This window comes from Pseudomonas helleri (assembly GCF_001043025.1).
GTDB lineage: Bacteria > Pseudomonadota > Gammaproteobacteria > Pseudomonadales > Pseudomonadaceae > Aquipseudomonas > Aquipseudomonas helleri.
On record NZ_JYLD01000015.1, the window covers coordinates 55,901 to 110,804 of the forward strand.

A 54,904-nucleotide genomic window follows, 5' to 3' on the forward strand; every position below is an offset into this window, starting at 1 on the left:
TGATATCCGTCTGCCCGGCTCTGTGGGCGGCGACTTGTTGCCCGTGCTGAGCCCGCCTCATGAGCCACTGGCATGAGCGCCGATGACGCCTCACGCTGGAAAGAAAAATACCTGAAGAGCGTCGAGCAACAAGACAAGCTCGAACGGCGCTGGAACGCGCGCCTTGACCTGTTGCGTCGCGGCCTGGTGCGCAGCACGCTGGCGGCCGAAGGCACCGACCGCACCGTTGACCAGTGCATGAAAGAAATGCGCGAAGCCGTGCGCACCGATGACATGGACGCCCCCTTGGCCGCCCTGCTCCCGCGCCTTGAAAAAGCCGTGCTCGACTCCGAGCAGCGCCGTGAAACCCGCATCGACCAAATGAGCGTCGCGCTCAACGCGCTGGTCACGCAGTTGCAAGCCCTGCCCTTGCCCCGCGACGTCAGCAAACCGCTAAAAGCGTTCGCCAAGCAACTCGATAACCGGGTCACCCAGGCGCGTGAAATCCCGTTACTGCTGAGTGAACTGAGCACCTTGCAGGGCCGCGCGCTGGCGCCACAGCAGCACACCGCTGAACCGGCCAAGCCAGGCCTGTTGCAGCGCCTGTTTGGCACTCAAGAAGCTGACAAGGCCGATCTGCCCGAAAGCCCGGCACCCGCGCCAGCGCCAACGCCAACGCCAACGCCACCTAAAGTGTCGAGCACGCCAACCCCCAGGCCTATCGCCCCTGCGCCAGCCGAGGTGCCTGAAGCCTTACCCGCGCAAGCCCCGCCTGAAGCCAACGTTGAGGCGCCGCCGCCCACTGAGCCTCCAGTCCCGGAGGCTACAGTCCCGGAGCCTGAGGTCGTCGACGAAGCGGTCGTCATCGGCGCCCTTGAGTCGGTTGTAGCGCTCGTCGACGCCGAAAACGCGCGCCTCGAAGAAGACGTTGAGGCGCCTGAACCTGCCGAAACCCTTGAGCCGCAGGCGCCAGCGTTACAGCCTGCACCACCTGCCGAACCCGCAGCCGACTCAACCTTTGCCCTGCCCGAAAGCCCCGAGCCCACTTACAGCTCAGTAGCGGAGCATATTGAATCCACCCTGCTCGGCTTGTTGAACGACCTGTCGCTACCCGAGCACCATCGGCCCCAGGCCGAGGCCATGCGCAAACGCCTCGAAAAAGGGCTTAACTGGTACGAATTACTGCCGATCCTCGATGATCTCGCGGTGTTGATGCTGGCCATCACTGACAGCGGCCAGCATGAATTTGAAACCTACCTCAAGCAGCTCAATGAGCGCCTGGAGTCGTTTCAAAGCAACCTGCAAGCAGCAAGTACCGGGCACGCCCTGGGGCGCTCCGAGGCAGAGCAACTGGACAACCAGATACGCGAGCACGTCGACAGCCTGCAAAGCAGCGTGCAAGACGCCGTCGACCTGAACAGCCTCAAGCACATCCTCGAAAACCGTCTCGAAGGCTTGCTGGGCACGATGGACCACCACCGACAGCAACGGGATGCCCGTGAGCAAGAGCTGTGCACCCACCTGCAAGGCCTGTCCGAACGCGTGGCCTTCATGGAGCAGCAAGCCCAAGGTTACCGTGAACACCTTGAAGAACAGCGCCTCAAAGCCTTGATCGACCCGCTGACCGGGCTGCCCAACCGCGCGGCCTGGAGCGAACGCCTGGCCCATGAAGTCGCGCAATGGCAAACCCACGGCAACCCGCTGCTGATCGCCATGCTCGACCTTGACCACTTCAAGCGCATTAACGATGGCTATGGCCATCTGGCCGGTGACAAAGTGCTCAAGATCATCGCCGCACAATTGACCAAACACCTGCGCCCCGGCGATTTCGTGGCGCGCTTTGGCGGCGAAGAATTCGTCCTGCTCATCCCCAACACACCGCTGCCCGCAGGCCTGCAATTGCTCGAAACGCTGCGCGCTGCGATTGAGGCCTGCCCGTTCCACTTCAAGGGCGAGCCGGTCACGCTCACCGCGTCCATCGGGGTCGCGCCCTTCGCCTTGGGCGAGCGCAGCGAACAGGTGCTTAAACGCGCTGACGAGGCCTTGTACCGGGCCAAGCACAAGGGCCGCAACACGATAGAGTTCAGCCAGGCTTCAGCTTGACGCCCTGCCCGCGCAGGCAGCGTTCAGATACGTTCCGGGACCAGTCATGTATGCTGGCCAATTAATTGCTCAGATACCTTTTTTGCCATGAAATTTTTAACGTTGATCATCTCTTTTGTTCTGCTGGCCGGTTGCGCCAGCGGTCCGCGCATGGACACCAGTCACCCCTCGGCCAACCACGACAGCCGCGTGCAGTTCATCGTGCTTCACTACACCTCCACCTCGCTTGAGCGCTCATTGCAGTTGCTGACCAGCGGGCCGGTGAGCAGCCACTACCTGATCGGCGACACGCCCCCGACCATCTACAAGCTGGTCGATGAGAGCCAGCGTTCCTGGCACGCCGGTGAAAGCCAATGGCGAGGCCGCACCTGGCTCAACTCAAGCTCGATTGGCATCGAAATCGTCAACCCGGGCTACCACGACACCCCGACCGGTCGCGTCTGGTACCCCTACACCGAAGGTCAGATCCAGTCGGTGATCGCGCTGCTCAAAGACATCTCGACGCGCTACAAGATCGACCCGCACAACATCATCGGCCACAGCGACATTGCGCCATTGCGCAAGCTCGATCCGGGCCCGATGTTCCCCTGGAAGCGCCTGGCCGAGGCCGGTTTCGGGATCTGGCCAAACGCCCAGGCCGTGGCCCGCGAGCAGGCCCGCTATGCCAACGCGATGCCCAGCATCACCTGGTTTCAGCAGCAATTAGCGTTGTTGGGGTATGAGACGCCGCAAACCGGCGAACTGGACGTTGCCACGCGCCACGTGTTGGCGGCGTTCCAGATGCACTTTAGGCCTTCGCGTTTCGACGGCACGCCTGATGCAGAAAGCGCGGCGATATTGAACGTGCTGAATACACAGCGGTAGAGCTATTCGGACTGCGCAGATCCTGTAGTCGCTGCCGCAGGCTGCGAAGGGTTGCGAAGCAACCCGTTTCTCAAAAACGCCGCAGAACCTTCGCCCTTTTGCAGTCTTGGCAGACTCGCAGCCTCGCGGAGCTCGGCAGCGACTACAAGCCCTTACAGCGGCAGCGCCATGTAGAACTGCGTGCCTTGCCCAGGCCGTGAGTACACGCCAATGCGCCCGCCGTGCAGTTGCACAATCTCTTTGCACAAAGCCAAGCCCAAGCCCGCGCCGCCCTTTTTCCGGCCCACTTGTACGAAGGGTTCGAAGATACGGCCTTGCTGGCCGTAGGCAATGCCCTCGCCACTGTCTTCAATGCTCATGATGACCCGCTCCCCGTGACGCCGCGCTTGCAGGCGGATTTGTCCGCCACTGGCGGTATGGCGCAAGGCATTGTCCAGCAGGTTATCCAGCACGCGCTCCAGCTGCGCCTGATCGGCATTCAGCACCGGCAGCTCCGGCTGCAAATCAATCAGTAGCTCGATGTTCTTGGCCGTCGCCCGATCGGCAAACCGTGCACGGGCCTCATTGAGCATCTGCTCAAGGTTGCACGGGGCCAGCGTGAGCTTTTGCAGGCCGTTCTGATAACGCGAGAAATTCAGCAGGTCGTTGATCAACTGCATCAGCCGCTGCATCTCTTCGTTCACCGTGTTCAGCAAATCGGTTTCACGGGACTGCGGGTCAAAGCGGGCGCGCTCCAGAAACAAGCCAAACGCCATATGCATGCCCGTGACCGGGGTACGCAGCTCATGGGAGGCGCGCAGCACGAACTCACTGCGCACGCGCTCAAAGGCCCGCTGCTCGGTCACATCGTGTAGCACCATCACCGCCCCCAGGATCGGCCCTTTGGGCTGGCTGACCGGTGTCAGGCTGTACGTCAGCAGGCGGGTTTCGCCCTCAATGTCGACGCTCAAGTCTTCAGGCGCGCGCTCAAGGCTGCCACCGCGCAAAACCGTCAACAGTTGCTGGTCAAGTTCCGGGCGGCCCAATGCCTCGCCCAGCGACTGGCCCAGACGGCCCTCGTCCCAGCCTAATTGGCGCTGGGCCACCGGGTTCAAATGCTCCAGGCGGCCTTGCTGGTCAATCATCAGCAGGCCGTCATCAATACTGTCGAGCACCGCCTGTAGCCGTTGCTGGCCCGCCAGCAGCTCATCGACATTGGTTGCCTGATGCTGGCGCAACGCCTCGGCCATGGTCCCGAAACGGCGGGTCAGCAGGTTCATTTCTGCCGCAGAAGACAGTGGCAGCACGACCTCATAGTTGCCTTTGCCGATGTTGTCAGCGGCCTTGGCCAATGCTTCGATGGGTGCGCCAAAGCGACGGGCGATGCCATGGGCTGTCACAAAGCCGATTATCAGCACCGCCAGCCCGACCAGCCCCAGCAAGCCGGCAATGATGATGGCGCGATCACGGGCGGCGGCTTGCGCGGTATAGATGTGATCGAGCGCCTTGCGGTGCTCTTCGATCAGACCATTGCGCAATGAGTTGAAACGGTCGGAGAGTTCTTGGTCACTGCCGATATCCAGCGCGTTGGCATGGGCTTCTTTAAAGGCTTCCAGAAAAAGCTCGTAGTCCTCACGGGCTTGAGCAAAACCATTGTCCAGCTTGTGTTCGCGCTCATGCTCCATCCCCTCATCGAGCAGGGCCAGGTACTCGTTCGCCGACGATTCCAGCGCCTTGGGATCAGGGTGGTTGCGCAGCATCAGGATCAACTGGTCACCCAGGGTCTGACGCAGCTTGAGGCCCAGATCGAGGGTGATGAAGTTGTTGCGGATCAGCGCCTCCTGGGATTTGGCCATCTGCATCACGCTGACCACGCCCAACAACAAGCCCAGCAGCGCCACCGTTATCAATGCCGAAATGCTCAGGAACAACCGGGTCCGCAGCTTGATCGCAAGTTTCATCAGATATGGCTCACAGGTTGTATTGCTTGCGCTTGCGATAGAGCGTCGAGGCGTCAATGCCCAAGGTTTTTGCGGCTTGATCCAGGGTGTCGCTGGTCGCCAGCACCGCACCGATGTGCGCTTTTTCCAACTGATCGAGACTCAAGGCTGCGCCAATACGCGGAGTATTGGGAGCGGTTTGTTCAGCCATGCCCAAGTGACTGACCTCGACCACTTCTTGAGGGCAAATAATACTGGCCCGTTCCACCACGTTGCGCAGTTCGCGAATATTACCCGGCCAGCGGTAATTGGCCAGCGCCTGGCGCGCCTGAGGGCTGAAGCCGCGGGCAGGGCGAGCGTACTCTTTAACGAAGCGGGCCAGAAACCGGTCTGCCAACGTCAAGATGTCCTCACTGCGCTCGCGCAGGGGCGGCAAGTGCAAGGTGATGACGTTCAGGCGGTAGAGCAAGTCTTCACGGAAGCGCCCGTCGCGCACCATGTCTTCAAGGTTGAGGTTGGTCGCGGCGAGGATGCGCACATCGGCGCGGCGCGTTACCGGGTCACCGACACGCTCGTAGACTTTGTCCTGAATAAAACGCAGCAATTTAGGCTGCAAGGTCAGCGGGAAATCACCGATTTCGTCCAGGAACAATGTGCCGCCGTCCGCCTGGCTGACCCGGCCCAAGGTGCTCTCGCTGGCCCCGGTAAAGGCGCCACGGGTGTGGCCGAACAACTCGCTTTCCATCAGCTCTGCCGTCAGCGACGGGCAGTTAATGGTCACGCAGGATTTTTTGGCGCGCTTGCTCCAGCCATGAATCGCTTGCGACAACTCGCCTTTACCCGTGCCGGACTCGCCGAGAATAAGGATGTTGGCGTCAGTGCCGGCGACCTGCCGGGCCGTTTCCAGCACCGCCATCATGGCCGGGCTGTGCGAGTCGAGCCCGTCTTTGGGCTTGCGTACTTCACCTTCGAGCGCTTCGAGACGGGCCGACAGTTGGCGTACTTCCAGCTGCTTGGCGGTGGCCAGGCGCAGTTGGTCAGGGCTGCACGGCTTGACCAGATAGTCAGCCGCACCGGCCTGAATCGCATCCACGGCGGTGTCGACAGCGGAGTGCGCGGTCACGATGACAACCCGCATCCACGGCGCTTGAATACGCATCTGGGCCAGCACATCCAGGCCGTTGTCCTCGCCTAGGCGCAGGTCCAGAAAACACAGGTCAAACACCTGACGTTGCAGCAGGGCGTCGGCTTGGGCCGCGCTATTGGCCGTGGCGACGGTGTACCCCTCGTCTTCAAGGCAATAGCGGAACGTGCGCAAGATAGCGGATTCATCATCGACCAGCAGAATGCGGCCCTGTTGCTCTTTGGATGATTCCATATCCGGCGTTCCTTTATGAGTGATCTTGGTTAGTGTCGGAATAATCGGGCAAGTTGCATGATTTTTCAGGAATGATTCAGAGGCTAACAGGGAAGGGCGCTGGACACCTCCTGTAACGCTCTGATTTTAAAGATTTTAGCGCTGCTGACAGCGGCATTGTCGAGTCCGATAAATTCTCCGGTGGTCTGCTGGAGCCGCATTCAGCGGGCAGCACTGTAGCGCGCTGGCGCTGATCGTGCAGAACGCACGGCGCCATCAGGGCTCATCGTGCAGGTTGCTCGCGTCGACCCTCTTCAAAAATCTGTAAGCCACTGATTTATATAGAATTATTACTTTCAAAAAAACTGGCATGCAGCCTGCAATATCTCTCGCATAGCCGTCACTGCCCCATGAGCGCAGCGGCGACACCCTCATAACAACAGCGAGTGGCAGGAGTTTGAGCATGAATCGTCAAGGTTTCGCCAGTCTGGGTATGACTTCACAGCACCTGCAGCAGGGCCTTTTCACCAGCCTGGCGCTGGTCATGACGCTCATCGGTGGCCAGCAATGGGCACATTGGCAGCAGCCAGCCCCGGCGCAATCGGTGCCAGCCCACGCCATCGCTGCTCAACAGACTCACTTCAGCGCCATTCGCTCTACCGCATTGGGCTCAAGCACCCCGATGGGCCGCTATGACCTGGCAGCTTCTGAAGACACGCAAACCGCCAACACCCAACCCGTTCCGGAGCGTTGGGTGTTTTAAGTGTTCACACGCTTAAGACCCTGACCGGGCCTTGAGTTGCAAAACGGCATCACCCTTTCGAACAGAAATAAGGAGATTCACCATGTTGAGCTGGGCAATTACCTTCCTGATTATCGCCATCATCGCAGCAGTATTGGGCTTCGGTGGCATCGCGGGCACGGCTACCGGTATCGCCAAGATCCTCTTTGTCGTATTCCTGGTGATGTTCGTTGTGTCCTTCATCTTTGGTCGTCGTGGTCGAGGCTGACGATGTACGGTCGATCCCTTAAGGCAATGGCGGCTGCCCTGTTGATGGGCAGCAGTGCCATGACCCTTGCCGCCAATGACGGCCAGTCCCGCGCCAACCAACTGTTGAGCGACCCGGACTACCGTCAGGCCTGGCAAAAAGTGGTTAAAAAAGAGGAGCGCTTGCCTGAGTGGGTCATGAACCTCTCTGGCAGTGCTGAGCAAATGAACGCGGTGACGCAAGACGGTGACCCGTATTTAGTCGGCCCTTTGTGCGAAAACGAGCAATCGTGTTCCACCCAACGGCTGATAGTCGCGGTGAGCTTTGACAAAAAGCATGCCTACGCGCTGCTGGTTGAAGTGCCTGCGGGGTTGCCTACTGACAAATCGCCTGCACGTCATGCCGATTTCCGATACTTGGGCAAGCCTGATCCTGAGATCCAGGCGCTGCTTAAAGAGCAATTAAAGAAAGACCCTAACTGGTATTGAATGCCGGGCAGGGCGACAACGCTGTTTTCGAGTGCCAAAAGCCAAGGTTTTACCTTGGTTTTTTTGCGTCTGCCTGACACTGCCTTTCGTCGGTAATTGCTTATCCCAGTTCATTTTTTCTGAAAAAGATGTGGCTTGAACTACCCTTTGAAACGTCGACCGTATATCGACTATTGGCAAATTGATGGCTTCTCATTTTTCGATTTGTGTTGTGGGATATTTCCGAAATGCTAGCGCTGTCTGTGAGCCTTCTTTAATGCCAAAAAGGCCTTGAAACAGCCGGTTTACGGCGGTTATGTCATCTATTCTGTCAGTGCAACCTTCCTGATTTTTGAGGTCTTGTCGGACAAAACCCATGCCGATTCGGCATAGGGTAGGCGTTTACGGCATTAGACGGTAACGCCGTGCATGGGAATAGTTGCGCCTTTTTTCGCCTGCCAAAGAGCCAGTCCGGCTCGATTTGGGCGACCTTCTACGGGGGTACAGCTTGGTCTTTTTTGCGCTCTTGAGCGCTCTAGTCCGAGCCTGTACCCGAGTCCACTTGAAGTAAGGGTAATGACATGAAGAAGGCAAAACTTAGCCTCGCCTGGCAGATCCTAATCGGTCTGGTCCTCGGGATTGCAATCGGCGCACTGCTCAACCATTTCAGTGCTGAAAAGGCCTGGTGGATCAGTAACGTCCTGCAACCTGCAGGCGATATCTTTATCCGTCTGATCAAGATGATCGTAATCCCAATCGTGATTTCTTCACTGGTTGTCGGGATTGCAGGCGTGGGGGATGCGAAGAAACTCGGTCGCATCGGTCTAAAAACAATTATTTACTTCGAAGTGGTCACCACCATCGCGATCCTGGTCGGCCTGGTGCTGGCCAACGTGTTCCACCCGGGCGCCGGGATCGACATGAGCACGCTGGGCACGGTGGATATTTCCAAATATCAGGCCACTGCCGCTGAGGTGCAGCATGAACACGCGTTCATCGAGACCATCCTCAACCTGATCCCGTCCAACATCTTCGCAGCCATGGCTCGCGGTGAGATGCTGCCGATCATCTTCTTCTCGGTACTGTTCGGTCTGGGCTTGTCGAGCCTGAATGCCGAGCTGCGCGACCCGCTGGTGAAAACCTTCCAGGGCGTGTCCGAGTCGATGTTCAAAGTCACTCACATGATCATGAACTACGCGCCAATCGGTGTGTTTGCGCTGATCGCCGTGACCGTCGCCAACTTCGGCTTCGCCTCGCTGGTGCCATTGGCCAAGCTGGTGGTGCTGGTGTACGCGGCCATCCTCTTCTTCGCCTTCGCGGTACTGGGCCTGATCGCCAAGCTGTTCGGCTTCTCGGTGATCAAGCTGATGCGCATCTTCAAAGATGAGCTGGTCCTGGCTTACTCCACCGCCAGCTCCGAAACCGTGTTGCCACGCGTGATCGAGAAGATGGAAGCCTACGGTTGCCCGAAAGCGATTTGCAGCTTCGTGGTACCGACCGGCTACTCGTTCAACCTTGACGGTTCGACCCTGTACCAAAGCATCGCGGCCATCTTTATTGCCCAGCTGTACGGCATCGACCTGTCGATCAGCCAGCAACTGCTGCTGGTGCTGACCCTGATGGTCACCTCCAAAGGCATCGCCGGCGTACCGGGCGTGTCCTTCGTGGTACTGCTGGCCACCTTGGGCAGCGTGGGCATCCCGCTGGAAGGCCTGGCCTTCATCGCCGGTGTAGACCGTGTGATGGACATGGCGCGTACCGCCCTCAACGTCATCGGTAACGCCTTGGCCGTACTGGTCATCTCGCGCTGGGAAGGCATGTACGACGCCGCCAAAGGCGAGCGCTACTGGAACTCGCTGCCGCACTGGCGCAGCAAGGAAGCCGCCAAAGGTTAATCACCTTCGCCTGGCGCTTCACTCCCCAAACCCCGGACTTGTCCGGGGTTTGTTGTTTTAGGCATCACGACTTTTCCTCTCCTGTAGCCGCTGCCGAGGAACGAAGGCTGCGATGGGTTGCGCAGCGACCCCAAACGGCGGTCCTGCGGCCCGCATCGCAGCCTTCGTTCCTTGTCAGCGACTACAGGTTTTGCGAGTTCTGCGTTGAACGTCGTTGTGCCAACCTCCCGGCGTTTGTCGTTTCTGAGGTCTGGCCGGTATCATCTGCCGCACTTATTAGGAGTATCCCGATGCTTAACGGCCTATGGCTCAGCTTTTTCCTTGTCGCCACGGTGTCGGCGTTTGCCCAATGGCTGGTAGGGGGAAATGCCGGGATCTTCGCGGCCATCGTTGAAAGCATCTTTGCCATGGCCAAGCTGTCGGTTGAGGTGATGGTGCTGCTGTTTGGCACGCTGACGCTGTGGCTGGGGTTTCTGCGGATTGCCGAAAAGGCCGGCATCGTCGACTGGCTGGGCAGGGCGCTGGGGCCGCTGTTCAAGCGCCTGATGCCAGAAGTTCCGCCCGGCCACCCGGCCCTGGGCTTTATCACCCTGAACTTCGCAGCCAACGGCTTGGGCCTGGACAATGCCGCCACGCCGATCGGCCTCAAGGCCATGCGCGCGCTGCAAGAGCTAAACCCGAGCCCGACCAGCGCCAGTAATGCGCAAATCCTCTTCTTGGTGCTCAACGCCTCGTCGCTGACCCTGCTGCCCGTCACGATCTTTATGTACCGTGCCCAGCAAGGCGCGCCAGACCCCACGCTGGTGTTCCTGCCGATCCTGCTGGCCACCAGCGCCTCGACCCTGGTGGGCCTCTTCTCGGTGGCCATCGTGCAGCGCCTGCGCCTGTGGGACCCGGTGGTGCTGGCGTACCTGATACCCGGCGCACTGATTCTGGCGGGCTTTATGGCGCTGCTGGCGAGCCTGTCAGCGGCGGCGCTGGCGAGTTTGTCATCGATCCTCGGCAACCTGACGCTATTCGGGCTGATCATGCTGTTTCTGGTGATCGGTGCGCTGCGCAAGGTCAAGGTTTACGAGGCGTTTGTCGAAGGCGCCAAAGAAGGCTTCGACGTAGCCAAGAACCTGCTGCCGTACCTGGTGGCGATGCTCTGCGCAGTGGGCGTATTGCGCGCTTCGGGCGCACTGGACTTTGGCCTGGACGGCATTCGCCATCTGGTCGAATGGCTGGGCTGGGACACGCGCTTTGTCGATGCGCTGCCCACGGCGATGGTCAAACCGTTTTCAGGCAGCGCGGCGCGGGCGTTGCTGATTGAAACCATGCAGACTAAAGGCGTCGACAGCTTCCCGGCCTTAGTGGCCGCGACCGTGCAGGGCAGCACGGAAACCACCTTCTATGTGCTGGCGGTGTACTTCGGTGCGGTCGGCATCCAGCGCGCGCGCCACGCCGTGAGCTGCGCCTTGCTGGCAGAGTTCTCAGGCGTGGTGGCAGCGATTGCGGTGTGCTACTGGTTCTTTGGCTAAACCGCGTAGGAGCGAGCTTGCCTCGCGATCTTTTGATCTTAAAGAAGATCGCGAGGCAAGCTCGCTCCTACGGATTGGGGCTCAAGCCTTGGGCTTTTTACGCGGCTTGAGGTACTTGGTCAGGCCCTGAAACCAGATGACCTGCGCCGGATTACCCTTGATCTGAATCGACTTGTCCTGGATCCCGGTCATAAACGCCAGTTGCTTGTTCTTGGCTTGCATTGTGGCAAAGCCGTAAGCGGCATCTTTAAAGGCGATGGCAAACACCGGGTCCGGGTATAAGCCCGAGTGGCTGGTAATACGCTGGTTTTTGACTTTGAAGTGACGTGCGACTTTGCCATCGAGGGTTTGCAGCTGGAACACCATGTCTTTATCAACCAATTGCTGTTGAAAAGCAGGGTTTTTACGGCTGGCTTTGCCCATCAGAAAGCCCAGCATCCAGAGCAGAAAACGAAATTTCATGTACGCGGCCTCGGGGAATAAATAAAGAGCCGGCGCAGTTTAACGATTTGAGCGAAGAACGCCACATATCCAAAGAAATAGGCGCTGATAGACGGGTTTTTGCCACTTATGGCCGCATGATCGGCCAATTTACTCTCAAGAACGGGCAAGCCAGCTTGCCCGCTCCTCTAAAACCAGCCTCGCTTAAGGGTTGACGCTGTCTTTAAGGAATTTGCCAGGCTTGAAGGCTACGGTGTTGCTGGCTTTGATGGTCACTGGCTGACCGGTCTGCGGGTTCTGCCCGGTCCGTGCACCGCGATGGCGCTGGATAAACGTACCGAAACCGACCAGCGTGACGCTGTCTTTGCGGTGCAGGGCGTTGGTGATTTCTTCGAGCACTGCATTGAGTACGCGGCTGGCTTGCTCTTTGGTGAGGTCAGCCTTTTCAGCGATAGCGGCGGCGAGTTCTGGTTTACGCATGATGAAGCCTCTTTGACGGTTTTTTGTTGTTATGTCCGTGCTGCTCTTCTATGGAGCAGCATCCAAGGCGCCGCAGGCTCTACTCTGCGGCAGACCGGTGTGAGAATGGCACGCGACCAAGTCACGCGCCACCCTCAGCAGGCGCTTTGTTGAGGCAAGGCAATGACATTTACGACAAAAGGTAGAGTGTTTACGCCAACAGCGCAGGCAACTCTTTGTTCAGCGCCAGTTTCTCGCGAACCGCCTCGCCGGTGAGGGCATAACCGAGCAGCTTGCCGTCTGCATCGCGGCACAGCGCTTTGATGTCGGCACCCTGACCTTCCACCGTCCACACACCTTCGCAACCACGCGGCACCGGCGACACCACCAACGGGCACACCGGTGTTTTCACTGTAATCGGCATGGCCCCGTAGCTGACCGCTGTCGGGTTGCCCGCCAGGGTCTGCGCCAGCGCCCGTGCGCAGCTCATCAGCGGCATCACGTAGAGCAGGCTCAAACCGTCGACCTGCGCGCAGTCGCCCAGCGCGTAGATGTTGGCGTGGGAGGTTTTAAGATGGCGGTCCACTTCGATACCGCGGTTGATCCGCAGGCCGGCAGCGGCCGCCAGATCGGTGCGTGGGCGCAAACCAATGGCTGACACCACCACATCACAGGCGATCACGCTGGCGTCCGACAAGTGCGCCTCAAGGCCATCCTCGGTGCGCTGCAAACGCGTAAGCACCGGCCCGAGATGAAAACGTGCGCCCAGGCTTTCCAGGCCCGATTGCACGGCGGCCGCAGCAGCCGGGTGCAGCAGCGTCGGCATCACTTGCTCGCACGGCGCTACCAGGTCGACCTCATAGCCGCCCGCGATCAAGTCGTTGGCGAACTCACAACCGATCAGGCCGACACCCAGAATCAGCACACGGCGCTTGCCCGCGGCCGCTGCACGAAAGCGGGCGTAGTCTTCCAGGTCATTGATCGAGAAGATCGCATCCTGAGCATCGCCTTCGACCGGCACCTGCACCGATTGCGCGCCCCAGGCCAGGATCAGATCGCGGTAAGGCACGGCTTCTTCACCGATCCACAGTTGCTTGTGGCCCGGATCAATCCCGCTGACGCGGGTGTGGGTGCGCACCTGCGCCTTGAGCTGCTCGGCCATGGCGCCGGGCAAGGCCATGCTCAAGCCGTCGGCTTCTTTGTTTTTGCCAAAGCCGGTGGACAGCATCGGCTTGGAGTAGGAACGCCCGTCATCGGACGTGATCAACAGCAGCGGTGTTTCGCTGTCCAGCTTGCGAAACTCCCGGGCCAGGTTATAGCCAGCCAGCCCAGTGCCAACGATCACAACAGGTGCGCTCATTCCAATCTCCAGAGTCAATCAATTCAAAAAAGGGCGGATCAGCCGATTTCGATCATCTCGAAATCCATTTTGCCAACGCCGCAGTCCGGGCACAGCCAGTCTTCAGGGACGTCCTGCCACAGCGTACCGGGCGCAATACCGTCATCCGGCCAGCCATCGGCTTCGTTGTAAATCAGTCCACAAACAATGCATTGCCACTTTTTCATGGGGGTATTTCCTTTCGCTCAGGCGTGGGCGAGGGCACAGACTCTTATCAATCGGTTGTGTTACTCGCAAAATTCAGGCCGTTTGTACTGATCAACACCGACAGATGCAAGCCCGACGACTGCCTGATGGCACTCTGGCGCTCAAGCAAGGACCAGCGTGATAAGCTCGCCCGCCTCAATGGCTGCCAATTATGACCCACTGTGCCGCACATAACTTCTACGCTGGTCTCGCCTGTCTGGCTTGAGCAAAGCGAACTTCCTGCACCGCCTGACGAACAGATCCTCGACTGGTTGTTCGACCAAGGCTCCCTGACTCAACGTCTTACCGCACTTTCGGACGGCTCCTTCAGCGTGCTGCCGCTTTTCGAAGGCTGGCAGACACTGCGCGCCGACGAATGCACGGCCCTCGATTTGCCTGAAAACAGCCAGGGCTGGGTGCGCGAAGTGTATTTACGCGGCCATCTGCAACCGTGGGTATTCGCCCGCAGCGTCGCCGCGAAAAGCGTCCTGCAAATAGGCGGCTTCGACATGGAAGCGCTGGGGGCGCGCTCACTGGGCGGCTTACTGTTCAGCGATAACGCCTTTGAGCGCGGACCGATGCAAGTATGCCAATACCCGCGCGGCGGCTTGCCCGTGGCTGATCAGGCAGACGACCTGTGGGCGAGGCGCTCGCGTTTTTCGCGGGGCCCGTTGAGCGTGCTGGTGGCCGAAGTCTTCTTACCTAACCTGTGGGCCGCCCTGAGTGCCCGGCCGGAGAACAACTGATGTACGTGAGCCTGCTCAAATCACTTAATCGCTTGAACCCGCGCGCTTGGGACTTTATCCAACTGACCCGCATGGACAAGCCCATCGGCATTTACCTGCTGCTGTGGCCGACCCTGTGGGCCTTGTGGATTGCCGCCAAGGGCGTGCCTTCGCTGGGTATTCTGCTGATTTTTGTTTTCGGCGTGATCCTGACCCGGGCGGGCGGTTGCGTGATCAACGACTTTGCCGACCGCAAGGTCGATGGCCACGTCAAACGCACCGAACAACGGCCGCTGGTCAGCGGAAAAATCAGCAGCAAAGAAGCCTTGGTGTTTTTTGCCCTGCTCATGGGTATCAGCTTCCTGCTGGTGCTGTGCACCAACGCCACCACCGTATGGCTGTCATTCGGCGGCCTGGCCCTGGCGGCGAGCTACCCGTTCATGAAGCGCTACACCTACTACCCGCAAGTGGTGCTGGGCGCGGCGTTCTCGTGGGGCATGCCCATGGCCTTCACCGCCCAGACCGACAGCCTGCCAGCGGCGGCGTGGTTGCTATACATCGCCAACCTGCTGTGGACCGTAGCCTACGACACCTACTACGCCATGACCGACCGCGACGACGACCTGAAAATCGGCGTTAAATCCACCGCCATCCTGTTTGGCGACGCCGACCGCGTTATCATCCTCGGCCTGCAAGGCCTGTCGTTGGGCTGCCTGCTGCTGGCCGGCGTGCAATTCGACCTCGGCGGCTGGTTCCACCTCGGCCTGCTGGTGGCTGCGGGCTGCTACCTGTGGGAATTCTGGTACACCCGCAACCGCGAACCCCAGCGCTGCTTCCAGGCGTTCCTGCACAACCACTGGGCCGGATTGGCGATCTTCGTGGGTATCGTGCTGAATTACGCACTGAACTAACCCAGCCCCCCTGTAGGAGCGAGCTTGTCTCGCGATCTTTTGATCGTTTAAAAGATCGCGAGACAAGCTCGCTCCTACAGTTAACCCAGCGCAGGCCTGCAGGCGTCAGCTTGCCTGTGAAAAGTCGGTCATATTGGCCTGTTGCAACGCGACACGAACGCCTGACCTGTACCGCTCAGGGGCTGCCCTTCGTCACCTAACGAATGCAAAGGACTGAATTAAGACTAAAATCAGTCCAGCCAACACCAGAGTGCAAACTATGAAATTTTCGACTCAAGTAAAACCCATCAGTTACCTGAAAAGTCACACAGCCGAAATTGTGCGATCCATTTCAGAAAGCCGTCAGCCTCTACTTATTACCCAAAATGGCGAAGCGAAAATGGTCGTAATTGACGTCAAAAGTTACGAAGAGCAAGCCGAAACCATGGCACTGCTGAAGCTGTTGGCATTGGGTAATCGGGAAATAGAAAACGGCCAATTTCGCGATGCGCAAGATGTATTCGCCGAACTGGATCTGGCTGATGCGCAATGACGTTTAAGGTCGTATTGCTTCAGTCCGCACAAATCGACCTTAAAGCGCTCAGGAAATACATCGTTAAGCGTTTCTGTGCCAGTACCTGGCAGGTCACTTATGAGCAATTGAAAGCGACTATCCGTTTGTTGGCAGAACAACCCCATTGCGGTTCAGTACCACCCGAATTAGAAATCCTGAATCTGAGTCAATTTCAACAAGTTGTCAGTGGTATGAACCGCATCATTTATGAGGTTCGCTCAGACATTATTTACGTGCATGTGATTGTTGACTCTCGTCAGAGCCTGGAATTGTTACTCACCCACCGGTTACTACGAACACCTCTGTAAAAAGTTTATGAGTTACTGAAAGAACCCAAAAAACCTGTGGCGCTAGCTTTTAAAGATCAAACGATCGCGAGACAAGCTCGCTCCTACACGTTTTTTACCCGATCACCCGTGCCACGGGCAGTAACACCCCACCGCCAGGGTGTGGGTAGCATTGACGCTACGGCCTTGGGTCAAGGCTTGCAGCACAGGTTCGATGAAGCTGTTGCTGGCGTTGCAGGTGGCGCCTTCGCTGTAGGGGCCAAAGTAGGCCAGTTGGCCGCTGCGGTCCCAGATGGCAACCGCCGGGCTGACGCTCAAGTGTTCGGCGCCGGGCAGGGCGGTCAGGGGTTTGATCGCGCCCAGGCTGGCAGGCAACTGGCCCTGGCTGCCGGGCTTTTGGACGGCATAAAATTCAACGCCCTGCGGCAGGTAGGTCGTCAGCAGTTCGCTCAAGTGTTGCTGGTTGCCGACATTGCACGGGCAGGCCGGGTCCCAGAAGTGCACCACGCGAATCGGCCCGGGCCCCGAGAGGTCTGCGGGCAGGGCCAGCACGTCCCCGGCAAACAAAACGGTCTGGTCGTTGAACGCACGGATATAACGCCCCTCAAACCAGTGGTAAGCGGCCCACACACCCACGGCGCAGGTCAGCACCAGCAGCCAGGTAAGCCAGGTTTTAAGGGTCGGTACAGGCATGCTGAATGTTCCTGAAAGGGCGCGTAGCTTGCCATGCTTAAACTGACAGCAGAATATCGTCAGCTATAAAGACTGTTCTGCCTTCATGCCTTTCTGTTTGGAACCCCTATGTCTGTCGCGTTTTCCCCCGAGTCCTTGCGCCCCCATTTACAACCGTTGGTCGCAGGTCAGCCTTTATCGAGTGAGGATCTGGCATACCAGCATTTTTACGGGCTGGACTTTGCGCAGCGCGCAGTACCGGTCCGTCGTCAGTTGGGGCGCTTCAGTGCCGCAGGCTACGACTTGGTCAGCCAGGTGTGGTGGCCTGAGTCCACACCCAAAGCCACGCTGTTTGTGATCCACGGTTTTTACGATCACATGGGGCTGTATCGGCATGTGATCGAGTGGGGGTTGAACCACGGTTTTGTGGTCATTGCCTGCGACTTGCCGGGCCATGGCCTGTCGAGCGGCGAGCGCGCCAGCATCGGCGACTTTTATCAGTACCAGGAGGCGCTGCAAGGCCTGTTTATCGAGGCCCAATCGCTGAACCTGCCGCAGCCCTGGCACTTGATCGGGCAAAGCACCGGCGGCGCCGTGGTACTGGACCATTTGCTGCATCACGGCGAGCAAAGCCCGGCCCAGGGTCAGGCCATCTTGCTGGCGCCGCTGGTGCGGCCCAAAGACTGGCAGTGGTCCAAGTTCAGCTATTACCTGCTCAGGCCCTTTGTTAAAGGCATTGAGCGGCGCTTCAGCGAGAACACCAATGACCCGGACTTCATGCCGTTTTTACAGGCCGATCCGCTACAGCCCGTGCGTCTGCCCACCGCCTGGGTCGGCGCCATGGCGCGCTGGATCCCCCGGGTCGAGGCCTTGCCGCCGAGCGCCCGCCAGCCCTTGGTGATTCAGGGCCAGGCGGATAAAACCGTTGATTGGGAGCACAACCTCAAGGTGCTGGACGCCAAGTTCAATCACCCGCAGGTGCTGCTGATTCCCCAGGCCCGTCACCATCTGGCCAATGAAACTGCCGACATTCGGGCGCAGTATTTTGCGTTTCTGGATCAGCACTTTTGACCTCAAAACGGCCCCTGTAGGAGCGAGCTTGCCTCGCGATCTTTTGATTTTTAAAGATCAAGAGATCGCGAGGCAAGCTCGCTCCTACAGTCAATCCGGGATCGGCAGGTTCAGGCTTTCTTTGACTTCTTCCATCACGATGTAGCTCTTGGACTCCCGCACGTGGGGCAGCTTGAGCAATATGTCGCCCAGCAGTTTGCGGTACGAGGCCATCTCGCTGATCCGCGCCTTGACCAAATAGTCGAAGTCACCGGACACCAGGTGGCACTCCAGCACATGGGGCAGTTTCAGCACGGCGCGTCGGAATTCTTCAAAGGTGTCGCCAGATTTGTAGTCGAGGCTGATTTCGACAAACACCAGCAAACTGCCCTGCAAGTGCTGCGGGTTGAGCCGGGCGTTGTAGCCCATGATGATCCCTTCACGTTCCAGCCTGCGTACCCGCTCGGTGCAGGGCGTGGTCGACAGCCCGACTTTCTCGCCCAGCTCGGTAAACGAGATGCGCCCGTCGGCCTGCAGAATGCGCAAAATATTGCGGTCGATCTTGTCTAATTCACGCTTTGTTTGGTGATTTGTACGCATAGGAGATTCTCCTTTGTCAAAAGCGTTTTGGCCGAGAATTGTCGCCAAATATAGCTGGTTATACAGTGAAACTCACTGGCTAAAGCTTCTTATACTGCGCGCATCTTCGCTTTGAATAATAAACGTCTGCGGCGGGCCGCGATGAGGGATAAAAATATGCGCGTTATGGTATTGGGTGGCGGCGTGATTGGCACAGCCAGCGCCTATTATCTGGCCCGAGCCGGGTTCGACGTGGTCGTGGTAGACCGTCAGCCTGCCGTGGCAATGGAAACCAGCTTTGCCAACGCCGGCCAGGTTTCGCCTGGCTATGCCTCACCGTGGGCCGCGCCGGGCGTGCCGCTCAAAGCCATCAAGTGGCTGATGGAGCGCCACGCACCGTTGGCGATCAAGGCCACTGGCGACATCGATCAATACCTGTGGATGGCGCAGATGCTGCGCAACTGCACCACCAGCCGTTATGCCGTGAACAAAGAGCGCATGGTGCGCCTGTCCGAGTACAGCCGTGACTGCCTCGATGAACTGCGCGCAGAAACCGGCATTGCCTACGAGGCCCGCAACCTCGGTACCACGCAACTGTTCCGCACCCAGGCGCAACTGGACGGCGCGGCCAAAGACATCGCCGTACTCAAAGAGTCGGGCGTGCCGTTTGAGCTGCTCGACCGTGAAGGCATCGCCCGTGTTGAACCGGCGCTGGCCAGCGTCACCAACATTCTGTCTGGCGCCTTGCGCCTGCCGAATGACCAAACTGGCGACTGCCAGATGTTTACCACCCGCCTGGCTGAAATGGCCATTCAACTGGGTGTCGAATTCCGCTTTGGCCAGGACATTCAGCGCCTGGACTACGCAGGCGATCGCATCAATGGCGTGATGATCGACGGCAAGCTCGAAACCGCTGACCGCTACGTGTTGGCCTTGGGCAGCTACTCGCCACAAATGCTCAAGCCGCTGGGCATCAAGGCGCCGGTTTACCCGCTCAAGGGTTACTCGCTGACCATCCCGATCACCAACCCGGCCATGGCTCCGACCTCGACCATTCTGGACGAAACCTTCAAGATCGCGATCACCCGTTTTGACAACCGCATTCGCGTCGGCGGCATGGCGGAAATTGCCGGGTTTGACCTGTCGCTGAAGCCACAACGGCGCGAAACCCTGGAACTGTGCGTCAACGATCTTTACCCTCAGGGCGGTGACTTGAGCAAGGCCAGTTTCTGGACCGGCCTGCGTCCAGCCACCCCGGACGGCACACCGATTGTGGGCGCGACCCCGTTCAAAAACCTGTTCCTGAACACCGGTCATGGCACACTCGGCTGGACCATGGCGTGCGGCTCTGGTCGCTTCCTCGCTGACGTGATGGCCAAAAAGACCCCACAAATCAGCGCCGAAGGCCTCGATATTTCTCGTTACGGAAACCACCAGGAGACTGCAAAACATGGCAATCCAGCGCCAGCTCACCAATGACCGCATGAGCCAGATCGTGGCTCATAACGGTACCGTTTACCTGTCCGGGCAAGTCGGCGACGACATGAACGCAGGGGTTGAGCAGCAGACCCGCGAAACCCTGGCAAACATCGAGCGTTTGCTGGACCTGGCAGGCACTGACAAAAGCCACATTCTGTCGGTGACCATCTACCTCAAAGACATTGATGCTGACTTCGCGGGCATGAACAGTGTGTGGGACAAGTGGCTGCCAAAAGGCGTGCAACCGGCCCGCGCCACCGTAGAAGCCAAACTGTGCGAACCCGAGATTCTGGTGGAGTTGTCGGTGGTGGCTGCACTGCCTTAACGTCACCGTTGCCAAGCAAAGTCCCTCTTGCGGTGCGGTACGCGGTTAACGCCGCGGTACGCACCGTTTTTTTATTCAACTGCCGTTAGAAGCCTGCCGCCATGCGCCCAGCCCGTGCCCTGATCGACCTTCAAGCCCTGCGACACAACTACCAACTGGCCCGTGAAGTGACGGGGGCCAAAGCCCTCGCGGTGATCAAGGCCGATGCCTACGGCCACGGCGCCGTGCGTTGTGCCCAAGCCCTGGAAGCCGAGGCCGATGGTTTCGCGGTGGCCTGTATCGAAGAAGCACTGGAACTGCGCGCCGCCGGTATTCGCGCGCCGATTCTGCTGCTCGAAGGTTTTTTTGAAGCCGATGAACTGCCGCTGATCGTCGAACATGACTTGTGGTGCGTCGTGCATTCGCTGTGGCAACTCGATGCTATCGAGCAGGCCACACTGGCCAAGCCCATTCAGGTATGGCTCAAGCTCGACACCGGCATGCACCGCGTCGGCTTGCACCCAAGCGAGTACAAAAGCGCTTACCAACGCCTGCAAGCCAGCGGCAAAGTCGCGAAAATCGTGCTGATGAGCCACTTCGCCCGCGCCGATGAACTCGACAGCCTGCGCAGCGTCGAGCAGGTGGCGGTGTTCCTGGCGGCCCGTGACGACTTGTCTGCCGAAGTCAGCTTGCGCAATTCGCCTGCCATTCTGGGCTGGCCAAGCGTGCCGAGCGACTGGGTGCGCCCCGGCCTGATGCTCTACGGTGCTACCCCCTTTGAACAAGACCACCCACTGGCCGCACGCCTGCAACCAGTGATGACCGTGGAGTCCAAAGTCATTTGCGTACGCGAACTGCCCGCCGGTGAACCGGTGGGCTATGGCGCAAAATTCATCACCCCGAAACCGATGCGCATAGGCGTCGTCGCCATGGGTTATGCCGACGGCTACCCGCGTCATGCACCCACCGGCACGCCGGTACTCGTGGCGGGCCAGCGCAGCCAATTGCTCGGCCGGGTATCGATGGACATGCTGTGCATCGACCTCACGGATGTGCCCGACGCCGGTCTGGGTTCGACCGTTGAGTTGTGGGGCAAAAACATTCTTGCCAGCGAACTCGCGGAAAAAGCTGAAACCATTCCCTACCAAATTTTTTGCAACCTGAAACGAGTGCCACGGCTCTATTCCGGGAGCTGATGGGTTGTATGCAAAATGCAGGGCCGACCGGGCTCTCAGGTTTCAAGTCAAAGTGTTGTAAATACTGAACACTATCGCCATGATGGCGCCATCTTGACCTGAATCTGATCCCTGGAGGCTCCTGCATTGGACGTCGGTGAACGACTGCAATCCATCCGCAAAATCAAAGGTTTGTCACAGCGCGAGCTTGCCAAGCGCGCCGGCGTGACCAACAGCACCATTTCGATGATCGAAAAGAACAGCGTGAGCCCGTCCATAAGCTCCCTGAGAAAAGTGCTGAGTGGCATTCCCATGTCTATGGTGGAGTTTTTTTCCGAAGAGATTCTTCAGGAAAAACCGACCCAGATTGTCTACAAAGCCAATGAGCTGATCGACATCTCAGATGGTGCGGTGACCATGAAACTGGTCGGCCGGGCGCATCCGAGCCGGGCCATTGCCTTCCTCAACGAAATTTATCCACCGGGCGCTGACACCGGGGATGAAATGCTGACCCACGAAGGCGAAGAAACCGGGATCCTCGTCGAGGGCCGCCTGGAGCTGACCGTCGGTCTGGAGACGTTCGTGCTGGAGGCCGGTGACAGCTACTACTTCGAGAGCTCGAAACCGCACCGTTTCCGCAACCCGTTCGACGTAGCGGCGCGACTAATCAGCGCAGCCACCCCCGCGAACTTCTAAGCAAAGCGGCGCCCTGCACAGCTCTGGCGGCGCCCGCGACGTTCATCGGTCACGCCTATTCCCCTTCTAAAATTAGGGTTGTTTCAGTGCGTCTGGCTAATCGGTATACTTTCGCCGCCTGCAAAACCGTGGTTGTGGGCGTGAATAGCCACCATTGAGGGTGTACGCGTGAACCTAATTATGAAAATGCTGGCCGTACCAGCAACAGTACTGGCCCTTTGGGCTGCCAACGCCCAGGCCACAACGTCGGCTGATGAGATCGCAAAACGCCTGGAGCCTGTGGGTAAAGTCTGCATTCAGGGCCAGGAATGTGCCGCGGGTGGAGGTGGCGAGACTGCAGCCGCGAGCGGGGGCGGCATGAGCCCCGATGACGTGATCGCCAAGCACTGCACCGCCTGCCACAGCATCGGCTTGCTGGAAGCGCCAAAAATCGGCGACACCGCCGCCTGGAAAGCCCGCGCCGACAAAGAAGGCGGCCTGGATGGACTCTTGGCCAAGGCGATTACCGGGCTCAACGCCATGCCGCCAAAAGGCACCTGCGGCGAATGCAGCGACGCCGAGCTTAAAGCCGCGATCCAGAAAATGTCTGGCTTATAACTCCCCGCCGTCTCTTACCTCGCGATGTTTTGATGGTTTAAAAGATCGCGAGGCAAGCTCGCTCCTACAGTTTGAAAGTGTTTGCGCCTTGCGCTTTGCAACCAACTCCGGTCACTCTCGGTCTATTCGCTAGACACGCAAGTTCCTGGAGGATCCGATGGTGCAATCCTGTTCGATCGAGCGCGCAGTCGATGAAGCACTGTCTCGGCTGCCCACCCACATCCACTTGGGCTTGCCCTTGGGCCTGGGCAAAGCCAATCGTTTTGTGAACGCGCTGTATCAGCGAATCAAGCAACTGCCCGAACGCCAACTAACGATCTACACCGCCTTGAGCCTGGGCCGCCCGGCGCTGGGCGACGGCTTGCAAAAGCGCTTTCTGCAACCGTTCGTAGAGCGCGTGTTTGGCGACTATATCGAGCTGGATTACCTCGCCGACCTGCACCGCGACAGCCTGCCACCCAACATCAACGTCGAGCAGTTTTTCATGCAGCCGGGCAGCCTGCTCAACAGCCCGCCGGCGCAACAAGATTACGTCAGCAGCAACTACAGCCACGCCGCCCGCGACATCAACGCCAACGGCTTGAACCTGGTGGCGCAACTGGTGGCCCGTAACCCGCAGGCCCCGGATCGCCTGAGCCTGAGCTGCAACCCGGACATCACCCTCGACCTCTTGCCGATGATCGCCAAGCGCCGCGAAGCGGGCGAAACCATCCTGCTGCTCGGCCAGGTGCACAGCGACTTGCCCTACATGCCCGGCGACTCAGAACTCAATGCAGACGCTTTCGACCTGCTGATCGACGACGAAGAACACACCACGCTGTTTTCCACACCCAGCATGCCGGTCAACCTGCAAGACCACTTTATTGGCCACCATGCCAGCACCTTGATCCGTGACGGCGGCACCCTGCAAATCGGCATAGGCGCCATGGGCGATGCGCTGACCGCCTCGCTGCTCGCACGCCAGGCGGACAACGAAGGTTATCGTGCCTTGCTCGACGACCTGGACATCAGCCCGTGGCGTAGCCTGATTGAGCGCGAAGGCGGGATAGAACCCTTTGCCCAGGGCCTGTATGGCTGCAGCGAAATGTTTGTGCACGGGCTGATGGTGCTGGTCGACGCCGGCATTGTGCGGCGCAAGGTGTACCCCGATATCGAACGCCAGACCCAAGCCAACGCCGGTACCCTCGACGAAAGCCTGCACACCGATGGCATCAGCGTGCACGGCGGTTTTCTGCTGGGCCCGCAGGAGTTTTATCAGCGTTTGAACGAACTGCCCCACAGCAAGCGCGCCGAATTCAACATGACCGCCATCAGCTATATCAACGAGCTGTATGGCCAAGAAACGCTGAAGCGCCTGCAACGCCGCGATGCGCGCTTTGTGAACAGCGCGTTCACTGCGACCTTGCTGGGCGCCGGGGTGGCGGATCAGTTGCAAGACGGGCGTGTGCTCAGCGGAGTAGGGGGGCAATACAACTTTGTCGCGCAGGCCCATGCGCTGCACGATGCACGCTCGGTGATCATCCTGCGCAGTTGGCGCGAGTCGGGCGGCGATGTGAGTTCCAACATCGTCTGGGAGTACGGCCACTGTACGATCCCGCGCCATTTGCGCGACATCGTGGTTACTGAATACGGCATTGCCGACTTGCGTGGCAAAACCGACCGACACGTGATCGAGGCGCTGCTCAACATCACCGACTCACGCTTCCAGACCGAACTGATCGCTCAGGCGCAGCAGGTAGGCAAACTGCCCAAAGACTTTCAACTGCAGCCGCGCTTTGCCGACAACAGCCCGGAACGCTTGCAGGCGATTGCTGCCCGCCATCCGCATTTATTCCCGGAGTACCCGCTGGGCAGCGATTTCAGCGCCCAGGAGCAAGACTTGCTGCGCGCCTTGAACTGGCTCAAGAGCAAATTCAAGCTCACGCAACTCTACCGGCTTGGCAAGGCCGCTCTTGAAGCGCCGTCGCCGCAGGCGTTCCCCGAGCATCTGGCGCGCATGCAGCTCACAGACCCGGACGGGCTGCGCGAAGAGGTGTATCAGCGGGTGCTGCTGGCGGGGTTGCAGGCGACGGCTAGATAACCGTGGGAGCGGGCTTGCTCGCGATCGCATCGCCGCGATGAATCAGATGCACCGCGTGTGTAGCATCGCGAGCAAGCCCGCTCCCACAGTGCCTTTACTCGATAAACGTCACTTGGCCGTCGGCCAGGGATTTAACCCGTGCCAGGGACTCAACGCGGTAGCCCTGCGAGTCCAGTTCGGCACGGCCGCCCTGGAACGACTTCTCGATCACGATGCCCAGGCCAGCCACGGTGGCGCCGGCTTGCTTGATGATCGAAATCAGCGCCTGGGACGCTTTGCCGTTCGCCAGGAAGTCATCGATGACCAGCACGCGGTCGGTGCTTTTCAGGTGACGCGGCGAGATGGCCACGGTGCTTTCCGTTTGCTTGGTGAACGAGTACACCGTCGCGGTCAGCAGGTTTTCAGTCAGGGTCAGGGACTGGTGCTTGCGTGCAAAGATCACCGGAACGCCCAGGTTCAGGCCGGTCATCACCGCCGGGGCAATGCCCGAGGCTTCGATGGTCACGATCTTGGTGATGCCCGCATCAGCGAACAAACGCGCGAACTCATCGCCGATTTCTTTCATCAGCTGTGGATCGATCTGGTGGTTCAAAAAGGCATCAACCTTCAAAACCTGATCGGAAAGCACGATGCCTTCTTCGCGAATTTTCTTGTGCAGTGCTTCCAACGTAACGTCCTCAAATAGCGCCTATGCGCTGAAGGTAGAGTAAAAAGTAGTCGATTTTAGCGTTTTAACATCGCGCGTATATCGGCCAATGCCGTATTTCCGCGAACCGCTTTCACTTCGGTGGGGGTGTCGTCATTGCCTTCCCAGGCCAGATCGTCCGGTGGCAACTCATCCAGGAAGCGGCTCGGCGCACAATCAATGATTTCGCCGTACTGCTTGCGCTTGGCTGCAAAGGTAAACGCCAGCGTCTGACGCGCGCGGGTAATGCCCACGTAGGCCAGTCGGCGTTCTTCCTCGATGGTATCGGCTTCGATGCTGGAACGGTGCGGCAGGATCTCTTCTTCCATGCCCATGATGAACACGTAGGGGAATTCCAGGCCTTTGGAGGCGTGCAGCGTCATCATCTGCACGCCTTCGGCGCCGTCTTCCTCTTCTTGCTGGCGCTCGAGCATGTCGCGCAACACCAGCTTGCCGATGGCTTCTTCGACGGTCATGGCGCCGTCTTCGTCTTTCTCAAGGGTGTTTTTCAACGCCTCGACCAAAAACCAGACGTTGGACATGCGGTAGTCCGCGGCCTTTTCGCTGGAGCTGTTGGTGCGCAGCCAGTTCTCGTAGTCGATATCCATGATCATGCTGCGCAGCGCGGCAATCGGGTCTTCGCCCGCGCATTGTTCACGCACGCGGTCCATGAACCGTTTGAAACGGGCCAAGCGGTCGGTGAACCGGCTGTCCAGATGCTCGCCCAGACCGATTTCATCGGTGGCCGCGTACATCGAGATTTTGCGCTCGGTGGCGTAGTTACCGAGTTTTTCCAGCGTGGTCGAACCGATCTCACGCCGTGGGACGTTGATCACCCGCAAGAAGGCGTTGTCGTCGTCCGGGTTCACAATCAGCCGGAAGTAGGCCATCAGGTCTTTCACTTCCTGACGCCCGAAGAAGCTGTTACCGCCCGACAGGCGGTAAGGGATCTGGTGGTGCTGCAACTTCAGCTCGATCAGTTTTGCCTGATAGTTGCCGCGATACAGAATCGCGAAATCGCTGTAAGGCCGGTCTGTGCGCAGGTGCAGGGTCAAAATCTCGACCGCCACGCGCTCGGCTTCGGCGTCTTCGTTGCGGCAACGAATCACGCGAATTTCATCGCCGTGGCCCATCTCACTCCACAGCTGTTTCTCGAAGGCGTGCGGGTTGTTCGAAATCAGCACGTTGGCGCAGCGCAGAATGCGGCTGGTGGAGCGATAGTTTTGCTCCAGCATCACCACTTTCAGGGACGGGTAATCGTCCTTGAGCAGCATCAGGTTTTCCGGGCGGGCGCCGCGCCAGGCGTAGATCGACTGGTCATCGTCGCCTACCACGGTGAACTGGTTACGGCTGCCGATCAGGTACTTGACCAGCAAATACTGGCTGGCGTTGGTGTCCTGGTATTCGTCTACCAGCAGGTAGCGCACCTTGTTCTGCCACTTTTCGAGGATGTCGGCGTGCTCTTCAAAGAGCTTTACCGGCAGCAGGATCAGGTCGTCAAAGTCCACCGCGTTATAGGCTTTGAGCGTGCGCTGGTAGTGGGTGTAGACGATGGCCGCCGTCTGTTCCTTGGGGTTGCGCGCATTTTCCAGGGCCTGGGGCGGCAGGATCAGGTCGTTTTTCCACGAGCCGATCATGTTCTTGATTTCGTCGACCCCGTCATCACCCGAGTATTCCTTTTGCATGATGTCGGTCATCAGCGCCTTGACGTCGGCCTCGTCAAAGATCGAAAAGCCCGGCTTGTACCCCAGCCGCGCGTGCTCCTTGCGGATGATGTTCAGCCCCAGGTTGTGGAACGTGCTGACCGTCAGGCCTCGGCCCTCACCTTTTTTGAGCAGCGTGCCCACGCGCTCCTTCATCTCGCGCGCCGCCTTGTTGGTAAAGGTCATGGCGACGATGTACTGGGCACGGATGCCGCAGTTCTGAATAAGGTGAGCGATTTTTCGGGTAATCACGCTGGTTTTGCCGGAGCCTGCACCGGCGAGCACCAAAAGAGGGCCGCCGACGTAGCTCACGGCTTCTTGCTGCCGGGGATTGAGTCGGGACATGACGAAATTAAAGATCGCTTGCAAAAAGGGCGGGCATTTTAACAGGCTGAGCAGATATTGCTGCCACTCTGCGACAGTGTGACGTAGCCCTCTATCTAAATTTGCCGCTTTTGCTACTTTGCCGCAGGATACCTGACCGTTTAAGTCAGTCGTTCGATAAGCGTTTGCTGGGTGTATTTGATAACGGGTGTCATTTGCCATTACGTAATGGCACGTCATAATGCCCATCGCCTGAATTTATGCAGAGTCTAGGGAGCTAGCTTGTCTACGCCTGTCGAACCCTTGCGTTTGCTGCTACTGGCCAAAGAGCCGACTTGGGCAGCGTTATTGCGCGAGTGTCTGGCGCCCATGGGAAACGCGGCCCTGTTGATGTGTGCCCCGAACTGGGAGTCGGTCAGCTTCCTGTTCGAACACACGCAAAACGCGTTGTTGCTCACCACCCCAGCCCTGCAACCTGCGGCAGGTCGATGTCGTTTATCCACAGTTTTGTTGCTGGAAGCCGAGCCCGACACCCCGCCGCAGGGTGTCAGCGACTGGTGGGTCCGCCCAACGCTGACCACCGATGTGCTGCGCCGCAGCCTGCGCCACGTGCAGGAACGCGGCGTCCTCGAACAGACCTTGCACCGTTTGGCCAAAGAAGACCCCCTGACTGGTATCGCCAACCGCCAGGGGTTTCAAACGCTGCTCGCCGTGCGGCTGGCTGAAAACGATGGCCACGGCCTCGCGCTGGGGCATCTGGACCTCGATAACTTTCGCCATGCCAACGACGCCTTGGGGCATCAGGCCGGCGACCGCCTGATCCTGCAAGTGGTGGCGCGCCTTAAAAGCCGGCTCGAAGCATGCGATCAACTGGCCCGCTTGGGCAGCGACGAATTCGCCTTGCTGATCGACACCCGCCGTGCCCCTGAGCGCGCGGCCTGGATGGCTGAACGCATTACCGAAGTGATGGCCGAGTCTTACTGGATCGACGGCGAAAGCCTGTTGATCGGCTGCAGCCTGGGCATCGCCCATGCCCGCGCCAACGCCGGTGCCGACCCGTTGATGTGGCACGCGCACATTGCCATGCAGCAGGCCAAAAGCACCCAGGGCTGCACGTATCACGTGTTCGATGAACGCATTAACCGCAACGCCCGCAGCCTCGCCGACCTCGAAAGCGAGTTGCGCCGCGCCTTGCGCCGTGACGAACTGGAATTGCACTACCAGCCACGCCTGGACCTGGACACCGGCCACATAGTCGGGCTCGAAGCCTTGGTGCGCTGGCGCCATGGTGATCGCGGCCTGCTGGCGCCCAGCGAATTCGTGCCGTTGGCCGAACAGAGCGGGCTGATCGTGCCGCTGGGCTACTGGGTTATTTCGCGCGCACTGCGTGACATGCAAGTGCTGCGTGAAAACGGCTGGACGGCCTTGCACATGGCCATCAACTTGTCGTTTCGCCAATTCCAGGACAGCAAACTGCTGATCACCCTCAGCCGCTTGATCGCCGAGCACGGAATCGACGCCCGCTGGTTGGAATTTGAACTGACCGAAACCGCCGTCATGCGCCGCAGCGACATGGTCAAGCAGACCATGGACGCCTTGGGACGGCTGGGCGTGCGCTTTTCACTGGATGACTTCGGCACCGGCTTCTCATCGTTTGTGCACCTCAACAGCCTGCCGATTGCCCTGCTGAAGATCGACAAAAGCTTTGTCGGCGGCATGGAAGAGCGCGAAGAAAACCGCAAACTGGTCCACGCCATGCTCAACCTGGCGCAGAACCTCAACCTGCAAGTGGTCGCCGAAGGCGTAGAAACCCGCGCGCAACTGGCACTTTTGCGCGAATTTGGCTGCGATCAAGTACAAGGCTTTCTGATCAGCAAACCGCTGCCGATGCCTGAACTGATCCCGTTTTTGGCGGCGGCCCACACCGCCTCGGCGTCGAAGGCAGCTCTGTAGGAGCTTGCCACCCCGTCTTCGACGCCGCGCTGTCGCGTATCAAACAGGACAGCGAGTATCTTCAGCATCCCCCAATCGGTTCCCTCTCCTTCGGGAGAGGGCTAGGGTGAGGGGTGCTCTTGATTAGAGAGGCTTTTATCTACATATCCATTGCTGCGGCAACGGCCAATTAGGGTTCCGCCCTTACGCCGCGCTGCGCTTGAGCATGCGCCGCATCTTCCATTCGAAGGCCAATGTCAGGCCCACCGAGGCAAACGCCAGGCCCATAGCCAAGCCCCACCACACGCCTGTCGGGCCCCAGCCGAAGGTAAAGGCCATCAGCCAGGCGGTCGGGGCGCCGATCACCCAGTAGCAGAACAGGCCGACCAAGAAGGTGGTCTTGGCATCCTTGAGCCCACGGATCGCGCCCATGGCGATGGTTTGCGTGCCATCAAACAATTCAAACCAGGCCGCCACTGCCAGCAGGCTGACCGCCAGTTCAAAGACGGGCCGGAAGGCCGGGTCGCTGTGGTCCAGAAACAGGCCGATCAACTCGTTCGGCCAGAACCAGAACACCACCGAAAACCCCAGCATCACCGCCGCACCAAAGCCAATGCCAACCCGGCCCGCCAGACGTGCACGCAGCAGATCCGCGGCGCCATAGTGCTGGCCGATGCGCATGGTGATCGCGTAGGACATCCCGGCCGGCACCATGAACGCCACCGAAACGATCTGCAAAGCGATCTGGTGAGCCGCCAATTGCGTACTGCCCATGGTGCCCATGCACAGCGCCGCGAAGGCAAACAGCCCGACCTCAACCGCGTAGGTGCCGCCAATCGGCAGGCCGAGACGCCACAATTCGCGCAGGTAAGTCAGATTGATCCGCGACAAGCCTTGGCGAATCGGATACGCGTCGTAGGCCGGGTGGCGGCTGATATGCCAGGCCAGGCCCAGCGCCATGCAGGTCGCCACAATCGCCGTAACCAGACCAATGCCCATCAGGCCCAGCTTGGGCAGGCCAAACATCCCGGTGATCAGCGCGTAATTGAGCAAGAAGTTGGCCACGGTGCCGATCAGGCTAATGACCATCACCGGCGTCGCCCGCCCCATGGCGCTGGTAAAGCCGCGCAAGGCCATGAAGGTCATGTAGCCGGGTAACGCCAGCGGCAGCAGAAGCAAGAATTGTCCGGCGGCCTCAACGTTGGTCGGGGTCTGACCAAACAGCAGCAACAGCGGCTTGATGTTCCACAACATCAGCGCACCGACCAGCGCCAGCGCCCAGGCTAGCCACAAGCCGGCTTGCGTGAGGCGGGTCGCGCCTTCGATGTCACCCGCGCCCTGGCGAATCGACACCAGCGTACCAACGGCAGCAATTACGCCAATGCAGAAAATCGACACGAATGAATAGGTCGCTGCCCCCAGGCTGCCACCGGCCAAGGCTTCCGGACTCAGGCGCGCCATCATCAGGGTGTCGGTCAGCACCATCAGCATGTGCGCCAACTGCGAGGCAATCAGCGGCCCGGCCAGCCGCAAAATGGCCCAGAGTTCGATACGTACTGGATGCTGTTTGGTCATCGGTCAGATTTCTTTGTGTGCGTTGAAAGGCTTGATTCTCGGCGTGTTGAGTGTTTTAAGCAAAAGGATAAAAAAGATAAGTGGCATGATTAATACTCATGCTACTTAGCGTTTTTACAGTCTAGATATGTCGCGCAATAGGAATAATCCTCATGTCTCGTAGCCTTCCTCCGCTTTATGCCTTGCGTGCTTTTGAGGCAGCAGCCCGGCACAGTTCATTTACCCGTGCGGGCGAAGAGCTGTCGATCACCCAAAGCGCCGTCAGCCGGCATATCAAAACCCTTGAGGCGCATTTTGCCTGCCGACTGTTTCAGCGTAACGGTCGCACCCTGCAACTCACCGAAGCCGCCCGCCTGTTGCTGCCGGGGGTGCGGGAGGGTTTCGGGGCGCTGGAACGCGCGTGTATTACCTTGCGCGCCGAAGATGACATCTTGCGCATGAAGGCCCCCTCGACCCTGACCATGCGCTGGCTGCTGGCCCGCCTGAGCCGCTTTCGCCACTTGCAGGCGGGCAACGAGGTGCAACTGACCAGCGCCTGGATGGACATCGACCATGTGGACTTCAATCAGGAGCCTTTCGACTGCGCCGTGTTGCTGGGCAACGGCCACTTCCCGCCAGACTGGGAGGCCACGTTGTTGTTTGCCGAAATGCTGATCCCGGTAGGCGCCCCCAACCTGCTGGACGAACAGCCATGGGACGCAAAGCGGCTTGCGGGCACCGAACTGCTGCACCCCACGCCAGACCGTCGGGACTGGCGGCGCTGGCTCGATTGCATGGGCCTCAGCGGCCAGGTGTCGCTCAAGGGCGGGCAAGTGTTCGACACCCTGGAACTGGGCATGATCGCCGCCGCACGCGGCTACGGCATCTCCATGGGCGACTTGCTGATGGTGGCCGAGGACGTTGCCCAAAATCGCTTGAGCCTGCCATTCCCCACGGCAGTGGCCAGTGGCGAAAACTACTATTTGGTCTGGCCCAAAACCCGGCCCGGCGGCGAGCGCTTGCGCCGCCTGAGTGACTTTTTACTGCATGAAGTGGCGGTGATGGAGCTGCCGGCAGTGGAGCAACGGCAGTAAAACCGTAACACTCAGCCGCTGGCTGGCCGGTACTGCAACGCCTCCGCCAGGTGCTTGCGTTCAATGGATTCAACCTGTTCCAGGTCCGCCAATGTGCGCGCCACTTTCAATAAACGGTGCGCGGCCCTGAGCGACAAGGTCATGCGTTCGCATGCGGTTTCCAGCCAGGTGTTGTCCACGTCAGTCAGGGTGCACTGGGCTCTCACGCCGGGCAGGTCGAGAAACGCATTGGTACAGCCTTGGCGTTGCAACTGGCGCTCGCGCGCCGCCGCGACGAGTCCAGCGGCGTTGGCGGTGGTGTCTGCCGAGGCGAGCGGGGGGTTGAGTGCGGTGGTTTCACGGGCCACGGTCAGGTGCAGGTCAATCCGGTCGAGCAGCGGCCCGGAGAGTTTGTTGCGGTAGCGCTGGACCTGTTCCGGAGTGCAGCGGCAACGCCCTGTCGGCTCCCCCAGATAGCCGCATGGGCAGGGGTTCATGGCGGCGACCAGTTGAAAGCGCGCCAGAAAGCGCATGCGGTCCCGCGCACGGGCGATCACGATAAAACCAGATTCCATGGGTTCTCTGAGCACTTCGAGGACTTTACGGTCGAACTCGGGCAGCTCATCCAGAAACAACACCCCGTGGTGCGCCAGGGTGATTTCGCCAGGCTGCGGTTTTGAGCCTCCGCCCACCAGCGCCGGGCCGGAGGCCGAGTGGTGCGGCTGTCGAAACGGGCGCTGCGGCCAGCAGCTCAGCGGCACATGGCTGGCCACTGACTGGATGGCCGCCACTTCCAGCGCCTCTTGCTCGTTGAGCGGTGGCAGCAAGCCGGGCAGGCGGCTGGCCAGCAAGGTTTTACCGGTGCCCGGCGGCCCGGTAAAAAGCAGATTGTGGCTGCCTGCGGCGGCGATCAACAACGCCCGCTTGGCCGACAGTTGGCCCTGCACATCACTCAAATCGGGATACGGCTTGCTCACGTGCAGCAGGCCGCTGGCCACATAGGGTTCAATCACCGCGCGAGCGGCAAAATGCGCCACGGCTTGCAGCAAATGCTCGACCGCGATCACCGTCAGCCCCGAGGCCAGGCACGCCTCCTCGGCGTTCGCCAGCGGCACCACCAAAACCCGGCCCGCCGCCCGCGCCGCCAATGCGGCAGGCAACACGCCCTGCACGGGCCGAATGGCCCCCGACAGCGCCAACTCACCCAAACACTCCACTTGCTCCAGTGCCTTGATGGGCAGTTGCCCGCTGGCGGCCAGAATGCCCAGCGCGATGGCCAAATCAAAACGCCCGCCGTCCTTGGGCAGGTCGGCGGGCGCCAGATTGAGGGTGATACGACGCGCGGGAAACTCCAGGCTGGAATTGATAATCGCGCTGCGGACCCGGTCTTTACTTTCTTTGACCGCAGTTTCAGGCAGCCCGACCAGCGTCAGCGCGGGCAACCCATTGGCCAGATGCGCTTCGACCGTCACCACGGGCGCCTCGACGCCCACTTGGGCGCGGCTATACACAATCGCCAGAGACATGACTCATTCCTTGAGTTCGCAAAGCACGCATCCTGCGCGAATCGTGAGCCAAGGGTGGCGGGGGAATGGATACCGGATGTGACGGTTACCCCCCTGTAGGAGCGAGCTCGCCTCGCGATCTTTTGATTTTTTAAAAAGATCGCGAGACAAGCTCGCTCCTACAGGCGCACTGAACGCTTACTGCGGGCCTTGCTTGTGAATCAACGCCGCCAGCGCTTCGTATTCTTCCGGCAACAAATCGGTCAGCGGGGCGCGCACCGGGCCTGCGCTGTGGCCAGAAATAGTGGCCCCGGCCTTGACGATGCTCACGGCGTAGCCTGCTTTGCGGTTGCGGATGTCCAGGTACGGCAGGAAGAAGTCGTCGATGAGCTTGCCCACGGTGTCGTGATCTTCGCGGGCAATGGCGTGGTAGAACTCCATCGCGGTTTTCGGGATGAAGTTGAACACCGCCGAAGAGTAAACCGGCACGCCCAGCGCTCTGTAAGCCGCGGCGTAGACTTCTGCCGTCGGCAAACCGCCGAGGTAGCTGAAGCGGTCGCCGAGGCGACGGCGGATCGAGACCATCAGTTCGATGTCGCCCAGGCCGTCCTTGTAGCCGATCAGATTCGGGCAGCGTTCTGCCAGGCGCTCCAGCAGCGGCGCGGTCAAGCGGCAAACGTTGCGGTTGTAGACCACTACCCCGATGTTTACCGACTTGCACACCGCCTCAACGTGGGCGGCTACCCCGTCCTGGCTGGCTTCGGTCAGGTAGTGCGGCAGTAGCAACAGCCCTTTGGCGCCCAGGCGTTCGGCTTCTTGCGCGTATTCGATGGCTTGACGAGTAGAGCCGCCGACACCGGCCAGAATCGGCACGCTGGTGGCGCAGGTGTCTACCGCGGTTTTGATCACTTGCGAGTATTCGCTGGCCGCCAGGGAGAAAAACTCACCGGTGCCGCCTGCCGCGAACAGGGCAGACGCGCCATACGGGGCCAGCCATTCCAGGCGCTTGATGTAGCCCTCACGGTGAAAATCACCCTGAGCATTGAAATCGGTGAGCGGAAAAGACAGCAGGCCAGACGAGAGGATGGACTTCAGTTCTTGTGGATTCATTATTCGAACACCCTGAGTAATACGCTTCAGAAAGACGTCAGCCAGTGCTGATGTCGTATGTCATCGTACAACATGAATTTGAAACGCTCAAGAACACGAGTGCCGTCTCGCTTTTATCACCCGTTCAATCTCCCGCACTTACCTATACAGGTCCTGTTGTTTGCCCGTCCTTGAGGATCCCCTTCAGTTTTTAAGGCATTCAGACCGCACCTCAAATAAATCAGCAGACGCTCGTATTTTTCCTGATTTCAATGCAGATTGCCGATTGCGAAAACAGATCTCGTTGTCATACCATGTCGTACAACAATAGTAGGCGTAGAGTGACTCTCTACGAACCTCCACAACAGGCGGGTATTTTCATGAGTTTCGAAAGCCAGCGCGTCAAACAGATCTCTTCGTCCCCCAGCATGGTTATTTCCATGCGCGCCAAAGAATTAGCCAGCCAAGGCCGCGATATTGTCGACATGAGCCTGGGCGAACCTGACTTCGACACCCCTGCGCATATCATCGACGCGGCCTGCCAGGCCATGCGTGACGGCCATACCCGCTACACCGCCCCCCAAGGCACGCTCGCCCTGCGCCAGGCGATCTCGCGCAAACTGCAGCGCGAAAACGGCCTGACCTACAGCGTTGATGAGATCAGTGTCGGCAACGGCGCCAAGCAGGTGATTTTTAATACGTTCATGGCCACCCTCGAAGCCGGTGACGAAGTCATCATCCCGGCGCCGTACTGGGTGTCCTATTCCGATATTGTCACGCTCAATGGCGGCACCCCACGCGTGGTGCACTGCGGCATCGACGTCGGCTTCAAGCTCAGCCCGCAGGCATTGCGCGACCAACTCAATGACAAATCGCGCTGGCTGATCCTTAACACACCGTCCAATCCGAGCGGCGCCATTTACACCGAAGCCGAGCTGCAAGCCCTGGGCAAAGTGCTGGAGGACTTCCCCAATGTATTGGTGATGTCTGACGAGATTTACGAGCACGTGTTGCTGGCTGACCAACCCTTTGTCTCCTTCGCCACCGCATGCCCGCAACTGCGCGAACGCACCTTGTTGATCAACGGCGTGGCCAAGGCGTATGCCATGACGGGCTGGCGCATCGGTTACGCCGCAGGGCCCAAAGCGCTGATCGCGGCGGTCAGCAAGATCCAGTCGCAAAGCACCTCAGGCGCAAGTGCCATTTCTCAAGAAGCGTCCCGCGCCGCGCTGGACGGCCCGCAAGACTTCGTCGCCAGCAGCGCCCGCGAATACGCCGAGCGCGGCCGCTTGTTGGTCGAAGGCCTGCGTGAATGTGCCGGTTTGCGTATCGACGCGCCCGCCGGGGCGTTTTATGCCTTCCCCGAATGCAGCCAGTTGCTGGGCCGCGTCAGCCCTCAAGGGCAAGTCATTGGCGATGATGTTGAACTGTCTGCGTATCTGCTCGATCAAGCTGGAGTCGCTGTCGTACCGGGCTTGGCCTTTGGCCTGCCAGGGTACTTTCGGCTGTCGTTTGCGACCTCTCGCGACCACATAAAAAAAGCTGTCATCCGTATCAACGAAGCCCTTTCAGCCTTGCGCTAAAACCTTCGTCCTTTGCTGTGCAAAAGCTGCCATAAAAATAGTCGGAGATCCCCATGTTCGATCACAAGAAAAAGCTGCTTGCCCTTATTGTCGGTGCTTGTCTGTGCACCGCTGTTCAGGCTGAAGACCTCACCGGAACCTTAAAAAAAATCAAGGAATCGGGCACCGTTACTCTCGGGTACCGTGACGCCTCTTTGCCCTTTTCTTATCTGAACGATGACCAGCAACCCATCGGCTACAGCATCGAGCTGTGCCAAAAGATCGTGGACCAGATCAAGGTTAAAGTCGGCGAACCCAACCTCAAGACCCAGTACGTCTCGGTGGTTGCAGCCACCCGCACGCCTCTGCTGATCAACGGCACCATTGACCTGGAATGCGGTGTCACCACCAACACCGTCGAGCGCCAAAAACAAATCGGCTTCCTGTTCACCAGCTATGTCGCCAGCGCCAAATATGCGGTGAAGAAAGCCTCCGGGCTCACCAGTGTTGCCGACCTCAAAGGCAAGGCCGTGGTAGTGATTACCGGCGGCAGCGGCGAGTGGATCACCAAAAACCTCAACCGCGAAAAAGACCTGGGCCTGAAGATCCTCAACGCCAAGGACAGCGGCGAAGCCTTCTTGATGCTGGAAACCGGCCGCGCCGTCGCTTACATCAACGACGACGTGCAGTTGATGGCCACCATCGCGCAAAGCCGCAACCCGGATGCTTACACATTGCTGCCCGAGCCTATGTCTGCCGAACCGTATGCCATCGGCATTCGCAAGAACGACCCGCAGTTCAAAACCTTCGCCGATGGCGTCTTGAGCCAGCTGTACAGCTCTGGCGAGATCGATACGATTTATCCGAAATGGTTCCTCAAACCCATCCCGCCCAAAGACATCGTGATCAACCTGCCGATGAGTGATGCCTTGATAAAAGCCATCGCCCACCCGAACGACACCGGCGTCTGATTCCACCGTCTCAAGCGTTCTGATTCCAGCCAGTCAAAGACAAGGAGGCGCTTGGTTGGCCGGGAGCAGAGTGTGCAACGACCTCTATCTCCTTCAAAGGTTGGTGCTTCATGGATTACAACTGGAACTGGAGTATTTTTTGGGAGCACGCTCCCGGAGAGTCTTCGTCGTATCTGCATTGGCTGATTACCGGCACCAGCTGGACGTTGGCCACCACACTGGCTGCGTTCATCCTGGCGTTTTTGATCGGTGGTTTGGTGGGCACCCTGCGCACCACCACGCTGCGCCCCGTGGTGTGGCTGTGCAACCTCTACACCGAAGTGTTTCGCAATATTCCGCTGCTGGTGCAGATGTTTATCTGCTTCTTCGTCCTGCCCGAGTTATTACCCGTTTCGGCCGGGGATTACCTCAAACAGGATTTGCCCTATCCGTCATTTTTCAGTGCGGTGGTGGCATTGACCCTGTTTACCTCGGCCAAGCTTTCGGAGCTGTTCAAGGCCGGCATTGAATCGGTGGCGCACGGGCAGCGCGGTGCGGCGCTGGCGTTGGGCCTGCGGCCCTACCAGATGTACCTTCAAGTGCTGTTGCCACAAGCGATCCGCGTGGTCTTCCCGCCACTGACCTCCGAGGCGTTGAACACCCTCAAGAACTCATCGGTGGCGCTGACCATCGGCCTGATGGAGCTGACCGCGCAAGCGCGCAACATCAGCGAATACTCGTTCAACACCTTCGAGGCATTCAGCGCGGCGACCCTGATTTATGTGGTCATTTCGCTGCTGGTGACCTTCGTCATGGGCCATATCGAACGTTCCCTGACCATTCGCGGCGCGACGAGGTAGTCATGTTTGATTTAGATCCGAGCGTTATTGTCCGGGCCATGCCCGCCCTGTGGAACGGCCTTAAATTCACCTTACTGCTGACCTTTGTCGCCATGTCGGTGGGCATCATCACGGGCACCTTGCTGGCCATCATGCGCCTGTCGCACAACCGCGTACTGCGTGGCTTTGCCTTGGGTTACGTCACGGTCATGCGCAGCATCCCGCTGGTGCTGGTGATTTTCTGGTTCTACTTTTTGATGCCGCTGTTGCTGCAAATGACCTTCGGCACTGAACGCCCCGTGCAGATCGGCCCGGTGGTCACAGCCTTTGTGACGTTCTGCATGTTCGAGGCGGCGTATTACAGCGAAATCATTCGCGGCGGCATCCAGAGCATCAGCCCCGGCCAGAAGCAAGCGGCTGCGGCCCTTGGCCTGCGCCCGGCGCAAGCGATGTTCTATGTGATCCTGCCGCAAGCCCTGCGGCGTATGGCGCCGCTGTTGCTGACCCAGACCATCATTCTGTTTCAAGACACCTCACTGGTGTACGTGCTGTCCATCGCCGACTTCACCGGTGCCGCAAGCAAGTTCGCGCAGCGTGACGGGCGTCTGGTCGAGCTGTATCTGTTCGTTGCCTTGGTCTATCTGGTGATCTGTTACCTGCTGTCCAGCCTGAGCAAACGCCTGAAAACAAACGTAGGGAAAACCGCATGATCCAGATGAACAACCTGAGCAAATGGTACGGCAACTTCCAGGTCCTGAAGAACTGCACCACAGAGCTTGCCCGCGGTGAAGTGGTGGTGGTGTGCGGCCCCTCCGGCTCAGGCAAGAGCACCCTGATCAAATGCGTCAACGGCCTGGAGCCCGTGCAAGAGGGCGATATCTTCATCGAGAACCAGCCGGTAACCGGCAAGGGCGTCGATTTGCCCACGTTGCGCGCCAAGGTCGGGATGGTCTTCCAGCATTTCGAACTGTTCCCGCACCTGAGCATTATCGACAACCTCAACCTGGCGCAAATCAAGGTCTTGGGCCGAGACCGCCACGCGGCAACCCAAAAAGGCATGGCGCTGCTCGAACGGGTAGGGCTCAAGAGCCACGCCCACAAGTACCCCATTCAGTTGTCGGGCGGTCAGCAACAGCGCGTCGCCATTGCCCGGGCGCTGGCCATGGACCCCATCGCCATGCTCTTCGATGAACCAACCTCAGCGCTGGACCCGGAGATGGTCAACGAAGTCCTGGACGTCATGGTGGAACTGGCGGGCGAGGGCATGACCATGATGTGCGTCACCCACGAAATGGGCTTCGCCCGCAAAGTGGCGGATCGCATCGTGTTCATGGACGGTGGCGAGATTATTGAAGACGTGAAATCAGAAGAGTTCTTCAGCGCACCGCGCTCAGACCGCGCTCGCAGCTTTCTGTCCAAGATCTTGCAGCACTGATAGATCTGTGGGAGCGAGCTTGTCTCGCGATCTTTTAAACCGTCAAAAGATCGCGAGGCAAGCTCGCTCCTATGGTTGCACCGCATGCGGGCATTACTCGGCGGGCGGCAGCAACCTGGCTTCCAGCTCGGCCACTTTGGCCTCAAGGCTTTCAAGGCGTGCGCGGGTGCGGGCGAGGACGACCATCTGGCTGTCGAATTCTTCGCGGCTGACCAGGTCCAGTTTGCTAAAGCCACTCTGCAGCAAGGCTTTGAACTGGCTTTCGATTTCGTTGCGCGGCAGAGCGGTGTCGCCACTGAACAAACGCGAGGCTTGGCCACTCAGGGCGTCGAGAAAATCTTTGGGCGCGAGCATGGGGTAGGTCCTTAAAACAGATGGCGGTGAGTGTATCACGCAGTGTCAGAGCGGCATTGCTTGCCCGGCCTCGCACATTTATTGGGCATCCCCCCTCCTACCTGCGCACCGTTTGCGTGCACAAAACCTCCGCGAAATCAGGCACAACGCCATCTACTGGCAATAAGCACCTGAAATTATTGGTTTTTCCAGACATGGCAAGGTTTCTGCTTAGTTGCTCATGACTCATGTACTGATGCAGTTGCTGTGACGATGGTAGTGCGGCAGGTGGTTCAGGGAGTGCTTGCGTCACCAGCGACTGATGCACGTTGCGTGGCCTGAAGAAGGTCAACGAAGCGTTACAAAGCCAGACACTGCGCATAGACTTGAGCCGGGTTTGTTTTCCTGGGGCAAGTCCACCAATTCGGGAGAAGTTTCATGAAGCTAGTCACCGCCATTATCAAGCCGTTCAAATTAGACGACGTACGCGAGTCGCTGTCTGAAATCGGCGTGCAGGGCATTACCGTTACTGAGGTCAAAGGCTTCGGCCGGCAGAAAGGCCACACCGAGCTGTATCGCGGTGCGGAGTACGTGGTCGACTTTCTGCCAAAGGTGAAGATTGATGTCGCTATCGACGACAAAGATCTTGACCGGGTTATCGAGGCGATAACCAAGGCTGCCAACACCGGCAAGATTGGTGATGGCAAGATTTTTGTAGTCAATCTGGAACAGGCTATTCGCATCCGTACCGGCGAAACCGATACCGACGCAATCTAAGCCGCCAAACCCCAACGCCCCAGGAGAAAACACTATGACTCTGCGTAAAATCGCAGGGCTCGGAGCCCTGTTGTCCGCTGTATTGCCTGGCCTGGCCATGGCGGCGGATGAAGTGGCTGCTCCAGTCCTCAACTCCGGCGATACCGCCTGGATGCTGACTGCAACCGCTTTGGTGCTGTTTATGACCATTCCCGGCCTGGCGCTGTTTTACGGCGGCATGGTGCGCTCCAAAAACCTTCTTTCTGTTCTGATGCAGTGCTTCGCCATTACCGGTCTGATCAGCATCCTGTGGGTCATCTACGGCTACAGCATCACGTTCGACGCTACGGGCATGGAAGCAGGCGTCACTAACTTCAACTCGTTTATCGGCGGCTTCGGCAAGGTGTTCCTCGCGGGCATCACCCCCGAGAGCATCACAGGTCCTGCGGCGTTGTTCCCGGAAGCAGTGTTCGTCACCTTCCAGATGACCTTTGCCATCATCACCCCGGCCCTGATAGTCGGTGCGTTCGCAGAGCGCATGAAGTTCTCGGCCATGCTGATTTTCATGGGCGTGTGGTTCACCCTGGTGTATGCGCCAATCGCCCACATGGTCTGGGGCGGCCCGGGCAGCTTGCTGGGTGACTGGGGCGTGCTGGACTTCGCGGGCGGCACCGTGGTGCACATCAACGCCGGTATTGCAGGCCTGGTTGCGTGCATCGTGCTCGGCAAGCGTAAAGGCTACCCAACCACGCCAATGGCACCGCATAACCTGGGTTACACCCTGGTCGGCGCGGCCATGCTGTGGATCGGCTGGTTCGGCTTCAACGCAGGCTCGGCAGCGGCCGCCAACGGCACCGCCGGTATGGCAATGCTGGTGACCCAAATCGCCACCGCCACTGCCGCACTGGGCTGGATGTTCGCCGAGTGGATTACCCACGGCAAGCCAAGCGCACTGGGCATCGCCTCGGGCGTGGTGGCCGGTCTGGTTGCAATCACCCCGGCTGCAGGCACCGTCGGCCCAATGGGCTCGATCGTGATCGGTCTGGCGGCAGGCGTGATCTGCTTCTTCTGCGCCACCAGCCTCAAGCGCAAGCTGGGCTATGACGACTCGCTGGATGCATTCGGCGTACACGGTATCGGCGGTATCGTCGGCGCCATCCTCACCGGCGTGTTTGCAGCGCCAGCACTGGGTGGCTTCGGCACCGTGACAGACATCGGCACCCAAGTGTGGGTGCAGTTCAAAGGCGTCGCCTTCACTGTGGTCTACACCGCGGTGGTGACGTACGTCATCCTCAAAGTGCTGGATGCCGTGATGGGCCTGCGGGTTAACGAAGAAGAAGAGGCTGTTGGCCTCGACCTGGCACAACACAACGAGCGTGGTTACAACCTGTAATCCGCCCTTTAAAAAAATACCCGGCTTGCCGGGTATTTTTTTACCTGAAATCTGGCGCTATTCGCTGCGATGAAATGATTTTTCTGATCACTTTAGGCTCAGATCAGTTCTACGCTTGTTTGTAGGAAGAAGGCTTACGTGACAACTCGACTATTAGCCGCTTTGCTTTTTTATTCAGCACGCTAGAATGCGCGCCAAGGGGCGAAAAACAGCCCCTGGCAGGACGAAGGCGAGGATAAGCACCCGACGCTTTCAAGGCCCGCAGCTTGGGCTACGGGCAACGTGTTTACCTGAACGAGCAGCGCGAGATCGCGAAACTCGATAAGTTCTCGTCACCTTTAAGGATGAAGAGGCTTGAGCCTCGGTTTGCCCAAGGCTACTTTTTCACCAGCGGCAGTCGACACTGGGTGCAGCTGGTCTATAACTAATCTGCTTTACGCAAGTCATGGGGTAGAACATGAGCGACGATGATCTGGAAAATGATGACCTCGAAGTAGGTGACGATGACGAGACCGAAGACGGTCTGGAAGCGGCAGCCGAAGACGTTGCAGACGACGACGGTGGCGATGATGCGCCGGCCCCTGCGGCCAAAGGCAAATCCAAGGCTGCGGTGTCGGTTGACGACCTGCCCAGCATTGAAGCCAAAAACAAAGAGCGTGATGCTCTGGCTCGCGCCATGGAAGAGTTCCTCTCCCGTGGTGGCAAAGTGCAGGAAGTCGAGGCGAACGTGGTGGCAGATCCACCCAAAAAGCCTGACAACAAGTACGGCAGCCGCCCTATCTAAGGTCAGCTCCCTTGCTTGAAGAAAAAACCCGCCGTCGCTGCGGTTTTTTTTGTGGGTAACACAAGCTGCGATTGTTTGATCCGTAGTCGCTGACGAGGGACGAGGCTGCGATGCGGGCCGCAGGACCGCCGATTGGGGTCGCTGCGCAACCCATCGCAGCCTCGTACCTCGGCAGCGACTACAGAGACTGCGTACGCATCGTTTTAAGTACCGCTGGCAGTTCGCTCAAGCAGCCCACTTCGGCATCCGGGGCTTTGTCGCCGTCCCAGTGTTTGCCGCCAGGGTTGAACCAGATGGCGCGCAAGCCCGCCTGCTGGGCGCCGGCAATGTCATCACCGGGGTGATCGCCCACGTGCACGGTCGCCGCTGGCGAAATATCCCCGCCGAGGCGCAGTGCCTCGTGAAACAACCGGGCGTCCGGTTTGGCAATGCCAATGTCTTCGGCGCACAGCACAAACTTGAAGTGATGCCCCAGCCCGATGCGGCGCACGTCAGCATTGCCATTGGTCACGACGCCCAATGCGTAATCCGGGGCCAGGGCCTTCAGCGTGTGCTCAGCATGTTCAAAGAGAACAAGCTTGTGACGCGCCTCAATGAACACCTCAAACGCATCATCTGCCATCGCGGCAGCCTGCGCATAACCCGCGCTATCCAAGGCGTGGAACAACACCCGCCGACGCAATGCGCTGATGCGATGCTTGAGTTGCGGCTCGTCGACCAAAACTCGCTGGCGCAACGCCTGATACCCCGCAACATCCAGCGCGCCCAATTTTGGTGCGTTTTCGGCCAGCCAGGTTTGCAGCACGGTTTCGGCACTGGCAATCACCGGCGCGGTGTCCCACAGGGTGTCGTCAAGGTCGAAGGTAATCAGCTCAATGGTCATTCACTGCCCTTACTGCGTTTGGCCCGTGGGTGGGCGCTGTCGTAAACCGATGCCAGGTGCTGGAAATCCAGATGGGTATAGATCTGCGTGGTTTTAATGTCCGCATGCCCGAGCAATTCCTGCACCGCACGTAAATCCTGAGACGATTCCAGCAAATGGCTGGCAAATGAATGGCGCAGCATGTGCGGGTGCAGGTTCTGCCCCAGCTCGCGCTCGCCAGCGGCTTTAACCCGCAGCTGGATGGCCCGCGGGCCAAGCCGGGTGCCACGCTGGCTGACGAACACCGCATCGTCTTGCGGGTTGGCCAGGCCGCGCAAAGGCAGCCAAGCCTGCAACGCTTCCCGGGCCTTTTTGCCCACTGGCAGCACGCGCGTCTTGCTGCCCTTACCGAGCACCTCCACCAGGCCGTCCGCCAGGTCGAGCTGGTCCAGGTTAAGCCCGGTCAGTTCCGACAAACGCAGCCCGGAGGAATAAAACAGCTCAAGAATGGCTTGGTCACGCAACGCCAGAAAATCATCTTCGACAGCACCTTCGAGCAGTTGCAGGGCCCGGTCAGTGTCGAGGGTTTTCGGCAGGCGGCGCTCGCCCTTGGGCGGCGACAGGCCGTTGGCCGGGTCGTGATCACACAGCCCTTCGCGGTTGAGGTAGTGATACAGCCCGCGCACCGCCGACAGCAGCCGCGAGATGCTGCGCGAAGACTGGCCCTGCTGATGCTGACGCGCCACCAGTTGGCGCAAGCGCTGGATATCCAGGGCAGGCCAATCGGGGATGGATTCTTTAACGCAAAAGGCCAGAACCTTGTTCAGGTCGCGGCGATAGGCTTCCAGCGTGTGGGGAGACACTTGGCGCTCACTGCGCAGGTGCGTGCAGTAAGCGTCCAGTTGGTGTTCCACCGCTAGCGGACCGAGCGCAGGGCGCTGGTGAAGCGCGGCAAAACTCGCCCAAGCACTTCGGCGATATGCCCCAGAAACAGCATGCCCACCGAGCTTTTATAGTGCTGCGGGTCGCGGCTGCCCACGGCCAATACGCCATGCAGGCCCAGATGATTGAGCGCAACCACCGCCGTCGAACCGATTTGCTTGCGCTGTTCTTCGCCGAACAAGAAGTCCAGCTCATGCTCACGCAGGCTACCGCTGACCGCTTTACCCTCGGCCAGCAAACCACCCAGGGCACGTTGTGCATCGGCGCTGTTGACCCAGCGACCGACCGGCATCGGGTTGTCGCCAAACAGTACCAGGCTGACAAACGGCACCTGGAAATCCTGGCGCAAGCTGTCTTCGACGGCTATCACCAGCTCTTCAAGGCTGGTGGCGTCCATCAGGGCGAGGTTGAGGCGACGGGTTTTTTCGAACAAACGATCGTTGTCGCGGGCCACGTCCATCAGTTGCGATAAACGATGGCGCATCTCGATGTTGCGACCGCGCAACAGCTCCAACTGGCGTTCAACCAGCGAAATGGTGTCGCCGCGCTGGTGCGGGATCCGCAACGCCAGCAGCAACTCGTCGCGCTGATTGAAGAAGTCCGGATGAGCCTCCAGGTAGGCCGCAACCGTCGCAGCCTCCAGAGCGTCAGCAGGCAGTTCAAGGTCGGAAGGCTGTGGCTGGTCGGTCATCAGATGCGCTCGCTCATAAACGGACTTGTCCTTCGTACACACGCATCGCCGGGCCGGTCATGATCACGGACTGGCCTGGGCCACCCCATTCAATGGACAAGCGACCTCCGGGCAAATCGAGGGTCACCGGTGAGTCCATCCAGCCCTGGCTGATTGCCGCCACCGCAGCCGCACAGGCGCCGGTACCGCAGGCCTGGGTTTCCCCGGCACCACGCTCCCACACCCGCAGTTGCCCGCGTTGACGATCAATCACGTGCAAAAAGCCCACGTTAACCCGCGCCGGAAAGCGCGGATGGTGTTCAATTTTTGGCCCCAGCTCATGCACCGGCGCGGCGTTGATGTCGTCAACGCGCAACACCGCATGGGGGTTGCCCATCGACACGGCGGCCAACTGCACCGGCTGCCCGTCGACATCCACTTCATAGCTCAACGCTTGGGCGTCGGCCACAAACGGGATCTCGTGCGGAACCAGGCGCGGCGGGCCCATATCGACGCTGATCTGCCCATCGCTGCGCACGTTCAGTTCGATAATGCCGCTTTTGGTTTCGACCTTGATCTGACGCTTGGTGGTCAAACGCTTGTCGAGCACAAAACGGGCGAAACAGCGGGCACCGTTGCCGCACTGTTCAACTTCAGAACCGTCGGAGTTGAAGATCCGGTAACGGAAATCCACCTCCGGGTTGCTCGGTGCCTCAACGATCAATAATTGATCAAAGCCGACACCCGTGTGCCGGTCACCCCATTGTTTGGCGTGCTTGGGCAGAATGTGCGCGTGCTGGCTGACCAGGTCAAGAACCATGAAGTCATTGCCCAGGCCGTGCATTTTGGTAAAACGCAGCAACATGGGCTCACTCCGGCAGAAGGCTTTCGCCGGCATACAGCTCAGCAACGGTCTCGCGACGGCGCACTTCAAACGCTTGGTCGCCATCCACCAGAATTTCGGCGGCGCGGCCACGGGTGTTGTAGTTCGAGCTCATGACAAACCCGTAGGCACCTGCCGAATGCACGGCCAGCAAATCACCTTCGGCCAGCGCCAACTGGCGGTCTTTGGCCAGGAAGTCACCGGTTTCGCAGATCGGGCCAACGATGTCGTAAGGGCGGGCTTCGGTGTCACGCGGGCGTACCGCGGTCACGTCCATCCAGGCCTGGTACAACGCCGGACGAATCAGGTCGTTCATGGCCGCGTCGACAATGGCGAAGTCTTTGTGCTCGGTGTGCTTGAGGTACTCGACCTGGGTCAGCAGTACGCCCGCATTGGCCACAATGAAACGGCCCGGCTCGAACACCAGCGCCAGATCACGGCCTTCAATACGCGAACGCACAGCTTTGATGTAGTCAGCAGCCAAGGGCGGCTCTTCATCGCGATAACGCACGCCCAAGCCACCACCAAGGTCGATGTGGCGCAGGTAAATGCCGCAATCGCCCAGACGGTCGATCAGCCCCAGCAGGCGATCAAGCGCATCGATAAACGGTTCGAGGGTGGTCAGTTGCGAGCCGATATGGCAATCGACGCCCACCACTTCGAGGTTAGGCAGTTGCGCGGCGCGGATGTACACGTCTTCGGCGTCGGCGATGGCGATGCCGAACTTGTTTTCTTTGAGGCCGGTGGAGATGTACGGGTGCGTGCCTGCGTCTACGTCCGGGTTGACCCGCAGCGAGATCGGCGCACGAACGCCCAGCTCGGCAGCCACCACTTGCAGGCGCTCCAGCTCGTCAGTGGACTCGACGTTAAAGCAGTGCACGCCAACTTCCAGAGCACGGCGCATGTCGTCGCGGGTCTTGCCGACGCCCGAAAACACGATTTTGTCTGCCGAGCCGCCAGCGGCCAGCACACGCTCCAGTTCACCGCGCGACACAATGTCAAAACCAGCGCCCAAACGCGCCAGGACATTGAGTACACCCAGGTTGGAGTTGGCCTTGACTGCAAAGCACACCAGATGCGGCATGCCTTCCAGGGCATGGGCATACGCGTTGTATTGCGCCTCGATGTGCGCCCGGGAATAGACATAGGTCGGGGTGCCGAAGCGTTCGGCGATGGCCGTCAGCGCAACACCTTCGGCGAACAGCTCGCCGTCCCGGTAATTAAAAGCGTCCATGGTGTTCCCTTATTGATGCTTGTGCGCTTGAGATTGCGACGATTTGGCTTGGTCATCCGGGTTTTTGCTGTCATCGGGCAGATACAGCGGTCCTTTTTGACCACAGGCAGAAACAAGGCAAGCAACCGCGACAAGCGCAGCAAACGAAGAGATCAGGCGCTTCATGGCGAAATCCTTTGAAAAGCATTAATTGCGACCGAGTATACCGACCACCCACCAGCTTGCCTATGCAGCAGACGGCTCGCGCGGGGGGCACCTGTCCGGATAATCAGGTGTGCTATTGCGGCGGGTTGTCTTAGGGTTTGCAATCGGTCTGGAGCGCCCGTATCTTGCGAACTCCGAGCATGACTAGACACTACGAGGTTCCACCATGAGTTTGAATGAAGCCCGTTTTCACGATCTGGTCGATGCAACCCAGCAACAGCTGGAAGACGTTTTTGACGAGAGTGACCTGGACGTAGATCTGGAGAACTCAGCCGGTGTTCTAACGGTTAAGTTTGAAGGTGGAGCCCAATTGATCTTCAGCCGCCAGGAACCGTTGCGTCAGCTTTGGCTGGCCGCTAAAAGCGGAGGTTTCCACTTTGACTACGATGAAGAAACCTCGCGCTGGGTCTGCGATACGTCTGAGGAACTGCTCAGCGAAATGGTTCAGCGCCTGACCCTGGAGCACACGGGTGCTGACCTGGATTTTGACGAGATCTGATTGTGACTGCGCCTGCTAAACCCGCAAAACCGCTCTACAGCAACGTCAGCCCGGCCGTGCCGTCCCCATGCATCAGCACGTGCCGGCTGGATGAACACAAGGTCTGCCTGGGGTGTTTTCGCCACGTTGAAGACATTCGCGAATGGCGCTCGGCAAGTGATGCACGCCGCCGGGTCATTTGCGAGCAGGCCCGCGAGCGCCGAGGCTGATCGACTCGCTCCTACAGGCAACCTTGTGTATTTATTTTGCTGTGGTAGTGTCCAAGTTCGCCTCGTCGACACGAGGTTGGTCAAAACCCCGCCATGTCCTGGCGGGGTTTTGCTTTTCCGTGCAGAAAAAAGGAGTCTGCCAGGTCATGAGTACTTCACCCGCCATCACCCTCACACGCCTGGACGTACAACGTCTGGAGAAGCTGATCGACAGTCTGGATGACACGTTACCCGGTGTTGTTGCGTTGCAGGCCGAGCTGGATCGTGCCGAAAACGTCGTCGGCCACGAAGAAGTGCCGGCCAACGTCGTGACCATGAACTCACGCGTGCATTGCCGTGAAGAAAGCAGCGGCAAGGATTACCACCTGACGCTGGTCTACCCAAAAGATGCCAACGCAGACGAAGGCAAAATTTCGATTCTGGCGCCGGTCGGCAGCGCATTGCTGGGCTTGCAGACGGGCCAGCACATCAACTGGCCGGCACCCGGCGGCAAGACCCTCAAACTTGAATTGCTTGAAGTTAAATACCAGCCAGAAGCCGCAGGCGATTTCGAGCTTTAAACTGCCCCGATACACCAGATCCGCGGTAGCGCTCGGTTTTGCAGCGCTGCCCAAACGCCCTAGACCGTTATAACGGGCAACCTGATCGGGTGTTCATGCTGAGCCAGCTGGCTCAAAAAACGGTAGCTGTCATTCAACTCACGCGACAGCGCCAGGCGCTCACGACTGTCCGGCCCGGTCTTCCAGTTCGAACGGTTGTCCAGCTGCGCCAACTGCTGCTCATCCCAGCCCCATTCGTGGGTCAGGCGCTCCAGCAGGGCACGCTGCCAGGGGGCACCCTGCGCCGGGGCATGGCCGGAGAGCTTGTGATTGACCTTGAGGTACAGGCTGCGGCGCACCAGTTCCAGGCGCTGAACATCGCCACGGGCCTGCAAATAGCCCTCAATGCGCCGGTACACCATCACGTACGGATCCAGCTCATCGAGGTCTAGTTGATGGGCGTACACGGCGCGCTTATAGCCCAGGCTCAGGCAACTCACCCGCGGGTGCTCGCTGGCATACACCTCAATCAACAGCAGTTTGAGCACCGATTTGTAGGGCGACTCGATACCCTTGAACAACTGCTTCAACCCGGCCCCTAAAAACTCGGCCGCCGGGATGTGCGCCAAATGCCCGAGGTCGATCACCTCATCCGTCGGGATCAGGCGCTGGGCCTCAAGCGTCTGAATGAATTCGCCATAGCGGGCTTCTTCATACGCGGGCACCCACCACCACAACGGCGTGCGCCCGCCGAGCCAGATCGCCGTGCGATAAAACTCGTCGAGCAACAACGAATGTTGCGCGTTTACAAAGTCATCCACGTCGCAATGCAGAGCACGCTCGCCCTGGGCGAAACGCTGGGCATCGATCAGAAAAAAGTGCGCCTCACTGCCCTGGCCCGCAGCCCATGTCTCCAGGCGGCGGCATTTTTTGCGCAAATTGGCCAACGCCTGGTCGTCCAGACCCGGCGCGTGGCAGAGCCACACGTCCATATCGCTCTGATCGGTCTGCGCCAACGTGCCCAGGCTGCCCATTAGATACAGGCCGTGAATGGCCTGGGGCTGGCCGGGCTGCGGGCGATAGATAAAGTCAGCGGCTAACGCCTGCGCCGCCGTCAGGGTTGGCGCATCCGGGGCATAACCCGAGACACCGGCCGGCGTGCAGTCCGAGACATAGCCGGGCAGCAGCGGGTCGTTCACATGAAACAACAGGGCCAACAGATTCAGGATCGTTTGCTGAGCGGGCAACAGGCCTTCCATTGCGCGCTGCAGACGTCCGTTGTTGACCGCCAGAAACCGCTCACGCACCTGATGGAGAACCTGTCGATCGATTCCCTCACTCAGAGCGGGTCTTACTTCCAGGGGGCGCGTCATTGCACACTCAGACCGGCTCGCCAAACGAGAAAGAGGAGGGGAGGTGAGTTTACAGCCAGCAGCACAAAAGACTTAGGGCGATTGTGTTTTTGACGTCAGATTTTTTACATATCTGAACATTAGACGGGAAACAGGGAATGCGCCCGCGGAATCAACAAAGAGGGAGATTCCGTGGGCAATGCGGGATGTCAGGCAATTTCTGCCAGTTTTTCGCCCAGCTTCGACTCTGAAGTAAGGATCAGCAGCAGCCCTTGGACATGCTCGGCGGCATCACGGCCCAGGCTGGTCAGGTAACCACCATCGGGTTGATTGATCAGGTCTTTGTCATACAAACGTTGTGCTGCCGCAATCCGTTGTGGATCAGCGGTCTGATGGATCTTCAGGCCCTCAAGCGTACTTTCCAGGTCAAACAGTGCAAGGACTTCCAGTTCGGCAACCAACTCAGGGGTAAACGACATAAAAACTCCAGACTATGCAGGAAAAGGCGACAACTGCTCTAAGGTGATCCCACTATCACCAACTGTCCAGTGACAGTTCTGACCTTATATAAGCAGCGTGTCGTGCCGGCCCCGCATTGACGCGCTTACGAGGCAATTGGAGTGTAGACCCTGCCCTCGATTACGCGCGCGAATAAAGCCTGCCCTCCGACTACCACGCTTTCAGTTATATAAACATTCTTAAATAGTATTTTTAAGAATAATCGCGCCTCACTACTATGACATCCACGCCAGCACCTCAGTCGGCAACCCATATTTCCAGGAGCACACCATGAGCGCATCTCTGCGTAGCGTTGACGGTCAGGACGAAGCCACCATTCTGCGGGAAATCCAGAGCGCGCTACGGGACCTGCGCTTTGGTGCCGTCGAAATCACCGTGCACAACGCACAAGTGGTTCAGATCGAACGCAAAGAAAAATTCCGGTTACAGAACCCGAGCCAGAAAAGTAATTGAGCCAAACGCACTCATCGGAGTGCGTTCATAACAACTAGAAACGCTTTGGAGCCTCACCTATGTCCCTACGCCGTTACGCTCTGGCCGCGCTGGCCAGTGCCATTTTTGCTGGCTCCGCTGTAGCCAAAGACTACGAATTGCTCAACGTTTCTTACGATCCAACCCGTGAGCTGTACCAGGATTACAACGCTGAGTTCGTTAATTTCTGGAAAGCCAGCCACCCGGGCGACAACGTCAAAATCCAGCAGTCTCACGGTGGCTCGGGCAAACAGGCCCGTGGCGTGATCGACGGCTTGCGCGCCGACGTCGTGACCCTGGCATTGGCCGGCGACATCGATGAAATCTCCAAACTCAACAAAGGCTCGCTGCCAGCCGACTGGCAAACCCGCCTGCCGGACGCCAGCACTCCGTACACCTCGACCATCGTGTTCCTGGTGCGCAAGGGCAACCCTAAAGGCATCAAGGACTGGGACGACCTGGTCAAGAAAGACGTCTCGGTGATTACCCCGAACCCTAAAACCAGTGGCGGCGCGCGCTGGAACTTCCTCGCAGCCTACGCCTACGGCCTGAAAGCCAACGGTGGCGATGAAGCCAAAGCCAATGCCTACGTGCAAGAGCTGTTCAAGCACGTACCGGTGCTGGATACCGGCGCACGCGGCTCGACCATTACCTTCGTCAACAACGGTCAGGGTGACGTGTTGCTGGCCTGGGAAAACGAAGCGTTCCTGGCACTGAAAGAAGACGGCGGTACAGACAAGTTCGAAATCGTCGTGCCTTCCCTGTCGATTCTGGCCGAGCCACCGGTGGCTGTGGTCGACAAAAACGCCGAGAGAAAAGGCAACCTGGAGATCGCCAACGCGTACCTCAAACACCTGTACAGCCCGGCTGGCCAAGAGATCGCAGCCAAGAACTTCTACCGTCCGCGTGACGAAAAAGTAGCGGCCAAATACGCCGAGCAATTTCCGAAACTGGAGCTTGTCACTATCGACAAAGACTTCGGCGGCTGGAAAACTGCGCAGCCGAAATTTTTTAATGACGGTGGCGTGTTCGACCAGATCTACCAGGCGCAATAACCTGTGGGGCGGGGCTTTAAGCCACGCTGAAAGCTAGAACATAGAGCCCGCGACCCTGTTGCGGGCTTCGTGCGTTAACCAAGGACTCTTATGTCTCGTCGTATTTCCCCCGTCATACCCGGCTTCGGGCTGACGCTGGGCTACACCTTGGTGTACCTCAGCCTCATCGTGCTTATACCGTTGGCTGCCATGTTTGTGCATGCCGCGCAACTCACCTGGGAGCAGTTTTGGGCCATCATCACCGCGCCGCGGGTGTTGGCAGCGCTCAAGCTCAGTTTTGGCACCGCTTTTTTTGCCGCCTTGATCAACGGCGTCATCGGCACCGTTCTGGCCTGGGTGCTGGTGCGATACACCTTCCCCGGGCGCAAGATCATCGATGCCATGATCGACCTGCCCTTTGCCCTGCCAACGGCGGTGGCCGGTATTGCACTGACCACGTTGTACGCGCCCCACGGCTGGATTGGCCAGTTCGCCTCGGACCTGGGCTTCAAAATCGCCTACACCCCGCTGGGCATTACCCTGGCCCTGACCTTTGTGACCCTGCCGTTTGTGGTGCGCACCGTGCAGCCGGTTCTGGCAGACATCCCGCGTGAAATCGAAGAGGCCGCTGCCTGCCTGGGCGCCAAGCCCCTGCAAGTGTTCCGCTACATCCTCATGCCGGCCCTGTTGCCCGCTTGGTTGACCGGTTTTGCGCTGGCCTTTGCCCGTGGCATCGGTGAGTACGGCTCGGTCATTTTCATCGCCGGTAACATGCCGATGAAAACCGAGATTCTGCCGCTGCTGATCATGGTCAAGCTCGACCAGTACGACTACACCGGCGCCACCGCCATCGGCGTGATGATGCTGGTGGTTTCCTTCGTGTTGCTGCTGCTGATCAACTTGATCCAGCGCCGCATCGAAACCCCATCCTGAAGGAGGCCAGCGTATGTCCAGTTCGTCTATAAACGCGGCCTCCGCCGCCAACGCTGCACGCCGTGGCAGCGCGCTTTCACGCCGGCTGCTGATCGCACTTGGCTGGTTGTTCTTTATCGGCTTCTTGCTGTTGCCACTGCTGATCGTAGTGTCCCAGGGCCTGAAGCTGGGCTTCGGTGCGTTCTTCGATGCGATCCTTGAGCCCGACGCCTTGTCGGCCCTCAAGCTGACCATCATCGCCGTCGTCATTTCGGTGCCGCTCAACGTGGTGTTTGGCGTGAGTGCGGCCTGGTGCGTGAGCAAATACAGCTTTCGCGGCAAAAGTATCCTGGTCACCCTGATCGACCTGCCGTTTTCGGTATCACCGGTGATCGCCGGTCTGGTCTACGTGCTGATGTTCGGCGCGCAGGGTTTCTTCGGCGAGTGGCTGCAAGACCACGACATTCAGATCATCTTTGCGTTACCGGGCATCGTGCTGGCAACCATCTTTGTGACGGTGCCCTTCGTGGCCCGTGAGTTGATCCCGCTGATGCAAGAGCAGGGCACTCAGGAAGAAGAAGCCGCACGCTTGCTGGGCGCCAATGGCTGGCAGATGTTCTGGCACGTCACTGTGCCCAACATCAAATGGGGCCTGATCTACGGCGTTGTACTGTGTACGGCGCGGGCGATGGGCGAATTTGGCGCGGTGTCGGTGGTTTCCGGGCACATTCGCGGGGTGACCAACACCCTGCCGCTGCACGTCGAGATCCTCTACAACGAATACAACCACGTCGCCGCCTTCGCTGTGGCCACCCTGTTGCTGATCCTGGCGCTCTTCATCCTGCTGCTCAAGCAGTGGAGCGAATCCCGTATTAACCGCCTGCGCGCCAGCGCCGCGGAGGAATAAACCATGTCGATCGAAGTCCGTAACGTCAGCAAGAACTTCAACGCCTTCAAAGCGCTGGACAGCATCAATCTGGACATCCACAGCGGCGAGCTGGTGGCATTGCTTGGCCCGTCGGGCTGCGGCAAAACCACCCTGTTGCGCATCATCGCGGGGCTTGAAACCCCGGACCAGGGCAGCATCGTCTTCCACGGCGAAGACGTCTCGGGCCATGACGTGCGTGATCGCAACGTCGGTTTCGTGTTCCAGCATTACGCGCTGTTCCGCCACATGACGGTATTCGACAACGTGGCCTTCGGCCTGCGCATGAAGCCCAAGGGCGAGCGTCCGAACGAAACCCGCATCGCCGAAAAAGTCCACGAGCTGCTGAACATGGTGCAGCTGGACTGGCTCTCTGACCGCTACCCGGAGCAACTGTCGGGTGGTCAGCGCCAGCGTATCGCCCTGGCCCGCGCTCTGGCGGTAGAGCCTAAAGTGCTGCTGCTCGACGAACCGTTCGGCGCCCTCGACGCCAAGGTCCGTAAAGAACTGCGCCGCTGGCTTGCGCGCCTGCACGAAGACATCAACCTGACCTCGGTGTTCGTGACCCACGACCAGGAAGAAGCGATGGAAGTCGCAGACCGCATCGTGGTCATGAACAAAGGCGTGATCGAGCAAATCGGCTCACCGGGTGACGTCTACGAAAACCCGGCCAGCGACTTTGTTTATCACTTCCTGGGTGACTCCAACCGCCTGCATTTGGGCGAGGACAACCACGTCCTGTTCCGTCCGCACGAAGTGTCGTTGTCGCGTCACGAACTCGAAGACCACCACGCCGCCCAGGTACGCGACATCCGCCCGCTGGGTGCGACCACCCGGGTGACGTTGAAGGTTGAGGGGCAAAGCGAGCTGATCGAAGTAGAAGTGGTCAAAGACCATGACAGCCTGACCGAACTGGCCCGCGGCGAGACGTTGTTCTTTAAGCCGAAGGTATGGCAGAAGGCTTAAAAACACCCTATCCATAGAGTTGTAGTCGCTGATGAGGTACGAAGCTGCGATGTGGTGTGCATCGCAGCCTCATGCTTCGT

The 54,904-nt window shown here is 59.2% G+C and carries 58 protein-coding genes and 1 pseudogene (1 of these 59 only partly in view); 37 read left to right on the forward strand and 22 right to left on the reverse strand.

Annotation, left to right across the window (positions count from 1 at the left end):
• The 3 genes from TU84_RS20925 to TU84_RS20935 form a co-directional block, all read left to right on the forward strand.
• Positions 1 to 76, forward strand: the 3' end of a protein-coding gene (locus tag TU84_RS20925; protein WP_048372482.1) for an endonuclease/exonuclease/phosphatase family protein. Its footprint begins 800 nt before the window's first position; only the last 76 of its 876 coding nucleotides appear in the window; its start codon lies off the left edge, out of view; it ends in the stop codon at positions 74 to 76.
• On the forward strand, positions 73 to 2,082 hold the full coding sequence (locus tag TU84_RS20930) for a GGDEF domain-containing protein (protein WP_048372484.1): 2,010 nt from the start codon (positions 73 to 75) through the stop codon (positions 2,080 to 2,082). The genes TU84_RS20925 and TU84_RS20930 overlap by 4 nt, the downstream gene beginning before the upstream one ends.
• 87 nt (positions 2,083 to 2,169) lie before the next feature.
• Positions 2,170 to 2,946 (forward strand): N-acetylmuramoyl-L-alanine amidase, encoded by a 777-nt coding sequence (locus TU84_RS20935; RefSeq protein ID WP_048372488.1) that lies wholly within the window; start codon positions 2,170 to 2,172, stop codon positions 2,944 to 2,946.
• 152 nt (positions 2,947 to 3,098) lie between these two features.
• Here the strand turns inward: TU84_RS20935 and TU84_RS20940 are convergent, their stop codons facing one another.
• Together TU84_RS20940 and algB are read right to left on the reverse strand one after the other, a co-directional pair.
• Entirely contained in the window at positions 3,099 to 4,886 is a 1,788-nt protein-coding gene (locus TU84_RS20940) for a KinB sensor domain-containing domain (protein ID WP_048372491.1), read from the reverse strand.
• 10 nt (positions 4,887 to 4,896) lie between these two features.
• Entirely contained in the window at positions 4,897 to 6,243 is a 1,347-nt protein-coding gene (gene algB, locus TU84_RS20945) for a sigma-54-dependent response regulator transcription factor AlgB (protein ID WP_048372493.1), read from the reverse strand.
• Between the two features lie 442 nt (positions 6,244 to 6,685).
• Between algB and TU84_RS20955 the strand changes: the two genes are divergently transcribed.
• The 5 genes from TU84_RS20955 (at position 6,686) to TU84_RS20975 (ending at position 11,093) form a co-directional block, all read left to right on the forward strand.
• The gene (locus tag TU84_RS20955) at positions 6,686 to 6,985 is read left to right on the forward strand and encodes a hypothetical protein (protein ID WP_048372497.1); all 300 of its coding nucleotides are present in this window, start codon (positions 6,686 to 6,688) and stop codon (positions 6,983 to 6,985) included.
• A gap of 82 nt (positions 6,986 to 7,067) precedes the next feature.
• Positions 7,068 to 7,232: a DUF1328 domain-containing protein gene (locus TU84_RS25765; protein ID WP_019828122.1), complete on the forward strand. Its 165-nt coding sequence runs from the start codon at positions 7,068 to 7,070 to the stop codon at positions 7,230 to 7,232.
• 2 nt (positions 7,233 to 7,234) lie between these two features.
• Positions 7,235 to 7,699, forward strand: a complete 465-nt coding sequence (locus tag TU84_RS20965; RefSeq protein ID WP_048372499.1) for an inhibitor of vertebrate lysozyme family protein — start codon at positions 7,235 to 7,237, stop codon at positions 7,697 to 7,699.
• A 560-nt stretch (positions 7,700 to 8,259) separates the two neighbouring features.
• Entirely contained in the window at positions 8,260 to 9,573 is a 1,314-nt protein-coding gene (gene gltP, locus TU84_RS20970) for a glutamate/aspartate:proton symporter GltP (protein ID WP_048372502.1), read from the forward strand.
• Positions 9,574 to 9,863: 290 nt separating this feature from the next.
• Positions 9,864 to 11,093 (forward strand): nucleoside recognition domain-containing protein, encoded by a 1,230-nt coding sequence (locus TU84_RS20975; protein WP_048372504.1) that lies wholly within the window; start codon positions 9,864 to 9,866, stop codon positions 11,091 to 11,093.
• A gap of 81 nt (positions 11,094 to 11,174) precedes the next feature.
• Here the strand turns inward: TU84_RS20975 and TU84_RS20980 are convergent, their stop codons facing one another.
• The 4 genes from TU84_RS20980 to TU84_RS20995 form a co-directional block, all read right to left on the reverse strand.
• A complete protein-coding gene (locus TU84_RS20980) occupies positions 11,175 to 11,555 on the reverse strand; it encodes a hypothetical protein (protein ID WP_048372505.1) in 381 nt (126 codons plus the stop codon).
• A 183-nt stretch (positions 11,556 to 11,738) separates the two neighbouring features.
• Positions 11,739 to 12,014 (reverse strand): HU family DNA-binding protein, encoded by a 276-nt coding sequence (locus tag TU84_RS20985; protein WP_048372506.1) that lies wholly within the window; start codon positions 12,012 to 12,014, stop codon positions 11,739 to 11,741.
• Positions 12,015 to 12,204: 190 nt separating this feature from the next.
• Entirely contained in the window at positions 12,205 to 13,353 is a 1,149-nt protein-coding gene (locus tag TU84_RS20990; RefSeq protein WP_048372507.1) for an NAD(P)/FAD-dependent oxidoreductase, read from the reverse strand.
• A gap of 38 nt (positions 13,354 to 13,391) precedes the next feature.
• Entirely contained in the window at positions 13,392 to 13,559 is a 168-nt protein-coding gene (locus TU84_RS20995) for a rubredoxin (RefSeq protein ID WP_002555879.1), read from the reverse strand.
• Between the two features lie 201 nt (positions 13,560 to 13,760).
• On the opposite strand from TU84_RS20995, the gene TU84_RS21000 reads away from it, so the two are divergent.
• From TU84_RS21000 to TU84_RS21015, 4 genes are all read left to right on the forward strand, one after another.
• Complete coding sequence (locus tag TU84_RS21000) at positions 13,761 to 14,324, forward strand: chorismate--pyruvate lyase family protein (protein ID WP_048372508.1); 564 nt, start codon at positions 13,761 to 13,763, stop codon at positions 14,322 to 14,324.
• A complete protein-coding gene (ubiA, locus tag TU84_RS21005) occupies positions 14,324 to 15,214 on the forward strand; it encodes a 4-hydroxybenzoate octaprenyltransferase (RefSeq protein ID WP_048372510.1) in 891 nt (296 codons plus the stop codon). Before TU84_RS21000 ends, ubiA begins: the two co-directional genes overlap by 1 nt.
• A 259-nt stretch (positions 15,215 to 15,473) precedes the next feature.
• Complete coding sequence (locus TU84_RS21010; protein ID WP_048372513.1) at positions 15,474 to 15,746, forward strand: type II toxin-antitoxin system Phd/YefM family antitoxin; 273 nt, start codon at positions 15,474 to 15,476, stop codon at positions 15,744 to 15,746.
• Complete coding sequence (locus TU84_RS21015) at positions 15,743 to 16,075, forward strand: type II toxin-antitoxin system RelE/ParE family toxin (RefSeq protein ID WP_048372515.1); 333 nt, start codon at positions 15,743 to 15,745, stop codon at positions 16,073 to 16,075. Before TU84_RS21010 ends, TU84_RS21015 begins: the two co-directional genes overlap by 4 nt.
• Before the next feature lie 102 nt (positions 16,076 to 16,177).
• Here the strand turns inward: TU84_RS21015 and TU84_RS21020 are convergent, their stop codons facing one another.
• Positions 16,178 to 16,747: a DUF6436 domain-containing protein gene (locus tag TU84_RS21020; RefSeq protein WP_048372516.1), complete on the reverse strand. Its 570-nt coding sequence runs from the start codon at positions 16,745 to 16,747 to the stop codon at positions 16,178 to 16,180.
• Between the two features lie 108 nt (positions 16,748 to 16,855).
• Here TU84_RS21020 and bipL point away from each other — a divergent pair, with 108 nt between their 5' ends.
• Positions 16,856 to 17,797 (forward strand): phospholipase BipL, encoded by a 942-nt coding sequence (gene bipL, locus TU84_RS21025; RefSeq protein WP_048372517.1) that lies wholly within the window; start codon positions 16,856 to 16,858, stop codon positions 17,795 to 17,797.
• Positions 17,798 to 17,887: 90 nt separating this feature from the next.
• Here bipL and TU84_RS21030 read toward each other — a convergent pair whose 3' ends face one another.
• Positions 17,888 to 18,376, reverse strand: coding sequence for an Lrp/AsnC ligand binding domain-containing protein (locus TU84_RS21030; protein WP_003437842.1), 489 nt, complete (start codon positions 18,374 to 18,376; stop codon positions 17,888 to 17,890).
• Between the two features lie 156 nt (positions 18,377 to 18,532).
• On the opposite strand from TU84_RS21030, the gene dadA reads away from it, so the two are divergent.
• The 6 genes from dadA to TU84_RS21060 all read left to right on the forward strand — a co-directional run bounded on the left by dadA (position 18,533) and on the right by TU84_RS21060 (position 24,686).
• Positions 18,533 to 19,834 carry a D-amino acid dehydrogenase gene (gene dadA, locus TU84_RS21035; protein ID WP_048372519.1) on the forward strand — a complete coding sequence of 434 codons (1,302 nt, stop codon included), beginning with the start codon at positions 18,533 to 18,535 and terminating at the stop codon, positions 19,832 to 19,834.
• Positions 19,806 to 20,159 carry a RidA family protein gene (locus tag TU84_RS21040; protein WP_048372520.1) on the forward strand — a complete coding sequence of 118 codons (354 nt, stop codon included), beginning with the start codon at positions 19,806 to 19,808 and terminating at the stop codon, positions 20,157 to 20,159. The genes dadA and TU84_RS21040 overlap by 29 nt, the downstream gene beginning before the upstream one ends.
• Positions 20,160 to 20,260: 101 nt before the next feature.
• On the forward strand, positions 20,261 to 21,334 hold the full coding sequence (gene alr / locus TU84_RS21045; protein WP_048372523.1) for an alanine racemase: 1,074 nt from the start codon (positions 20,261 to 20,263) through the stop codon (positions 21,332 to 21,334).
• Between the two features lie 126 nt (positions 21,335 to 21,460).
• A complete protein-coding gene (locus tag TU84_RS21050) occupies positions 21,461 to 22,009 on the forward strand; it encodes a cupin domain-containing protein (RefSeq protein ID WP_048372525.1) in 549 nt (182 codons plus the stop codon).
• A 180-nt stretch (positions 22,010 to 22,189) separates the two neighbouring features.
• Positions 22,190 to 22,606, forward strand: a complete 417-nt coding sequence (locus tag TU84_RS21055; protein WP_048372527.1) for a c-type cytochrome — start codon at positions 22,190 to 22,192, stop codon at positions 22,604 to 22,606.
• A 157-nt stretch (positions 22,607 to 22,763) separates the two neighbouring features.
• Positions 22,764 to 24,686 (forward strand): acetyl-CoA hydrolase/transferase C-terminal domain-containing protein, encoded by a 1,923-nt coding sequence (locus tag TU84_RS21060; RefSeq protein WP_048372528.1) that lies wholly within the window; start codon positions 22,764 to 22,766, stop codon positions 24,684 to 24,686.
• A 94-nt stretch (positions 24,687 to 24,780) separates the two neighbouring features.
• Here the strand turns inward: TU84_RS21060 and TU84_RS21065 are convergent, their stop codons facing one another.
• Both TU84_RS21065 and rep read right to left on the reverse strand, forming a co-directional pair.
• The gene (locus tag TU84_RS21065) at positions 24,781 to 25,353 is read right to left on the reverse strand and encodes a xanthine phosphoribosyltransferase (protein WP_048372530.1); all 573 of its coding nucleotides are present in this window, start codon (positions 25,351 to 25,353) and stop codon (positions 24,781 to 24,783) included.
• Positions 25,354 to 25,409: 56 nt separating this feature from the next.
• Entirely contained in the window at positions 25,410 to 27,419 is a 2,010-nt protein-coding gene (gene rep, locus TU84_RS21070; RefSeq protein ID WP_048372620.1) for a DNA helicase Rep, read from the reverse strand.
• A 261-nt stretch (positions 27,420 to 27,680) separates the two neighbouring features.
• Between rep and TU84_RS21075 the strand changes: the two genes are divergently transcribed.
• Complete coding sequence (locus TU84_RS21075; protein WP_048372532.1) at positions 27,681 to 29,351, forward strand: putative bifunctional diguanylate cyclase/phosphodiesterase; 1,671 nt, start codon at positions 27,681 to 27,683, stop codon at positions 29,349 to 29,351.
• 183 nt (positions 29,352 to 29,534) lie between these two features.
• On the opposite strand, the gene TU84_RS21080 is transcribed toward TU84_RS21075, so the two are convergent.
• Positions 29,535 to 30,905: a NorM family multidrug efflux MATE transporter gene (locus TU84_RS21080; protein ID WP_048372533.1), complete on the reverse strand. Its 1,371-nt coding sequence runs from the start codon at positions 30,903 to 30,905 to the stop codon at positions 29,535 to 29,537.
• Positions 30,906 to 31,057: 152 nt separating this feature from the next.
• On the opposite strand from TU84_RS21080, the gene TU84_RS21085 reads away from it, so the two are divergent.
• Positions 31,058 to 31,978 carry a LysR substrate-binding domain-containing protein gene (locus tag TU84_RS21085; protein WP_048372535.1) on the forward strand — a complete coding sequence of 307 codons (921 nt, stop codon included), beginning with the start codon at positions 31,058 to 31,060 and terminating at the stop codon, positions 31,976 to 31,978.
• Positions 31,979 to 31,989: 11 nt separating this feature from the next.
• Here the strand turns inward: TU84_RS21085 and TU84_RS21090 are convergent, their stop codons facing one another.
• Together TU84_RS21090 and kdgD are read right to left on the reverse strand one after the other, a co-directional pair.
• Positions 31,990 to 33,483 carry a YifB family Mg chelatase-like AAA ATPase gene (locus TU84_RS21090; protein ID WP_048372537.1) on the reverse strand — a complete coding sequence of 498 codons (1,494 nt, stop codon included), beginning with the start codon at positions 33,481 to 33,483 and terminating at the stop codon, positions 31,990 to 31,992.
• A gap of 177 nt (positions 33,484 to 33,660) precedes the next feature.
• Positions 33,661 to 34,572 carry a 5-dehydro-4-deoxyglucarate dehydratase gene (kdgD, locus tag TU84_RS21095; RefSeq protein WP_048372539.1) on the reverse strand — a complete coding sequence of 304 codons (912 nt, stop codon included), beginning with the start codon at positions 34,570 to 34,572 and terminating at the stop codon, positions 33,661 to 33,663.
• A gap of 359 nt (positions 34,573 to 34,931) precedes the next feature.
• Between kdgD and TU84_RS21100 the strand changes: the two genes are divergently transcribed.
• The 5 genes from TU84_RS21100 to TU84_RS21120 all read left to right on the forward strand — a co-directional run bounded on the left by TU84_RS21100 (position 34,932) and on the right by TU84_RS21120 (position 39,337).
• Complete coding sequence (locus TU84_RS21100; protein WP_048372541.1) at positions 34,932 to 36,134, forward strand: pyridoxal phosphate-dependent aminotransferase; 1,203 nt, start codon at positions 34,932 to 34,934, stop codon at positions 36,132 to 36,134.
• Positions 36,135 to 36,187: 53 nt separating this feature from the next.
• Positions 36,188 to 37,084, forward strand: a complete 897-nt coding sequence (locus TU84_RS21105) for an amino acid ABC transporter substrate-binding protein (protein ID WP_048372543.1) — start codon at positions 36,188 to 36,190, stop codon at positions 37,082 to 37,084.
• Between the two features lie 110 nt (positions 37,085 to 37,194).
• Positions 37,195 to 37,923, forward strand: a complete 729-nt coding sequence (locus TU84_RS21110; protein ID WP_048372545.1) for an amino acid ABC transporter permease — start codon at positions 37,195 to 37,197, stop codon at positions 37,921 to 37,923.
• Positions 37,924 to 37,925: 2 nt separating this feature from the next.
• Positions 37,926 to 38,612: an amino acid ABC transporter permease gene (locus tag TU84_RS21115; protein ID WP_048372548.1), complete on the forward strand. Its 687-nt coding sequence runs from the start codon at positions 37,926 to 37,928 to the stop codon at positions 38,610 to 38,612.
• A complete protein-coding gene (locus tag TU84_RS21120; RefSeq protein WP_048372549.1) occupies positions 38,609 to 39,337 on the forward strand; it encodes an amino acid ABC transporter ATP-binding protein in 729 nt (242 codons plus the stop codon). The genes TU84_RS21115 and TU84_RS21120 overlap by 4 nt, the downstream gene beginning before the upstream one ends.
• Before the next feature lie 93 nt (positions 39,338 to 39,430).
• Here TU84_RS21120 and TU84_RS21125 read toward each other — a convergent pair whose 3' ends face one another.
• Complete coding sequence (locus TU84_RS21125) at positions 39,431 to 39,691, reverse strand: accessory factor UbiK family protein (RefSeq protein ID WP_048372550.1); 261 nt, start codon at positions 39,689 to 39,691, stop codon at positions 39,431 to 39,433.
• Between the two features lie 417 nt (positions 39,692 to 40,108).
• Here TU84_RS21125 and glnK point away from each other — a divergent pair, with 417 nt between their 5' ends.
• From glnK to sutA, 3 genes are all read left to right on the forward strand, one after another.
• Positions 40,109 to 40,447: a P-II family nitrogen regulator gene (glnK, locus tag TU84_RS21130; protein WP_002555808.1), complete on the forward strand. Its 339-nt coding sequence runs from the start codon at positions 40,109 to 40,111 to the stop codon at positions 40,445 to 40,447.
• A gap of 34 nt (positions 40,448 to 40,481) precedes the next feature.
• On the forward strand, positions 40,482 to 41,819 hold the full coding sequence (locus TU84_RS21135) for an ammonium transporter (protein ID WP_048372551.1): 1,338 nt from the start codon (positions 40,482 to 40,484) through the stop codon (positions 41,817 to 41,819).
• 457 nt (positions 41,820 to 42,276) lie between these two features.
• Positions 42,277 to 42,603, forward strand: a complete 327-nt coding sequence (sutA, locus tag TU84_RS21140; RefSeq protein WP_048372553.1) for a transcriptional regulator SutA — start codon at positions 42,277 to 42,279, stop codon at positions 42,601 to 42,603.
• Between the two features lie 178 nt (positions 42,604 to 42,781).
• On the opposite strand, the gene TU84_RS21145 is transcribed toward sutA, so the two are convergent.
• The 6 genes from TU84_RS21145 to lptM are packed head-to-tail and all read right to left on the reverse strand — an operon-like array spanning position 42,782 to position 47,359.
• A complete protein-coding gene (locus tag TU84_RS21145) occupies positions 42,782 to 43,486 on the reverse strand; it encodes an HAD family hydrolase (protein WP_048372555.1) in 705 nt (234 codons plus the stop codon).
• On the reverse strand, positions 43,483 to 44,379 hold the full coding sequence (gene xerC / locus TU84_RS21150; RefSeq protein ID WP_048372556.1) for a tyrosine recombinase XerC: 897 nt from the start codon (positions 44,377 to 44,379) through the stop codon (positions 43,483 to 43,485). Before xerC ends, TU84_RS21145 begins: the two co-directional genes overlap by 4 nt.
• A 2-nt stretch (positions 44,380 to 44,381) precedes the next feature.
• A complete protein-coding gene (locus TU84_RS21155; RefSeq protein WP_048372558.1) occupies positions 44,382 to 45,098 on the reverse strand; it encodes a DUF484 family protein in 717 nt (238 codons plus the stop codon).
• A gap of 13 nt (positions 45,099 to 45,111) precedes the next feature.
• The gene (gene dapF, locus TU84_RS21160) at positions 45,112 to 45,942 is read right to left on the reverse strand and encodes a diaminopimelate epimerase (protein WP_048372559.1); all 831 of its coding nucleotides are present in this window, start codon (positions 45,940 to 45,942) and stop codon (positions 45,112 to 45,114) included.
• 4 nt (positions 45,943 to 45,946) lie between these two features.
• Entirely contained in the window at positions 45,947 to 47,194 is a 1,248-nt protein-coding gene (lysA, locus tag TU84_RS21165) for a diaminopimelate decarboxylase (RefSeq protein WP_048372561.1), read from the reverse strand.
• 9 nt (positions 47,195 to 47,203) lie between these two features.
• Positions 47,204 to 47,359, reverse strand: coding sequence for an LPS translocon maturation chaperone LptM (lptM, locus tag TU84_RS25770; RefSeq protein WP_048372563.1), 156 nt, complete (start codon positions 47,357 to 47,359; stop codon positions 47,204 to 47,206).
• Between the two features lie 205 nt (positions 47,360 to 47,564).
• Between lptM and cyaY the strand changes: the two genes are divergently transcribed.
• The 3 genes from cyaY to rnk all read left to right on the forward strand — a co-directional run bounded on the left by cyaY (position 47,565) and on the right by rnk (position 48,666).
• On the forward strand, positions 47,565 to 47,897 hold the full coding sequence (gene cyaY, locus TU84_RS21175) for an iron donor protein CyaY (RefSeq protein WP_048372565.1): 333 nt from the start codon (positions 47,565 to 47,567) through the stop codon (positions 47,895 to 47,897).
• Positions 47,898 to 47,899: 2 nt separating this feature from the next.
• A complete protein-coding gene (locus TU84_RS25775; RefSeq protein WP_082148782.1) occupies positions 47,900 to 48,106 on the forward strand; it encodes a DUF1289 domain-containing protein in 207 nt (68 codons plus the stop codon).
• Positions 48,107 to 48,252: 146 nt separating this feature from the next.
• On the forward strand, positions 48,253 to 48,666 hold the full coding sequence (rnk, locus tag TU84_RS21180) for a nucleoside diphosphate kinase regulator (protein WP_048372567.1): 414 nt from the start codon (positions 48,253 to 48,255) through the stop codon (positions 48,664 to 48,666).
• A gap of 77 nt (positions 48,667 to 48,743) precedes the next feature.
• Here the strand turns inward: rnk and TU84_RS21185 are convergent.
• Both TU84_RS21185 and TU84_RS21190 read right to left on the reverse strand, forming a co-directional pair.
• Positions 48,744 to 50,018: pseudogene (locus TU84_RS21185) on the reverse strand (class I adenylate cyclase); the annotation flags it as partial.
• A gap of 188 nt (positions 50,019 to 50,206) precedes the next feature.
• Positions 50,207 to 50,476 (reverse strand): TIGR02647 family protein, encoded by a 270-nt coding sequence (locus tag TU84_RS21190; protein ID WP_048372571.1) that lies wholly within the window; start codon positions 50,474 to 50,476, stop codon positions 50,207 to 50,209.
• A 310-nt stretch (positions 50,477 to 50,786) separates the two neighbouring features.
• Here TU84_RS21190 and oscA point away from each other — a divergent pair, with 310 nt between their 5' ends.
• The 5 genes from oscA (at position 50,787) to TU84_RS21215 (ending at position 54,824) form a co-directional block, all read left to right on the forward strand.
• The gene (oscA, locus tag TU84_RS21195) at positions 50,787 to 50,969 is read left to right on the forward strand and encodes a sulfur starvation response protein OscA (RefSeq protein WP_048372573.1); all 183 of its coding nucleotides are present in this window, start codon (positions 50,787 to 50,789) and stop codon (positions 50,967 to 50,969) included.
• Positions 50,970 to 51,028: 59 nt separating this feature from the next.
• Complete coding sequence (locus tag TU84_RS21200) at positions 51,029 to 52,042, forward strand: sulfate ABC transporter substrate-binding protein (protein ID WP_048372574.1); 1,014 nt, start codon at positions 51,029 to 51,031, stop codon at positions 52,040 to 52,042.
• A 90-nt stretch (positions 52,043 to 52,132) separates the two neighbouring features.
• Positions 52,133 to 52,954, forward strand: coding sequence for a sulfate ABC transporter permease subunit CysT (cysT, locus tag TU84_RS21205; protein WP_048372576.1), 822 nt, complete (start codon positions 52,133 to 52,135; stop codon positions 52,952 to 52,954).
• Between the two features lie 13 nt (positions 52,955 to 52,967).
• Positions 52,968 to 53,840 carry a sulfate ABC transporter permease subunit CysW gene (gene cysW, locus TU84_RS21210; protein ID WP_048372579.1) on the forward strand — a complete coding sequence of 291 codons (873 nt, stop codon included), beginning with the start codon at positions 52,968 to 52,970 and terminating at the stop codon, positions 53,838 to 53,840.
• A 3-nt stretch (positions 53,841 to 53,843) separates the two neighbouring features.
• Complete coding sequence (locus TU84_RS21215) at positions 53,844 to 54,824, forward strand: sulfate/molybdate ABC transporter ATP-binding protein (RefSeq protein ID WP_048372581.1); 981 nt, start codon at positions 53,844 to 53,846, stop codon at positions 54,822 to 54,824.
• The last annotated feature ends 80 nt before the right edge of the window (positions 54,825 to 54,904 follow it).

Bases quoted from the DNA above. Each gene is read 5' to 3' on its own strand.
- TU84_RS21190 (WP_048372571.1), bottom strand. From the start codon at position 50,476: ATGTCGTTTACCCCTGAGTTGGTTGCCGAACTGGAAGTCCTTGCACTG.
- TU84_RS25765 (WP_019828122.1), top strand. From the start codon at position 7,068: ATGTTGAGCTGGGCAATTACCTTCCTGATTATCGCCATCATCGCAGCA.
- TU84_RS20955 (WP_048372497.1), top strand. From the start codon at position 6,686: ATGAATCGTCAAGGTTTCGCCAGTCTGGGTATGACTTCACAGCACCTG.
- TU84_RS21200 (WP_048372574.1), top strand. From the start codon at position 51,029: ATGTCCCTACGCCGTTACGCTCTGGCCGCGCTGGCCAGTGCCATTTTT.
- TU84_RS20965 (WP_048372499.1), top strand. From the start codon at position 7,235: ATGTACGGTCGATCCCTTAAGGCAATGGCGGCTGCCCTGTTGATGGGC.
- dadA (WP_048372519.1), top strand. From the start codon at position 18,533: ATGCGCGTTATGGTATTGGGTGGCGGCGTGATTGGCACAGCCAGCGCC.
- TU84_RS21215 (WP_048372581.1), top strand. From the start codon at position 53,844: ATGTCGATCGAAGTCCGTAACGTCAGCAAGAACTTCAACGCCTTCAAA.
- TU84_RS21030 (WP_003437842.1), bottom strand. From the start codon at position 18,376: ATGCGTACAAATCACCAAACAAAGCGTGAATTAGACAAGATCGACCGC.
- TU84_RS21155 (WP_048372558.1), bottom strand. From the start codon at position 45,098: ATGACCGACCAGCCACAGCCTTCCGACCTTGAACTGCCTGCTGACGCT.
- TU84_RS20935 (WP_048372488.1), top strand. From the start codon at position 2,170: ATGAAATTTTTAACGTTGATCATCTCTTTTGTTCTGCTGGCCGGTTGC.
- TU84_RS21125 (WP_048372550.1), bottom strand. From the start codon at position 39,691: ATGCTCGCGCCCAAAGATTTTCTCGACGCCCTGAGTGGCCAAGCCTCG.
- rep (WP_048372620.1), bottom strand. From the start codon at position 27,419: ATGTCCCGACTCAATCCCCGGCAGCAAGAAGCCGTGAGCTACGTCGGC.
- TU84_RS21015 (WP_048372515.1), top strand. From the start codon at position 15,743: ATGACGTTTAAGGTCGTATTGCTTCAGTCCGCACAAATCGACCTTAAA.
- TU84_RS21080 (WP_048372533.1), bottom strand. From the start codon at position 30,905: ATGACCAAACAGCATCCAGTACGTATCGAACTCTGGGCCATTTTGCGG.
- TU84_RS20995 (WP_002555879.1), bottom strand. From the start codon at position 13,559: ATGAAAAAGTGGCAATGCATTGTTTGTGGACTGATTTACAACGAAGCC.
- TU84_RS21090 (WP_048372537.1), bottom strand. From the start codon at position 33,483: ATGTCTCTGGCGATTGTGTATAGCCGCGCCCAAGTGGGCGTCGAGGCG.
- lptM (WP_048372563.1), bottom strand. From the start codon at position 47,359: ATGAAGCGCCTGATCTCTTCGTTTGCTGCGCTTGTCGCGGTTGCTTGC.
- TU84_RS20980 (WP_048372505.1), bottom strand. From the start codon at position 11,555: ATGAAATTTCGTTTTCTGCTCTGGATGCTGGGCTTTCTGATGGGCAAA.
- TU84_RS21105 (WP_048372543.1), top strand. From the start codon at position 36,188: ATGTTCGATCACAAGAAAAAGCTGCTTGCCCTTATTGTCGGTGCTTGT.
- TU84_RS21040 (WP_048372520.1), top strand. From the start codon at position 19,806: ATGGCAATCCAGCGCCAGCTCACCAATGACCGCATGAGCCAGATCGTG.
- TU84_RS20985 (WP_048372506.1), bottom strand. From the start codon at position 12,014: ATGCGTAAACCAGAACTCGCCGCCGCTATCGCTGAAAAGGCTGACCTC.
- TU84_RS21110 (WP_048372545.1), top strand. From the start codon at position 37,195: ATGGATTACAACTGGAACTGGAGTATTTTTTGGGAGCACGCTCCCGGA.
- TU84_RS21135 (WP_048372551.1), top strand. From the start codon at position 40,482: ATGACTCTGCGTAAAATCGCAGGGCTCGGAGCCCTGTTGTCCGCTGTA.
- gltP (WP_048372502.1), top strand. From the start codon at position 8,260: ATGAAGAAGGCAAAACTTAGCCTCGCCTGGCAGATCCTAATCGGTCTG.
- TU84_RS20930 (WP_048372484.1), top strand. From the start codon at position 73: ATGAGCGCCGATGACGCCTCACGCTGGAAAGAAAAATACCTGAAGAGC.
- sutA (WP_048372553.1), top strand. From the start codon at position 42,277: ATGAGCGACGATGATCTGGAAAATGATGACCTCGAAGTAGGTGACGAT.
- ubiA (WP_048372510.1), top strand. From the start codon at position 14,324: ATGTACGTGAGCCTGCTCAAATCACTTAATCGCTTGAACCCGCGCGCT.
- glnK (WP_002555808.1), top strand. From the start codon at position 40,109: ATGAAGCTAGTCACCGCCATTATCAAGCCGTTCAAATTAGACGACGTA.
- TU84_RS21100 (WP_048372541.1), top strand. From the start codon at position 34,932: ATGAGTTTCGAAAGCCAGCGCGTCAAACAGATCTCTTCGTCCCCCAGC.
- bipL (WP_048372517.1), top strand. From the start codon at position 16,856: ATGTCTGTCGCGTTTTCCCCCGAGTCCTTGCGCCCCCATTTACAACCG.
- cyaY (WP_048372565.1), top strand. From the start codon at position 47,565: ATGAGTTTGAATGAAGCCCGTTTTCACGATCTGGTCGATGCAACCCAG.
- cysW (WP_048372579.1), top strand. From the start codon at position 52,968: ATGTCCAGTTCGTCTATAAACGCGGCCTCCGCCGCCAACGCTGCACGC.
- TU84_RS20940 (WP_048372491.1), bottom strand. From the start codon at position 4,886: ATGAAACTTGCGATCAAGCTGCGGACCCGGTTGTTCCTGAGCATTTCG.
- dapF (WP_048372559.1), bottom strand. From the start codon at position 45,942: ATGTTGCTGCGTTTTACCAAAATGCACGGCCTGGGCAATGACTTCATG.
- TU84_RS21120 (WP_048372549.1), top strand. From the start codon at position 38,609: ATGATCCAGATGAACAACCTGAGCAAATGGTACGGCAACTTCCAGGTC.
- alr (WP_048372523.1), top strand. From the start codon at position 20,261: ATGCGCCCAGCCCGTGCCCTGATCGACCTTCAAGCCCTGCGACACAAC.
- TU84_RS20990 (WP_048372507.1), bottom strand. From the start codon at position 13,353: ATGAGCGCACCTGTTGTGATCGTTGGCACTGGGCTGGCTGGCTATAAC.
- cysT (WP_048372576.1), top strand. From the start codon at position 52,133: ATGTCTCGTCGTATTTCCCCCGTCATACCCGGCTTCGGGCTGACGCTG.
- algB (WP_048372493.1), bottom strand. From the start codon at position 6,243: ATGGAATCATCCAAAGAGCAACAGGGCCGCATTCTGCTGGTCGATGAT.
- TU84_RS21020 (WP_048372516.1), bottom strand. From the start codon at position 16,747: ATGCCTGTACCGACCCTTAAAACCTGGCTTACCTGGCTGCTGGTGCTG.
- kdgD (WP_048372539.1), bottom strand. From the start codon at position 34,572: ATGAATCCACAAGAACTGAAGTCCATCCTCTCGTCTGGCCTGCTGTCT.
- oscA (WP_048372573.1), top strand. From the start codon at position 50,787: ATGAGCGCATCTCTGCGTAGCGTTGACGGTCAGGACGAAGCCACCATT.
- TU84_RS21055 (WP_048372527.1), top strand. From the start codon at position 22,190: ATGAAAATGCTGGCCGTACCAGCAACAGTACTGGCCCTTTGGGCTGCC.
- TU84_RS21115 (WP_048372548.1), top strand. From the start codon at position 37,926: ATGTTTGATTTAGATCCGAGCGTTATTGTCCGGGCCATGCCCGCCCTG.
- TU84_RS21060 (WP_048372528.1), top strand. From the start codon at position 22,764: ATGGTGCAATCCTGTTCGATCGAGCGCGCAGTCGATGAAGCACTGTCT.
- TU84_RS21085 (WP_048372535.1), top strand. From the start codon at position 31,058: ATGTCTCGTAGCCTTCCTCCGCTTTATGCCTTGCGTGCTTTTGAGGCA.
- TU84_RS20975 (WP_048372504.1), top strand. From the start codon at position 9,864: ATGCTTAACGGCCTATGGCTCAGCTTTTTCCTTGTCGCCACGGTGTCG.
- TU84_RS21010 (WP_048372513.1), top strand. From the start codon at position 15,474: ATGAAATTTTCGACTCAAGTAAAACCCATCAGTTACCTGAAAAGTCAC.
- lysA (WP_048372561.1), bottom strand. From the start codon at position 47,194: ATGGACGCTTTTAATTACCGGGACGGCGAGCTGTTCGCCGAAGGTGTT.
- TU84_RS21145 (WP_048372555.1), bottom strand. From the start codon at position 43,486: ATGACCATTGAGCTGATTACCTTCGACCTTGACGACACCCTGTGGGAC.
- rnk (WP_048372567.1), top strand. From the start codon at position 48,253: ATGAGTACTTCACCCGCCATCACCCTCACACGCCTGGACGTACAACGT.